Annotated in this window: 34 protein-coding genes; 27 read left to right on the forward strand and 7 right to left on the reverse strand. The window is 56.9% G+C overall.

Annotated elements, in window-relative coordinates; genetic code table 11:
* From U9R25_06870 to U9R25_06895, 6 genes are all read right to left on the reverse strand, one after another.
* Positions 1-127 (reverse strand): GTP-binding protein (locus U9R25_06870; GenBank protein MEA3335617.1); only part of this gene is annotated, 127 nt, incomplete at its 3' end.
* A 352-nt stretch (positions 128-479) separates the two neighbouring features.
* Positions 480-2,555: an elongation factor G gene (fusA, locus tag U9R25_06875; GenBank protein MEA3335618.1), complete on the reverse strand. Its 2,076-nt coding sequence runs from the start codon at positions 2,553-2,555 to the stop codon at positions 480-482.
* 153 nt (positions 2,556-2,708) lie between these two features.
* Entirely contained in the window at positions 2,709-3,185 is a 477-nt protein-coding gene (rpsG, locus tag U9R25_06880) for a 30S ribosomal protein S7 (GenBank protein ID MEA3335619.1), read from the reverse strand.
* Between the two features lie 17 nt (positions 3,186-3,202).
* The gene (gene rpsL / locus U9R25_06885) at positions 3,203-3,622 is read right to left on the reverse strand and encodes a 30S ribosomal protein S12 (GenBank protein ID MEA3335620.1); all 420 of its coding nucleotides are present in this window, start codon (positions 3,620-3,622) and stop codon (positions 3,203-3,205) included.
* 267 nt (positions 3,623-3,889) lie between these two features.
* Entirely contained in the window at positions 3,890-8,440 is a 4,551-nt protein-coding gene (locus tag U9R25_06890) for a DNA-directed RNA polymerase subunit beta' (protein MEA3335621.1), read from the reverse strand.
* Positions 8,441-8,514: 74 nt separating this feature from the next.
* A complete protein-coding gene (locus U9R25_06895) occupies positions 8,515-12,576 on the reverse strand; it encodes a DNA-directed RNA polymerase subunit beta (protein MEA3335622.1) in 4,062 nt (1,353 codons plus the stop codon).
* A gap of 665 nt (positions 12,577-13,241) precedes the next feature.
* Here U9R25_06895 and U9R25_06900 point away from each other — a divergent pair.
* The 27 genes from U9R25_06900 to U9R25_07030 all read left to right on the forward strand — a co-directional run bounded on the left by U9R25_06900 (position 13,242) and on the right by U9R25_07030 (position 43,302).
* Positions 13,242-13,670 carry a division/cell wall cluster transcriptional repressor MraZ gene (locus U9R25_06900; GenBank protein ID MEA3335623.1) on the forward strand — a complete coding sequence of 143 codons (429 nt, stop codon included), beginning with the start codon at positions 13,242-13,244 and terminating at the stop codon, positions 13,668-13,670.
* A gap of 21 nt (positions 13,671-13,691) precedes the next feature.
* Positions 13,692-14,729: a 16S rRNA (cytosine(1402)-N(4))-methyltransferase RsmH gene (gene rsmH / locus U9R25_06905; protein ID MEA3335624.1), complete on the forward strand. Its 1,038-nt coding sequence runs from the start codon at positions 13,692-13,694 to the stop codon at positions 14,727-14,729.
* Between the two features lie 72 nt (positions 14,730-14,801).
* Positions 14,802-15,341 carry a hypothetical protein gene (locus U9R25_06910; GenBank protein ID MEA3335625.1) on the forward strand — a complete coding sequence of 180 codons (540 nt, stop codon included), beginning with the start codon at positions 14,802-14,804 and terminating at the stop codon, positions 15,339-15,341.
* 72 nt (positions 15,342-15,413) lie between these two features.
* Positions 15,414-17,150, forward strand: coding sequence for a penicillin-binding protein 2 (locus tag U9R25_06915; protein ID MEA3335626.1), 1,737 nt, complete (start codon positions 15,414-15,416; stop codon positions 17,148-17,150).
* Positions 17,147-18,595: a UDP-N-acetylmuramoyl-tripeptide--D-alanyl-D-alanine ligase gene (gene murF, locus U9R25_06920; protein MEA3335627.1), complete on the forward strand. Its 1,449-nt coding sequence runs from the start codon at positions 17,147-17,149 to the stop codon at positions 18,593-18,595. The genes U9R25_06915 and murF overlap by 4 nt, the downstream gene beginning before the upstream one ends.
* Positions 18,596-18,600: 5 nt before the next feature.
* Positions 18,601-19,605: a phospho-N-acetylmuramoyl-pentapeptide-transferase gene (gene mraY, locus U9R25_06925; protein ID MEA3335628.1), complete on the forward strand. Its 1,005-nt coding sequence runs from the start codon at positions 18,601-18,603 to the stop codon at positions 19,603-19,605.
* A 19-nt stretch (positions 19,606-19,624) separates the two neighbouring features.
* Positions 19,625-21,109: a UDP-N-acetylmuramoyl-L-alanine--D-glutamate ligase gene (murD, locus tag U9R25_06930; GenBank protein MEA3335629.1), complete on the forward strand. Its 1,485-nt coding sequence runs from the start codon at positions 19,625-19,627 to the stop codon at positions 21,107-21,109.
* A 29-nt stretch (positions 21,110-21,138) separates the two neighbouring features.
* On the forward strand, positions 21,139-22,605 hold the full coding sequence (locus U9R25_06935) for a putative peptidoglycan glycosyltransferase FtsW (protein ID MEA3335630.1): 1,467 nt from the start codon (positions 21,139-21,141) through the stop codon (positions 22,603-22,605).
* Positions 22,568-23,623: a UDP-N-acetylglucosamine--N-acetylmuramyl-(pentapeptide) pyrophosphoryl-undecaprenol N-acetylglucosamine transferase gene (locus U9R25_06940; protein MEA3335631.1), complete on the forward strand. Its 1,056-nt coding sequence runs from the start codon at positions 22,568-22,570 to the stop codon at positions 23,621-23,623. Before U9R25_06935 ends, U9R25_06940 begins: the two co-directional genes overlap by 38 nt.
* A 15-nt stretch (positions 23,624-23,638) precedes the next feature.
* A complete protein-coding gene (locus U9R25_06945) occupies positions 23,639-24,283 on the forward strand; it encodes a hypothetical protein (GenBank protein MEA3335632.1) in 645 nt (214 codons plus the stop codon).
* Positions 24,284-24,287: 4 nt separating this feature from the next.
* Complete coding sequence (locus U9R25_06950; GenBank protein ID MEA3335633.1) at positions 24,288-24,803, forward strand: hypothetical protein; 516 nt, start codon at positions 24,288-24,290, stop codon at positions 24,801-24,803.
* Positions 24,804-24,807: 4 nt separating this feature from the next.
* The gene (gene murC / locus U9R25_06955; protein ID MEA3335634.1) at positions 24,808-27,258 is read left to right on the forward strand and encodes a UDP-N-acetylmuramate--L-alanine ligase; all 2,451 of its coding nucleotides are present in this window, start codon (positions 24,808-24,810) and stop codon (positions 27,256-27,258) included.
* Complete coding sequence (locus tag U9R25_06960) at positions 27,255-28,364, forward strand: D-alanine--D-alanine ligase family protein (protein MEA3335635.1); 1,110 nt, start codon at positions 27,255-27,257, stop codon at positions 28,362-28,364. The genes murC and U9R25_06960 overlap by 4 nt, the downstream gene beginning before the upstream one ends.
* A 13-nt stretch (positions 28,365-28,377) precedes the next feature.
* The gene (locus tag U9R25_06965; protein MEA3335636.1) at positions 28,378-29,217 is read left to right on the forward strand and encodes an FtsQ-type POTRA domain-containing protein; all 840 of its coding nucleotides are present in this window, start codon (positions 28,378-28,380) and stop codon (positions 29,215-29,217) included.
* Positions 29,218-29,269: 52 nt separating this feature from the next.
* A complete protein-coding gene (gene ftsA, locus U9R25_06970; GenBank protein MEA3335637.1) occupies positions 29,270-30,496 on the forward strand; it encodes a cell division protein FtsA in 1,227 nt (408 codons plus the stop codon).
* Between the two features lie 309 nt (positions 30,497-30,805).
* Positions 30,806-31,936: a cell division protein FtsZ gene (gene ftsZ / locus U9R25_06975; protein ID MEA3335638.1), complete on the forward strand. Its 1,131-nt coding sequence runs from the start codon at positions 30,806-30,808 to the stop codon at positions 31,934-31,936.
* A gap of 557 nt (positions 31,937-32,493) precedes the next feature.
* Positions 32,494-32,940, forward strand: coding sequence for a transcriptional regulator NrdR (nrdR, locus tag U9R25_06980; protein ID MEA3335639.1), 447 nt, complete (start codon positions 32,494-32,496; stop codon positions 32,938-32,940).
* A gap of 16 nt (positions 32,941-32,956) precedes the next feature.
* Positions 32,957-33,805 (forward strand): ATP-binding protein, encoded by an 849-nt coding sequence (locus U9R25_06985; GenBank protein MEA3335640.1) that lies wholly within the window; start codon positions 32,957-32,959, stop codon positions 33,803-33,805.
* A gap of 54 nt (positions 33,806-33,859) precedes the next feature.
* Complete coding sequence (locus tag U9R25_06990; GenBank protein MEA3335641.1) at positions 33,860-34,396, forward strand: hypothetical protein; 537 nt, start codon at positions 33,860-33,862, stop codon at positions 34,394-34,396.
* A 212-nt stretch (positions 34,397-34,608) separates the two neighbouring features.
* The gene (locus tag U9R25_06995) at positions 34,609-37,113 is read left to right on the forward strand and encodes an adenosylcobalamin-dependent ribonucleoside-diphosphate reductase (GenBank protein ID MEA3335642.1); all 2,505 of its coding nucleotides are present in this window, start codon (positions 34,609-34,611) and stop codon (positions 37,111-37,113) included.
* 149 nt (positions 37,114-37,262) lie between these two features.
* A complete protein-coding gene (locus tag U9R25_07000) occupies positions 37,263-37,859 on the forward strand; it encodes a YdcF family protein (protein MEA3335643.1) in 597 nt (198 codons plus the stop codon).
* 21 nt (positions 37,860-37,880) lie between these two features.
* Positions 37,881-39,650 (forward strand): radical SAM protein, encoded by a 1,770-nt coding sequence (locus tag U9R25_07005; GenBank protein MEA3335644.1) that lies wholly within the window; start codon positions 37,881-37,883, stop codon positions 39,648-39,650.
* 58 nt (positions 39,651-39,708) lie between these two features.
* A complete protein-coding gene (gene pgeF / locus U9R25_07010) occupies positions 39,709-40,503 on the forward strand; it encodes a peptidoglycan editing factor PgeF (protein MEA3335645.1) in 795 nt (264 codons plus the stop codon).
* Between the two features lie 27 nt (positions 40,504-40,530).
* Complete coding sequence (locus U9R25_07015; protein MEA3335646.1) at positions 40,531-41,268, forward strand: YggS family pyridoxal phosphate-dependent enzyme; 738 nt, start codon at positions 40,531-40,533, stop codon at positions 41,266-41,268.
* Positions 41,269-41,310: 42 nt separating this feature from the next.
* Positions 41,311-42,144, forward strand: a complete 834-nt coding sequence (gene proC, locus U9R25_07020) for a pyrroline-5-carboxylate reductase (GenBank protein MEA3335647.1) — start codon at positions 41,311-41,313, stop codon at positions 42,142-42,144.
* Position 42,145: 1 nt separating this feature from the next.
* On the forward strand, positions 42,146-42,400 hold the full coding sequence (locus U9R25_07025) for a YggT family protein (GenBank protein MEA3335648.1): 255 nt from the start codon (positions 42,146-42,148) through the stop codon (positions 42,398-42,400).
* A 92-nt stretch (positions 42,401-42,492) separates the two neighbouring features.
* The gene (locus U9R25_07030; GenBank protein ID MEA3335649.1) at positions 42,493-43,302 is read left to right on the forward strand and encodes a hypothetical protein; all 810 of its coding nucleotides are present in this window, start codon (positions 42,493-42,495) and stop codon (positions 43,300-43,302) included.
* Positions 43,303-43,780: 478 nt separating this feature from the next.
* Here U9R25_07030 and U9R25_07035 read toward each other — a convergent pair.
* On the reverse strand, positions 43,781-44,186 hold a 406-nt coding region (locus U9R25_07035; GenBank protein ID MEA3335650.1), incomplete at its 5' end, for a hypothetical protein.

Below are 44,186 nucleotides of genomic sequence, written 5' to 3' on the forward strand. Positions count from 1 at the left end.
CAGCCCACCCCTTCAGAGCGAGTGTCTTGGTGATGGCTGCCGTCAAGGTCGTCTTGCCGTGGTCAATGTGACCAATGGTACCAACGTTCACATGTGGCTTCGTCCGCTGGAATACCTCTTTGGACATCAGAATTCTCCTATTTTTGTACTGCTACCTGGCAATTATGATGACCCCGCTTCGTCGGTGGTCATCACGGCTTTGTTCCAGAATCAACGTGTCTTTTGGACACACAAAAACCCAGAGCATCCACGCGCAAGTGGCAACCCCAGGCTTATCCCGAGTAAATCCTTATGCGCTGGCACCCACCTGACGTGTTTAGGTCACGTTTCGGGCACCTAATGCCATCCGGGTCAGTCGCAATCACTCCGGTGGCAACCTATCGATTATAGCACAGACCAAATACAGTGCCAAATTTCGTATCGGTGTCATTCAGGTCGGTTGGGAGGCCGATTCTGCGGCTTTTCCTGCCCGACGCGACCTAATACGTGCCGCCAAAGATACGTTTGCGAACCTCGGGGGAAACCGAAGCATAATGGTCAAATTCCATCGAGAAGGTTCCGCGTCCCTGGGTACCAGATCGCAGGCTGGTAGCGTACCCAAACATTTCCGCTAATGGCACAAACGCCCGAATGGCCTGCAAACCCGACGAATGGGGCTCCATTCCTTCTATCTGGCCCCGCCGGGCGCCAAGTTCACCAATCACGTCACCGGTAGAAGTATCCGGTACCACGATTTCGACGGCCATGATCGGCTCAAGCAACACCGGGCCTGCCTTCCTCACACCCTCGCGAAGTGCCATGGATCCGGCGATCTTGAAGGCGAGTTCAGACGAGTCCACATCGTGGTACTTGCCATCAACCAGTTTGACCCTGATATCAACCAGGGGATAGCCACTTGAACCGCCACTCTCCAGCGCTTCCCGAACTCCCTGCTGGACCGAGGGTATGAACTCTCTGGGTATTGCGCCGCCGCGGATCTTGTCCTCGAATTCGAAGCCCGATCCCTGGGGTAATGGTTCCAATTCCAGCTTGACGACACCGTACTGGCCTCGACCTCCTGTCTGCCGGACGTATCGGGCCTCGCTTTCGACGGGCCGTCGGATGGTCTCGCGGTAGGCAACCTGAGGTCGACCGATATTGGCCCGAACGCCAAACTCGCGCAGCATGCGGTCGATCAAGACCTCCAGATGCAGTTCACCCATTCCCTCAATTAACGTCTGGCCGGTCTCTTCTTCATAGCGGACACGGAAGGTTGGATCTTCTTCGGCCAGACGTTGCAGCGACTGGCTGAGTTTGTCCTGATCAGCCTTGGTACGAGGCTCGATGGCGATTGAGATGACAGGCTCGGGAAAGGTAATTGTCTCCAGAATAATTGGTGCTTCGGGCGAACACAGGGTTTCCCCGGTGAAGGTGTGCTTCAGACCTCCAACAGCGGCAATATCCCCGGCGCCGACTTCGCTGATCTCTTCCCGCTGGTTGGCCCGCATGCGAACCAAATGGCCGATTCTCTCCTTGCGTTCCTTGTTGGCGTTCTGGTATCTTTTTCCCTTTGTCATAGTGCCGGAATAGATGCGCAGGTAGGCGAGCCTGCCCAAGTAGGGATCGGTAGCGATCTTGAAGCAAAGGGCGGCCAGGGGGCCGTCCGGATCGGGTGGCCTGGCTTCTTCCTTGCCTGTGAAGGGATTAGTTCCCACGATGGCAGGAATATCCAGAGGCGAAGGGAGATAATAGACAACGGCATCGAGCAATGGCTGCACCCCTTTGTTGCGCAGCGCCGTTCCACACAATACGGCCACCAACTCTGACTTGATTGTCGCATTCCTCAAGCTCGCCCGAATCTCGTCGGGCGTGATCTCCTCGCCCTCCAGGTATTTGAGCATCAGCTCATCATCGGTTTCCGCCAGCGCTTCGATTAACCGCTCCCGGTGCAGAGCCACATCGGACTCCATGTCCGCCGGCACCGGCACTTGCTCCGGCTTTGCCCCCAGTTTGTCGGAGAAAATCCATGCTTGTTCTTCAATGAGATCGACGGCTCCCTGGAACTGGTCTTCCCGACCGATCGGCAGTTGAATGGCGATTGGATTGGCGTTCAATCGTTCTCGGATCATATCGACGGTTCGCCAGAAGTTCGCGCCTACTCGATCCATCTTGTTGACAAAGCAGATGCGCGGTACCTTGTAGCGATCGGCCTGGCGCCAGACGGTTTCCGATTGGGGCTCGACTCCTGCGACGGCATCAAAGACCACGACACCGCCATCCAGCACTCGCAGGCTGCGCTGGACTTCGGCTGTGAAATCGATGTGCCCCGGTGTGTCGATGATATTTATCTGGTGATCACGCCAAACACTGGTGATCGCGGCAGCTGTAATAGTAATACCACGCTCACGTTCCTGTTCCATCCAGTCGGTGACCGTCGTGCCCTCGTCGACGTTGCCCAGGCGATAGGTACGACCAGAGTAGAACAGGATGCGTTCGGTGGTGGTCGTCTTGCCCGCGTCGATGTGGGCAATGATGCCGATATTCCGATAGCTGCTTAGCGGATTGGATTCAGACATGATTGAGTTGGTAACTCCGGCAGTGTTTCGGGACCAGAGTCGCTACTTCGTTACAATGAAGAACGGACAGCTGAACTCAGCCAGCCGCCCGTCAGGTTTTTACTTTCGATAGGGACAAAGTGGCCGCAAAAGTACGGCTATCTGTCGGCTGTCCTATTTTCTGCCCCAACGGTAATGTGCAAAAGCTCGATTTGCGTCGGCCATCCGGTGGGTGTCTTCCTTTTTCTTGATGGTCGCGCCCGTGTTGTTGGAAGCGTCCATAAGTTCACTGGCGAGCTTCTGCGCCATGGATTTGCCAGGCCGCCGCCGAGCGTTGCCGATCAGCCAGCGATGGGCCAGTGCCTGTCGCCGATTCGGAGCTACCTCGATGGGAATCTGATAGGTGGCGCCACCAACACGACGAGGTTTGACCTCGACCGTCGGCGAAGCATTCTGAACGGCCTGTTCAAATACCTCGATCGGCGGCTTTCCAGTTCGCTCGGCAATGATGTCAAAGGAACCATAGACCACGCGTTGGGCTGTACTCTTTTTGCCGTCAAACATGATGCGATTGATGAACTTGGCCAGCGCTGCATTGTTGTACTTGGCATCAGGCAAGATTTCCCTACGGGGAGCTCTATTGCGTCGCATGAACTACTTTTCTCCTGCTACTTCTTTGGGCGCTTAGCGCCATATTTTGAGCGTCCGCGTTTGCGATCCTCAACTCCGGTACTGTCCAAAGCACCACGAACGATGTGGTAGCGGACACCTGGAAGGTCCTTGACACGACCACCACGCACCAGCACCACGGAGTGCTCCTGAAGGCGATGTCCTTCACCAGGAATGTAAGCGGTCACTTCGATTCCGTTGGAGAGGCGCACGCGGGCGATCTTGCGCAGAGCCGAGTTGGGTTTTTTTGGTGTTGTCGTGCGTACCTGGGTGCATACGCCACGCTTCTGCGGACAACCCTTGGGCATCCTGCGGGTGCGAGATTTGATCGAGTTATGGGTGTAGCGAAGCGCAGGGGCCTTTTCCTTGGCCGGCTTTGGCTTGCGGCCCTTGCGAACGAGCTGATTTATGGTTGGCAAGGTCGTCTCCCTAAAATGTGTGTCTTCTGGCGTAACCCAGCATCTGACCGGTCAACTATCGGTTCTGCGATGCATTTTGATCACGCGTCTTTTGGTTGGGTAATCAATGCGGCATCTGTTCATTCGGAAACGAGCAGAATGCCGCCGGTTAACTGTATTAAATCACAAAGGTAGGCCGAACCGATGATCAGATTCGGCCTACGATCCATTATTCTAGCACAACTTAAGGGCTCGGTCAAATTGAACTTCTATATGATCCGAATTCCCTCAGTCAGCCGGCTTGTCGGGTAATTCTCCAAAGTCAGGAAGCTGCGAGAGCAGGCCAAGGGCCTCAGCCAGCTTGTCGTCCGTAATGGACAGAAGTTGCCCATCATCGCCGCCGTCGAGATCCTGTTCCATCGCCGCCGCTTCTTCAGCAGCCAGTTGGGCTTCTCTGGCTTCCTTTTCCTCCGCCAGCTTCGCTTGTCGAGCATGGAAACCGGTTCCGACCGGAATCAGTTTACCGATGATGACGTTTTCCTTGAGGCCGCGCAGGTGATCATACTTGCCCCTGACGGCGGCTTCGGTCAAGACCCGTGTCGTTTCCTGGAAGGAAGCGGCTGCCAGGAAGCTCTCGGTGTTCAACGAAGCTTTGGTTACACCAAGCAGCACAATTTCCGCCTGAGAAGGTTCACCCCCTTCGGCGATGATCTGGTTGTTGACATACTCGAAGATAAAGCGATCGATGAGTTCGCCGGGCAGAAATTCGCTGTCACCTGCCGAAAGCACCTGCACCTTTCGCAACATCTGGCGCACCACAACCTCGATATGTTTGTCGTGAATGCCAACACCTTGGGAGCGATATACCTTCTGGACTTCTTCCAAAAGATAAACCTGGCAAGCCTCCCGGCCCTGGATTCGCAGGACTTCCTTGGGATTCTTTGCACCCTCAGTTAGCTGAGTGCCCGCCGCGACCCAATCGCCCTGGTCGACCCGCAGCCTGGTTGATGGAGGAATCGCTTCACTCCACTCGTCTGTCTCTTCGCGTCGTATTGTGGCAATGATCGTGCCGTCATCCTGTTCTTCAAGGAAGACGGTGCCATCTGTAATGGCCAGTACTTCGTTGTCCTCACCGAAGCGTGCCAGCAATGTGCCATCCTGGACGCGATCCCCGTCTTTAACCACCAGCTCCGCGCCGGCAGGGATTTCAATCGTCTTGCGAATGAGACGGGAGTCGGTGACCTTGATCATCCGTTGCTCGCCGTCCCACGGGGCACTTACGATGCCGTCAATCTCACTGATCACAGCCTCGCCCTTGGGGTTACGAGCCTCAAAGAGCTCCTCAACACGGGGAAGACCCTGGGTGATATCCTCACCGCCGGCCACACCGCCTGTGTGGAAGGTTCGCAGCGTCAGCTGCGTGCCCGGTTCGCCGATGGACTGCGCTGCGATGGTGCCGACGGCTTCACCCAACTCTACCAACCACCCTCGACCGAGATCGCGGCCGTAGCAGTATTTGCAGAGCCCTACCTGGGTTTGACAGGTCAAGGGAGAGCGCACGAATGCTCGCTCGACGCCGGACGCCTCGATCAGGTCGACCTCGCTTTCCTCGATCATCTGGTTGCTCTCAACGATTACTTCACCGGTGTTGGGGTCACTGATCGGTGCTGCAGCCATACGACCAACAAGCCGTTCGCCGAGCTTCTCACCGATTTTTTGACTTTCAGCGGCGCTTATCCATATACCTGCAGTGGTTCCGCAGTCTTCCTCGGTGATGATGACATCCTGCGCCACATCCACCAGGCGTCGCGTGAGGTAGCCTGCATCAGCGGTGCGTAAGGCTGTGTCCGCCAAGCCCTTGCGAGCGCCATGGGTACTCAGGAAGTACTCCAGGGCTGTCAGGCCTTCCCGGAAGTTGGACCGGATCGGCAGTGGGATAATCCGGCCCGAGGGATCGGCCATGAGCCCTCGCATGCCCGCCAGCTGGCGAATAGGGGTAACGCCACCCTTGGTAGCGCCGCTGGTCGCCATGGCACCAATTCCCTCCAACGGATCGAGCTGCTCGCGGACTGCCTGTGTGATATCATCGGTGGCGCGGGTCCACAGTTCGACAACGCGGTTGTACTTTTCATCCTCTGTGATCAGGCCCCGGCGATATTGTCGTTCTGCCTGCTCTACCTCTTTGGCGGTGTTAACGAGGATGTCCGCTTTAATTTCTGGTACCTCGATATCACTGACAGCGATCGTGAAACCACTGCGGGTCGCGTAGCGGAAGCCCATCTCCTTGACAACGTCCACCATCTTGGCGGTTTCTTCCTGGCCAAGAAGGTCGTAGCACTCACCTACCAGGTTGTTGACCTGTTTCTTGTCCAGGACCTCATTGACGAAGTGCAGATTTTCCGGCAGTCCAAGGTTGAAGATCACCCGTCCTGGCGTGGTCTCGATGAGCCGATCCTTTGGCCACCTGGCAGCCGAGTAGCCATGCGAGCGTAACTGGTGTTTCAGCTCCTCCAGGCCCTTGGCACCGAATCCACTGATTTCATCGGTCAAAGCGCTATCGCTCTTTTGCGCGAGGGCATCCAGCGCCTGTCCGACGGTGGAAATGCCGCCGCTCTCGAGAGCATCCAGCACGCGAGAACTCAGTTCGATGGTATCGAGGCCGACCTCGTCCAGCGGCGTCGTGAAGCGAGTTTTGATGCTGGCCCGAAGATCGACGATGCCAAGGCTTTGGGCCATCAACACCTCGTCAAAATCTGCAAAAACTTTGCCCTCACCCCTGGCTCCCGGCATGACAGTCGTCAGGTAATAGACGCCTAAAACCATGTCCTTGGAGGGGCCGACGATCGGTTCGCCGCTGGCAGGCTTAAGCAAGTTGCGGGTTGAGAGCATCAGCTCGCGCGCCTCACGCACTGCCATCTCGGAGAGAGGCACGTGAACGGCCATCTGGTCGCCATCGAAGTCGGCGTTGAAGGCCGTACAGGCCAGCGGATGAAGCTGGATGGCGTTACCTTCGATCAGCACTACCTCGAAGGCCTGAATGCCCAACCGGTGCAGGGTTGGTGCGCGGTTCAACAGAACCGGCCTTTCTCTGGTAATATCATCCAGCACATCCCAAACGGCCGGGTCGACGCGATCGACCATGCGTTTGGCGCTCTTGATATTGTGGGCATGGTTGAATTCCACCAGCCGTCGCATGACGAAGGGTTTGAACAGCTCCAGAGCCATCTTTTTGGGAAGGCCGCACTGGTGAAGCTGCAGATCAGGACCGATCACAATGACCGAGCGACCCGAGTAGTCAACGCGCTTGCCCAACAGATTGCGGCGGAAGCGCCCTTGTTTTCCCTTCAGCATATCAGATAACGACTTCAGTTTCCGTTTGCCGCTGCGGCTTACCGCGCGGCCCCGGCGGCCGTTGTCAATGAGACTATCTACGGCTTCCTGCAACATGCGTTTTTCGTTGCGCACGATTACGTCAGGAGCACCCAACTCCAGGAGCCTGCGCAACCGATTGTTTCGGTTGATCACTCGACGGTACAGGTCGTTCAGGTCCGAGGTCGCAAACCGGCCGCCGTCCAATTGGACCATGGGGCGCAGGTCTGGCGGAATGACAGGCAACATTGTCAGGATCATCCACTCGGGCCGGTTGCCCGACTTCCGGAAGGCCTCAACGACGCGCAACTGTTTGGCGGCTTTCTTTCGGCGCTGCTTGGACCGGCTGGTTTTAATCTCCTGGCGCAGTTCCTTGCCCATCTTCTCCAGGTTCATGCGTGAAACGATATCAAGAACCGCCTCGGCACCCATGCCCGCTCGGAAAACATTTCCCCAGCTGTCGGCCAGTTCCTGATAACGGGACTCGGTCAACAATTGCCGCTCCTGAATCGACTTGAGCTCCGCGAGCTCCTCTTCCATGGAGGTTCGCAGGGCGTCGGCCTGGACATCCCTGGTTTCCTGGATATCCATAATCTCCTGATCGGCGGTATTGCGCACAAGGTCACGCTTGCCTGCAGTACGTTCCTGCAGCAAGGCTCGCTCGTCGGAAATTTCGGCGTCGATTTCACTTAGTTGTTCCTGGGCAGCTTCGTTGACCATGTCCAGGTGGGAATGCTCCACCGTCTTCCCGCCCTGAACGATAGGCGAGTCGGTCCAGGAGAGCTGAATCGTTTCCTCCGCGGTTTTGCCCATCCGGTTCTCCAGCTGGGTGGTCACGTTACGTGTTTCCGTGATGACCGCGTTCGATTCTTGCTCGAGACGCTCGGCCAATTCTGCCAGGTCTTTCTCTTCTTCCTCGTCCAGGGTGGCAATGGCAGCGTCGCGGCGTTGCTCGATCTCAAGGATCTGGCTGTCGATCTCGCTGTCTAACCGGGTCAGACGCATCGCCAGATCTTTTTCCTGACGTTGGAGGACCCGATTTCGCTGGTCTTCATCGACATAAGTAATGATGTATTGGGCGAAGTAGAGAACGCGCTCCAGGTTGCGCGGCGAGATGTCCAGCAGTAGTCCAAGGCGACTGGGGACCCCCTTGACATACCAGATATGGCTGACAGGGCTGGCCAGATCGATGTGGCCCATGCGCTCGCGGCGCACTCTGCTGGGAGCCACTTCGACACCGCACTTGTCGCACGTAATTCCCTTGTATCGTACTCGCTTGTACTTTCCGCAGTAGCATTCCCAGTCCTTGGTGGGCCCGAAGATGCGCTCACAGAACAAACCATCTCGTTCCGGACGCAGAGTGCGATAGTTGATGGTCTCCGGCTTGGTAACCTCGCCAAAGCTCCAATCCTTGATCTGTTCAGGCGAAGCCAGAGAGATTCGAATGGCATCAAAATCGTTAACTTCCACTTTTCACCTCTTGAATATGGTAGGGCGGTCTGGGCGAAAACTGCACGTTGTGCGAATCTTCGCTGAACGCCTTTCTACCTGCCGGCCATCGGGCCAGGAACACTAATGCTGAAGCCCAGTTTGGGTAATTGCTCTTCGCTGTCATCCTTGCCAAAATGGATGACCTCTTCCTTTTCATTGATGACGTCCACCGCCAGCCCCATGGACTGCAGCTCCTTGACCAGGACCCGGAAGGATTCCGGCACACCGGGTGAGGAGATGGGTTCGCCCTTGACGATAGCCTCATAGGTCTTGACGCGGCCGGTAACATCGTCCGACTTGACCGTCAGCATTTCCTGAAGCGTATAGGCCGCGCCGTAAGCTTCCAGGGCCCAAACTTCCATCTCACCGAATCGCTGACCACCGAATTGAGCCTTTCCACCTAAGGGCTGCTGGGTCACGAGCGAATAGGGGCCTGTCGAACGAGCGTGTACTTTGTCTTCGACCAAGTGGGCTAACTTGAGCATATTGATGACACCTACGGAAACCGGGCGGTCATAGAGTTCACCAGATTTACCGTCGTAGAGCAACATCTTGCCGGCGGTGGGCAGGCTTTGGTTCTTTGCCAGAGCCGCTTCAACGGCCTCTTGCTCCACTTGCTCGTCACTGAGGTTGGAAATTCGTTCCATTTCCTCATAGACGGCTTCCTTTTCCGTCTCAGACTCTGGTACCTCAGCGTACCAGATGCGATCGTTGGTCTCCGCCGGTTCCTCGTCCTCGCTCGCAACTTCGACTTCGATATCGGTTTCGGCATCGAGGTCGGTTTCTGCTTCTTCATCAAGTTCCGGTTCAGCTTCGTCAAAGACCGCCATTCGCATCTCGTCGCGCCTGGTCTGCTTCAACCATTCCCGCAGGCAGACCCGACGGGCGTTTTCGTTGATCCGCTCGCGCTCTTCCGGTGACAAGGCCTCATAGTCATCGGACATGATATCGTCGGGATCATATTCCTGAGGCTCTTCGGCCAACCACTCCCGCAGCAAGGCATTGCGCGCATAGGATTCGTCGAAGTAGACAAGTTCGGGGTCATAGCCACGCTCACCAAGCTCCTCACTCAGGTAAAGAGAACGAATCTCGATGTCGTCAAGCAGTTCTTCGGGATCGATCTCTTTCTCTTCGGCCCAGGCCCAGGCTCGTTTGGATGCCTTCTCCCATGCACGGCTCATGAGCCACGCGCGTGCTAACTCCGCCTCGATCTCATCCTCGCGCGCGCCGTCAAAGACAGGGGTTTCGGCGGAGAATCCCAGTTCCTGCGCTGCCCAGCCCAGGTGGGTTTCCAGCACCTGTCCGATATTCATTCGGGCCGGTACACCCAGGGGATTGAGGATCATATCGACCGGGGTTCCATCTTCCAGGAAGGGCATGTCCTCAACCGGTACGATCCTGGAGATGACACCCTTGTTGCCGTGGCGGCCGGCCATCTTGTCCCCTTCGCTGATTTTGCGCTGCTGCGCCACCATTACCCGCACCATTTTTTCCACGCCCGAGGGCAGGTCGCGATGATCCTCTCTGCTGAAGACTTTGATGTCGACCACCTTGCCCTTTTCTCCGTGGGGCAGGCGCAGGCTGGAGTCTTTGACTTCCCTTGCCTTTTCCCCGAAGATCGCTCGGAGAAGTTTTTCCTCAGGGGTTAGCTCGGTTTCACCCTTGGGCGTGATCTTGCCAACCAGAATGTCGCCAGGGCCGACCTCGGCACCGATTCGGATGATGCCGTCCTCGTCCAGATCCTTCAGGGCATCCTCGCCTACATTGGGAATATCTCGGGTTATTTCCTCGGCGCCCAACTTGGTATCCCGGGCCTCTGTCTCGTGTTTTTCGATATGAATGGAGCTAAAACGATCATTCTGAACCAACCGTTCGGAGATCAGGATAGCATCTTCGTAGTTGCCACCTTCCCAGCTCAAAAATGCAACCAATATGTTCTGGCCCAAGGCCAACTCGCCCCGGTCGGTCGAACTGGAGTCTGCCAGTACCGTGTCCGTTTCAACCACATCGCCCTTGAAGATGATCGGTCGCTGGTCGATGCACGTCGACTGGTTGGACCGGTTGAACTTGCGCAGCTCGTAGCTGCGGCGCGTCCCATCCTCCTCCAGAATGGTAATCTCGTTGCTGGTCACTCCAACGACCTCGCCAGCGTTCTTGGCCAGAACTACGTGGCCACTGTCCATGGCGGCTCGCCTTTCCATGCCGGTCCCGACAATAGGGGCTTCCGGTTTAAGCAGCGGCACCGCCTGGCGCTGCATGTTGGATCCCATCAGGGCGCGATTGGCATCGTCGTGTTCCAGGAAGGGGATCAAGGAGGCCGAGATACTCACAATCTGTTGGGGCGAAACGTCCATATAGTCGATATGTTCGGGTGTTTCGAAAAGAAAGTCCTGGCTGTGCCGTGCCGACACGCGGGAGGATTCGAACTGACCTTGCTCGTCCAGCTTGGCGCTTGCCTGGGCAATGGAGTGACGGTCTTCTTCATCTGCTGTCAGAAAGATGATGTCGCTGCTTGATTTTGGAATGATCTTATAGGGACGTAACGCCCCTTCAGGCAGCGTATCGGTCACCAGAGCTACAACATCTTCGTCGATTACGGTGCCAGCCGGCACGAGGGTCTCGCGAGTGGTCGGATCGACGACGGCTTCTGCCAGGGTTGTACCGACGGCATGGGGCAATGTCAGATCCACCTCGTGAAGCACTCGGCGATAAGGGGTTTCGATGAACCCATACTCGTTGATCTGGCCATAGCTGGCCAAAGAGCCGATCAGGCCAATATTGGGACCTTCCGGTGTTTCGATGGGACAGATACGGCCGTAGTGGCTATGGTGGACGTCGCGAACGTCGAAACCGGCTCGCTCGCGTCGCAGGCCACCAGGGCCCAGGGCGCTCAGGCGACGTTTGTGGGTAAGCTCAGCCAGCGGATTGGTTTGATCCATAAACTGGCTCAACTGGCTGCCACCGAAAAACTCCCGAGTCGCTGCGACGACAGGCCGGATGTTGATCAGCGACAGTGGTGTAATCTGTTCGGGATCGCGAATGGACATCCGCTCACGAACGACGCGCTCCATGCGCAGTAAGCCGATGCGAATCTGGTTCTGAATCAGTTCACCGACGGTCTTGACCCGGCGATTTCCGAGATGATCAATGTCATCGGCCGTATCGATGCCGTTGTTGATCTTGATCATGTGCTCGATGACCTTTTGCAGGTCCAGGTTGGTGAGCGTACGCTGACTCAGGGGCACGTCGTTCATGAGGTCGAGCCTGCGATTTAGTTTGTAACGCCCAACCTTTCCCAGGTCATAACGCCGGGGTTCAAAAATCAGGTTTTGCAGGAACTTCTCGGCGTTATCAAGGGTTGGAGGGTCACCCGGTCGTAGTTTCTTGTAGAATTCAAGCAGCGCCTCATCCCGTGTCCGCAGGTTAACGGGCTCTTTTTCAATGGTTGCAGCCACGTAAGGGTGCTCCGGCATGGTGTCGACATCTTCGAAGAGTTGGAAGATTTCGTCATCATTGCCATAACCGATTGCTCGCAAAAGAACCGTGACCGGCAGTTTGCGTTTGCGATCAATCTTGACTGTGAGGATATCCCGTCGGGATGTCTCAAACTCCAGCCAGGCGCCCCGGCTGGGAATCAGTTTCGCCATACACAGGTCGCGTCCGGTAGTGCGGTCCTCATCAACTGTGAAGTACACACCAGGGGAGCGGATGAGTTGGCTGACAACCACGCGTTCCGCACCATTAATAATGAAGGTGCCTGCGTCGGTCATGAGGGGGAAGTCACCCATGAAGACTTCCTGCTCAGTGATCTCGCCGGTGTCATGGTTGCGTAGCTGAACTTTGACAAACAGCGGTGCTGAAAAGGTGATATCCCGCTCGCGACACTGTTTTTCTGTATATTTGGGTTCGCCAAACCAAAAATCGCCAAAATGCAGTTCGAGGTTTTTGTTAAAACTTACAATCGGAGAAATCTCGCTGAAGAGATCCTTGAGCCCCTCGCTCTTGAACCAGGCAAATGAATCCAATTGGATTTCTGTCAACCTGGGCAAGGGCTGAGCGGTGGGGATGCGAGCATAGCTTTTGCGATCGATGCCGTACTTGGAAGCCAAGGTCATACCTCCGGTGTCTAATGCACTGCTTGTACTGGGCAGTGAGGCCTAATAAAAAAGAGTGGGTCACCTGTTTTTCTGACCAAGAAAGCCAGGCCGTTCATTTACGTATGCACAGACAACGCGTGCAATAGGAAACGAACGAATTCCTGGCTTGGATGTTGTTAGTGTTGTCTCTTGTCACACTTCTAAACGCGCCAAATGCCCACCACCAATCGATAGCCTGACCCGCAGGTCCGGCCATTGGACATGGGCCTCTGTTCTGTTGTGGAACTTACTGTTTTGGTGAGATGATGCCAGTTGAGACTCGCTATTTGTGAAAGCGATTTTTCCGCAAGCTCAAATTCTATCACGAAATGGCGTGTTTGTCAAGTCCCAATTTTCCGGGATTCCAGGTGTCGCGCAGGGCCTCTTTCGCAGTGCTTTTCGATCGATCTTGCTCGCGTAACCTTAAAATTGGCAGTCAGGTCAATCGGATTGCCAAAATCACGCTTGCCAAATCACGGAAATGGTGATAAGATGGCAGGAAGTGGAGGATTGTGGGAGAAAGTGGGGCATTGGTCCAGACTTTCAATCAGAATCGTAGAGGCAGTGGGACAAGTTGGAGATCATCTGTTCTAATCCTGATTCCGTCCCTGAGCATTTCTGAGGCTAGAGGTTGTAGTGGCGCTATGTTGATCGGTCAGTTTGAGCATTCCCTGGATACAAAAGGCAGGTTGACCTTGCCGTCTGGCTTGGCTGGGCAGCTGGCGGCCGGTGTTGTGCTTACCAGTGGACTGGAGGGTTGCATCTACCTGTTTCCTGCCGCGGAATTCGAAAAACTCAGTGGCCGTATCCGTGAACTCCCTTTTACTGACACCCGGGCTCGTAAGCTGCGCCGTCGCCTCTTTCCCCAGGCGCACGCTGTAGACCCGGATAAACAACGCCGTATCCTGATTCCTCAATGGTTACGCGATCATGCCGGCATCACCGACAGGGTGTTGATCGCCGGCATGGATATCTATGCGGAACTCTGGGCACCCGATGCATGGCGGGAACAGAGTGAGTACTTGTCTGATGAATTGACCGACGAGGAATACTTCGCCGGTCTGGATGTATGATTTCCGGAGCAGGACAGCGTCATGGCATCTTTACCGGCGTTGCCCAACGCTCCACAACCAACCTCTGAGTCGACTGGTACCAGTTCGACTCACACATCTGTGATGCCACAGGAGGTTCTTGACTTCCTGGGGCCCCGTCCCGACGGGGTCTACATCGACGCCACGGCTGGTGGCGGTGGTCACTCAGAGGCGATATTGCTTGCTTCGTCCTCGGGTGACTCGCTTTCCCTGGCTGTGGACCCTGCAACCCCTGTGGGTGGCCGGGTCTTGAGTATAGACGCAGACCCGGCAGCAGTCAAGCGTGTCAGCCAGCGATTACAACGATTCGATCGACGGACCGTTGTGGTCCATTCTAACTTTCGTCATCTTTCAAGGGTGGCTATCCAGCAAGGGTTTGCCCGCGTAGATGGCATTCTGTTAGATCTGGGGCTATCCAGTTTTCAGCTCGGCGACCCTGAGCGCGGTTTCGCTCTCATGGCTGACGGTCCCCTGGATATGCGTTTTGATCCTGAACAGGATGTTTCGGCAGCCGATCTTGTCAACAGGCTGGATGAGAAGGCCCTGGCGGACTTGATCTACCACTATGGAGAGGAACGATACTCAAGGCGGATTGCCAGAGCAATCATTGCAGCCCGTCCATTATATACCACCGGCGAATTGGCAGCGGTGATCGGAAATACGATTGCCCGGCGCGAAAGGATTCACCCGGCAACGCGGACTTTCCAGGCATTGCGAATCGCCGTCAATGAGGAACTGGCTGTGCTGTCGGATGTCCTGCCTCAGGCGGTGAAGCTGCTGCGCCCCGGTGGGCACCTCGTGGTGATATCCTTTCATTCATTGGAGGATCGCATTGTAAAAAACTTTTTTCGGCGCGAGGCAACCGATTGTATCTGTCCTAAAGAAGTGATTATTTGTGAATGTGGTCACCGGGCAAGCTTGCGCGTCCTGACCAAAAAGCCTCTGCGCCCAAGTCAAAACGAGGTGACCGTCAACCCTCGTAGTCGAAGTGCCAGACTCCGCGCTGCGGAGAAACTACCCGATTCCATCCCGGATCGTTAGGTCGACCCTTTTTGATCGTTTGGTTTCGCTGCTGCGCACCTGCCAACACCTGCGTTAGGAAGGAATGCTACCGTGATAGAACGGACGGTACTGCCCAGAATCCGGCCCACCGCTCCCTCATCGTCGGCCCTGCAGTCTCAGGATGAGAAGCCCCCAAGGATATCCCGTGAGACCCTGCAGTACGGGGGCGTTTTCCTGGGAATCGCGCTGGTAACCCTGATCCTGTTTCTGTACGTGTTGCCCAGCAGCCAGATGAGTGCCGCTGAAGCTCGAATTACCGAACTCAAGGAAGAAAAAGCCTCGTTGCAACGCATGAATGCCGATGTTATCAGATCGATCACCCAATATTCCGAACAGAAGGTGCTGGAACAGCGCGCGCGCAAACTGGGCATGGGTCCCCCTCACAACGCTGTCTATCTGCACCTGCTCGCAGAGGGATCTGCCGGCAAGGTCGCCCACCAGGAAGGTGCAACGATCGAGTCGCCGAAGGTGTCCGAAAAAGCAGGCGAGCGCAATTGGCTGGCCAACCTCGACGTGACGGGCTGGCTCGAATCGGTGAGACTGGCGGGCTCGGACCTGGTCGACGAGATCGAGGCGAAGGTTTTCCCATAGACGACCGCTGGCTGCAAGCCAGCAGTCGTGCGAGTTCCCGAAGCTCAAAGTGTCGTAGAATAGGCAAATTTCATGGCAGGACGCGATGATCATCCACAAGTGCGTATCGCTATTATCGCTTTTGCGCTCTTTCTCGGTTTCCTGGTTCTGATGGTGCAGTTGGTGCGCTGGGCGGTGGTGCAACCAAGTCCCCTGGGTCGGGGTTCCGAACCCCATGAACAGGCCCTGGTTGCCGCTGGTCGAGGTGAACAGCGAGGCATGATCGTCGACCGTTTTGGTGAACCCTTGGCCTTCGATACCTTCCGATGGGAGATTTGGGTCGAACCCCGGCTCGTACATGATGAGGAAATCGAGGAGCTGGCTGACAAATTGGTCGAAACGATGGGTCCTGCTCTTGAGATGGACCGCGCAGAGCTGGTCACGATCCTGGCTCAGCAGGGCGCGGGAACGTTTACGTTGACCAGGGAAGCTCCCGAAATGGTCGGTGAAGACATCACCGCCTGGCATCGACTTGATGTGGGTACAAGACCGATTCCCACCCGCTATTATCCGCAAGGGTCAATGGCAGCGCATGTGCTTGGCTTTGTCAACGGTGAACCCCGCGCCTATTACGGCGTCGAGGAGGAGTACGATTCCTTTCTAACCAGCTTGGAAACATCTTTTTTCCGTTCAGACCCCGGCGTGCAGGCAGCCTACAGCGATCTACCTGATCGATGGCAACGATATCTGCCATCTCCGGTCGGCCAGGACCTGGTCCTCACGATCGACCGGCGTATGCAGTATGAAGTCGAAAGGACCCTGGGTGAAGCGATCGGTACTTATAACGCCGTGTCCGGAACCATCATTGTGATGGATCCTGAAACGGGCGAAATCAAGGCGATGGCGAGTCTTCCGTCATACGATCCCAACCATTTCGGCCGCGCAACCAACACGGTCCTGGCCAATCCGGCGATTACCAGCCAATATGAACCTGGCTCCATTTTCAAGATTATCACGATTGCGTCCGGAATCGACGCCGGAATCATAACACCCGATTCTGTCCTGACCGACATTCAGAAGCTTGAGGTCGGCGGGCGAACAATCATGAATTCCGACCGGATGAGCCATGGCGAGGTTTCGATCTGGACTGTGCTCTCGAAATCCTTGAACGTACCCACAGCCAAAGTGGCACTCGAGTTGGGCGAATCTCGGTTCTACCAGTACGTGCGACGTTTCGGTTTTGGGCAATTGACCGAAGTGGATCTTGCCAACGAAATCGCCGGTACCGTCAAGGTTCCTGGCGACACCCTGTGGTCGGAGTCCGACCTGGCAACCAATGCCTTCGGGCAAGGGCTGGCGGCAACGCCATTGCAGATGGCAACTGCCGCTGCGGCCATCGCCAACGACGGGGTGCTGGTGCAGCCTCACATCGTCGACAGCATGGTTTTCCAGGGACGGGTTATGCGACCATCGGAGGGATCGGAGCAAAGGGTAATCAAAGCCGACAGTGCCAAAGCCATGATCGATTTGATGGTGAATGTGGTCGAAGAGGGTGTTCCCCTGGCTGCTGTGCCCGGGTATACTGTTGCAGGAAAGACCGGGACGGCACAGGTTGCCATTGAAGGTGGTTATCATCCCACGGCGACAGTGCATTCTTTTGTCGGATTTGCCCCTGCCTATGATCCGGAATTTGTGGTTTTGGTGAAGCTGGATAGGCCCACCACCAATCCCTGGTCAATGCAAACAGCAGCACCCACCTTCTCGCGAGTTGTCAAAAAACTTCTGCACATGGCACACGTTCCGCCCGAGCAGGTCGCTAACAAACCATGATGCTTTCCCTGGAGGATGTGTGGCAGGCCCTGAGCGGCCAAACCTTTCCCTTCGAAGATAGTCGCTTCAAGCAGGGTTTGACCTCAGTGGTGATTGACAGCCGTCTTGCCGAACCTGGAAGCCTGTTCGTAGCACTGCATGGTGAGCGCACCGATGGCCACAAATACGTTGCCCATGCCGTCAGCCGCGGTGCCATCGCTGCCCTCGTAGAGGCATCAGTTGATCTCAATTGCGCGCTTATCGATCCACAACAGCCCGAGTCCGTGTCACCGATCGCAGCCGAGCAGGCCATCTGTATCAAGGTGGATAATACCCTGGAGGCGCTACAGCAGATTGCAGGCTATTGGCGAAACCGTTTTTCACCTGTCGTGGTTGGTGTGACTGGCAGTGTCGGCAAGACCTCGACCAAGGAAATCATCGCTGCCGTTCTTTCCCGCCGCTACGTAACCGGGAAGAGCCGTGGGAACCTTAACAACGAAATAGGTGTGCCCTTGACGCTGCTGGAGATGGATGATCGTTACGAGTATATGGTGCTCGAGATGGGCATGTACGATGTGGGCGAGATCGCCGATCTGTGCCGAATCGCCAAACCGTCTATCGGCGTAGTCACCAATGTGGGTCCAGTCCATCTGGAGCGGGCGGGATCGATCGAGCGGATTGCCCAGGGCAAGACCGAACTTGTGGAAACTCTCCCTCCGAACGGCTGGGCCATCCTGAATGCCGATGATCCATTGGTCAGCGCGATGGTGGAAAAGACGAATGCCAGACCATTCTTTTATGGGTTGACGGACGATGCCGACCTGTGGGCCGATTCTATCGAGAGTGAGGGGCTGGACGGGATCCGTTTTCGTTTTCACTATGGAAAGGATGTACTGCACGTCCGAGTACCCTTGATTGGGCGTCACAGCGTTCACACGGCCCTGCGGGCCGCGGCGGTTGGGCTCGTGGCTGGCTTGAGTTGGGAGGAAATCGTCTCCGGGCTTCAGGATAGCGATGTTCAGCTTCGGCTGGTTGTTGCCCGCGGCCTTCATGGCGCCACTCTTTTGGATGACACCTACAATGCCAGCCCCGCGTCGACCCTGGCGGCGCTGAATCTTTTGGCCGACCTTGATGTCGGCCATGGCCGCCGCATTGGCGTTCTGGGCGATATGTTGGAGCTTGGCAGCTATGAAGAGGAGGGGCATCGCCTGGTAGGTGCCAGGGCGGCTGACGTGGTCGATGCCCTGATTACGATCGGCAGCCGGGCCAGGTGGATTGCCGAAGAGGCGGTAGCAGCCGGACTGGTGAAATCCCAGGTCAGGCGGGTGCACGGCATTCCGGCGGCTGTGGCTTTGCTGAGAGAGATGATCGGCCCCGGGGATGTCGTACTTGTGAAGGGTTCCCGAGGATCTTCCATGGATGAGATCGTAAGCGCTCTCAGCCTGCCGCGAGACGAGGAGCAATAGGGCCCGTGGCTTATTCCTTGACGCTGGGCACCATTACCTTTTTCCTGGCCGTGATCTGGGGCCGGCCCCTGATCAACTGGCTGACGCGCAATGGCATGGGCAAGAAGATTCGCGTCGAGGAACCTGGCGCTCATCAGCTCAAGATGGGCACACCTACCATGGGTGGGCTGATGATCATTATCCCAGTGGTGATTATCACGGGTGTCCTCAACATTGCGAATCTGCTTGGCTTCACGTTTATCGGCCGATCCATACTGATACCTCTGTTCGCCCTGATATCTTTTGGCATTCTGGGATTGATCGACGATCTGGAGGGTGTCCGGGATGTAGGCGTACATGGTGAGGGCATCATGGCGCGCAGCAAGGCGGGTTGGCAATTCGTTTTAGCATTGATCCTGGCGCTGGTTCTGTTTCTGAGCCCGACCGAATTGAGGAGCGTGGCAATACCGGGCATTGACGAGAAGATACCTATCGGCTGGCTGTACGTACCTCTCACCATGTTCGTCATTGTTGGCGCGTCGAACGCTGTCAATTTGACAGATGGTCTGGACGGTCTGGCCGGTTCGCTGGCTGCGGTGGCTTTCGCCTGTTATGGAGTCATTGCCAATCTGCAGGGTCAGGTTTGGCTGTCGGCCTTCTGTTTCACCATGGTTGGTGCTCTGTTGGCCTTTCTCTGGTTCAATGTCCATCCGGCCGACCTTTTTATGGGCGATGTTGGTGCATTGTCGATCGGCGCAACTCTGGCTGTTATCGCGTTCATGACGGGACAGTGGTTGTTGTTGCCAATTGTCGGCGCGATGTTCGTTGCCGAAGCCCTCTCGGTCATCATTCAGGTGGGCTGGTTCAAGATCACAAAGCGTCGCTACGGAGAGGGTCGACGAGTGTTAAAGATGAGCCCCTTGCACTACCATTTCGAACTTCTGGGATGGAGCGAGACACAGGTAATGCAACGGTTCTTTCTCTGTGGAATTCTGGCTGGCATGCTCGGCGTGGCTTTGGCGCTCATTTAATTGTTTATTTCATTTCATAATGGAGTCTTTCGCCGGCAAGCGGGTCGTCATTCTGGGTCTGGCCCGTCAGGGAACCGCACTGGCAACGTTCTTTCACAGCCGCGGTGCCCAAGTGACGATCAGCGATCTTGCCTCGCCCGACCAGTTGGCTGAACCGCTGGCAGCCCTGGCCGGAACCGATGTGCGCCTGGTTTTGGGCGATCATCCGCCCTCCCTTTTGAACGGCTGCCACATGCTCTGTCTCAGCGGCGGCGTGCCACCTCAGATATCATTGGTTCGGGCGGCGCGCCGGCAGGGCATTCGGCTCAGTAACGATGCTCTGTTGACAATTGCCGGGAGTCCGGCGCCAACCGTTGGCATTACCGGCTCAAGTGGCAAAACGACAACGACGACTCTGGTGGGTCTTATGCTGGAAGCCAGTGGTTTGAAGGCTCCCGTTGATGGTCGTCGGCACAGCGGGCCAGGTGCCCACCGGGCCCATGTATGGGTGGGCGGTAACATCGGAATCCCGCTGATCGACCGGCTGGATCAGGCGGAGCGAAACGATATTCTCGTGTTGGAACTATCCAGCTTTCAACTGGAGCTATTTGACGAGATGGCAGGCGGAAGTTCATTGAGCCCCCACATTGCGACGGTCTTGAACGTGACACCAAATCACCTGGATCGACACCCGTCGATGGCCAATTATACAGCCTGTAAGGCCAATATTCTTCGCTGGCAGCACGCAGATGATGTTGCGGTGTTGGGCAGCGACAATGAAATTACAGGAAGGTGGCTACGGGAATTGCAGGTGACCATCGAGGCCGGCCAGGGGCAGCAGGCCCTGAACTTTGCCATCGAGGGTCAAATCGTGGGCTTCGGCTTCCAGCGCAACGCATCCGACGGCTGCTGGCTGGACGGAGAACAGTTGATGTGGCAGTACCAGGGGCAGGAGCATCCTGTCGTTGATGTAACCGATATTGGGCTTCCAGGCCGCCATAACGTTCTCAACGTCATGGCGGCGTGCGCCACAGCAGGCGCTGCCGGTGCATCGTCCGAGGCGATGCGCAAGGTGGCACGTACCTTTGCCGGCGTTCCTCACCGTCTTGAATTGGTCCGCGAGGCCAATGGCGTCGTCTGGATCAACGATTCTATTGCCACCACCCCGGAGCGTGCGGCGGCAGCACTGCACAGCTTCGATCAGCCGATCATTCTCTTAGCTGGTGGCCGCGACAAAAAACTCTCCTGGACCGGGTTTTCCAGCCTGGTTCTCCAGAAAGTAAAACACCTGATTCTGTTTGGCGAAGCGGCCGGCCTGATTTGGGAGTCGGTTGTCCATGCCAGACCTGAACCAGATATCGAGATCGTTCGGTGCGAGAACCTGGCCGATGCCGTTGAGGAAGCAGCCCGGGTAGCCAGGCCAGGTGACCTGGTGTTGTTATCTCCAGGCGGCACAAGTTACGATGCCTACAGAGATTTCGAGGCGAGAGGTAACCACTATCGCCGGTTGGTGGCAGCTCTTTAGGCAGGCGGTCAGAACTACGGGAACGTCCTATGGCGACATTATCGAAGAAACCGTCGAAGTCACGTCAAAAACGTAATACTATCTCAGGAACCGAAATTGCCCGCTACGATTTCGTGTTGATGGGCGTGGTAGCCATATTGGTCGGACTGGGCCTGGTCATGATCTTCAGTGCCAGTTTTGAGGAAGCCAACCGCACCTGGGGGAAATCAACCTGGTACTTTCTCCGACAGCTCCAATGGCTGGCCGTCGGCGGTGTTGCGATGGTCATCCTGGCCCTGATCGACTATCGAATCCTGCACCATTTCGCGCTGCTGATCATGATCGTTACTCTGGGTGTTCTGATCGCCGTGCTGCTTTTTGGCGTGGATAATCTGGGTGCCCGACGGCACCTGATTGGCACATCTGTCCAGCCCAGCGAGGTCGCCAAGCTGACGATTACGATCTACATCGCCTATTGGCTGAGTTCCAAGGGCGACCGGATAAAGAAGGTGTCTCTCGGATTGCTGCCGTTCGCGATCTTGCTGGGGCTCGTGTCGTTGCTTATTATCCTGCAACCAGACCTGGGAACCACCATGGTAATCGTGGTCACAGGATTGATCATGTATTTCGTGGCCGGCGCTGATGGCAAGCAGGTCATCGCTACTATTGTAATCGCAACGATAACCATGGTACTTGCCGTAACGCAGATCGGCTATGCCCAGAATCGCGTCGACGAATTCCTGGCCGCGATCAAAAACCCCGGAGGCGAGGGAGGGTATCAGGTGTCAGCTGCCCTGGAGGCATTTGCCAGAGGCAGATGGTTTGGGACGGGGCTGGGCGACGGCGCCAAGGATGTCCCCTTGCCCTTCACCGATAGCATATTCGCCGTCGTCGGCGAGGAACTGGGCCTCGTGGGTACCCTCCTGGTGGTAGGGCTGTTCATGGCTCTGGCCTATCGCGGCCTGCGAATCGCACTTCGTTCCCAGGATAGGTTTGGAATGGTGCTTGGCTGTGGCATCACAGGCTGGTTGGCTATTCAGGCGTTCTTCAACATGGCAGTCAATACGGCAACATTGCCGTTCAGCGGTTTGACGCTGCCTTTCATCAGTTATGGAGGATCCTCCCTGCTGGCATGCCTGGCCGGGGTGGGTCTGTTATTGAGTATTTCAAGATATGGAACACTTGCAGAGACCTCAAAGAAACCTGCCCGGCGAGATGACAGCCAAACCGATGCGGTCAATGCGTCTGCTGGTATCGGGCGGTGGGACTGGTGGCCACGTCTATCCAATTTTGGCCGTTCTGGACGCCCTAAAAAACGGGCAAAGGGAACGGCACGATCAAGACGGGCAGGCGCTACCACCAGCTACGTCGTCAAGGCAGCCAGTTTCGGCCGAGCCGGAAAGCTCGGCGGGCGCGTTACCAGGACAAAAAGGACCATCGCTCGTCGCACCGGCACAAGCAAGCGAAAGCGCGCTGCCAATGCCAGAGCAGTCAAGAGAATCCCGCGACGACGGTGAGGCGGACGCGATCCTTTACATTGGCATCGATGGTGGCATCGAAGAGCAGTTGGCCCGCGGGGCCGGCATCGATTTTCGCAGCATTCAGAGTGGCCAACTGAGAGGGATGGTTCCCTGGACTGCGACGGCCAGCCTGTTGAAAATGGTGAAGGGTTCCCGGCAGGCTCGCCAACAGATTGCCGATTTTAAGCCCGATGTCGTTTTTGTAACCGGTGGTTTCGTGACGGGTCCGGTGGTCTGGGCCGCCTGGCGAGCCGGTATTCCGGTTTTGATTTACCTGCCAGATATTGAGCCAGGCCTGGCAATCCGCCGGCTTAGCCGTTTTGCACTGAGTGTGGCGGTCACCTTCCCGGAGGTGGCAGAGCATTTTCCTGGCAAGGCTGTGGTGACAGGCTACCCGGTGCGTCCCGAGATTCTGAAAGTGGCCCGCGATCGGATGGCAGCCAGGCACCGTATGGGACTGGCCGGGGAGAAGCCAGTTGCCCTGGTCTTCGGTGGCAGCCGCGGCGCCCGAAGCATCAATCAGGCCTTGGCCGCAGTCCTGGATGACCTTCTCGATCGTTATCAGGTGGTTCATATTACTGGTACGCTGGATTGGCAAGCTATGCAGGATCGAATCGGAAAGCTGACGGAAGCAAAACGTCAACGCTATCATTCCTTTCCCTATTTGCACGATGACATGGGCTATGCCCTGGCGTCGGCAGATCTGGTAGTGGCGCGGGCGGGCGCTTCGACGCTTGGCGAGTTTCCCGCCTTCGGCCTTCCCAGCATCCTGGTGCCCTATCCCTATTCAGGGCAGCATCAGGATGTCAACGCCGACTATCTGGTTGACCGGGGCGCAGCGCTCAAGCTGCCAGACGCCAGACTTGAGGCCGATCTGTTGGCAACTGTTGTTGGGTTGCTTGAAAATCCGGAGAAGATTCGTTTGATGGGCAAGGCTGCCGCGTCGCTGGCTCAACCTGACGCGGCAGGCAAAATCGCCCAGGAGATACGAAGTTTGGCTGTTGGCGGCCAATAGACAGCGAGGAATCCAATGGATGGCTTTTTTCTATTCGTATTAGCATCCATCATGGCCATCTTTGCGGTCATGGGGTATCTGAACGGCACCAGGTGGGCAATCATTTCGCTGATTGTCCTGCTTATCGCTGCGTTTCTTGTCGAGCGGATGCCCGACCTGATTGTTGATACGTTCAATGGCATCTACATGGGTATCATGTTGGCTATCAAGGGTGGATTAGGCGATGTCGCCAGTGGCGACCTGAACAGTGCGGGCGCCAAGCTGGAGAGCGTGGAACCTCTCTTTTCGGGCGATTCGGAACGGTTTGCACTCTTGCTGGTGATTGGGTTTGCCGTCGCGATTGCCGTAATTCTGGCAATCATCATCAAGGAGAAGTCGGAGGTTTTTGGCGGCATTCTGGGCCTTTTTTACGGCTACATCTTGGCCGCCGTTAGCATACCGCTGATATTCGGCATCTCTGGAGCTCTCTTCCCATTGCCCTTCATTCGAAGTGGATCGGGAACAGGTACTGCGTCGGCGACCGTCAGCAGCGCTTCGGTCTTCGATCAATTCATGGCCAGCCTGGCTAACCCGGATACCATACGGCTGATCGGGATAATGATAGCAATCGCCATTGCGATTTTTCTTTTCTTCACCGTTCGACGTGGCGTGAAGAGGTGAGGTCATGGGCCCAATAGAGGTGTTTTTTCTGGTTGTAATTGGTCTGTTCGGGGCCATTGGCATTGTTCGGGGCTACCAACGGGACCTGGGCGTCACGACCATGTTGTTGCTTGCTCTCTTTGTACTCACCTTCATCCCAGACTACCTCGGCGATCAGCTGGCCAGCGTCATGACCACCCTGGGCGTTAGCCAGAGCAGTGCGGAGACAGTCTATGCCATTTTTGCTACCGTTCTGCTCTGCATTGTTGCTTTCATTTCATACCACGGCGTGGGCCTGCTGTTCCCAGGCTCAGGACGAAACTGGTTTGTCAGCCTGCTGGTTGGTCTGTTGAACGGCTATCTTTTTGCAGGCAGCATCTGGTGGTATCTGAACGATGCGGGTTGGCCGTTGGACACTGTGGTCGAGACCTACTCGTCGACCTATCAGTTCTTGATTCAGCTCATGCCGCCGGCGATCTTCAGCTGGCCATACTTTATCTTGTTGGCAGTCGGTATGTTGATTCTTCGCGTTGTACGGTGATTCAATGACGGAATGGGCAACAGACGTGACGCGGGCTGATCTTCTGGATCAGAAAACTGCGCCATCGACCCACATTCATCTTGTTGGTGTGGGCGGTGCCGGCATGTCAGCAATCGCCCGCATCCTTGTGGAGCGTGGATTCCAGGTCTCTGGTTCCGATCTGAATCGCTCTGCGATGAGCGATGAGTTGGCCGAGTTGGGCGCGACGGTATTCCTTGGTCACCGGGCCAGCCAGGTGTCGGGAGCCAACCTGGTGCTGATCTCGTCGGCAATACCTGAGGACAACGAGGAATCTCTGGCCGCCCGAGACGCAGGCATTCCGGTCGTGAAGCGCCGGGAGTTTCTTGGACCATTGATGACAGGGTATCGCCAGCTCTGTGTGGCTGGCACCCATGGAAAAACCACCACCAGTGCCATGCTTGCGACTCTGCTTGATGGCATCGGTGCGGAACCGAGTTTCATCGTCGGCAGCCAGATTCTTGCGTTGGGCACCGCCGCCAGGTCTGGCCGGCCAGGCGGCCCCTTCGTCGTCGAAGCTGATGAGTACGACCGGATGTTTCTGGGATTGTCCCCTGAGGTTGCACTGGTGACCAACATTGAATGGGACCACATTGATTGCTATCCGAAAACCGAGGATTATCAGGCTGCATTTGTCGAATTTGTCGGGCAGGTGTCGCCTGATGGGGTGATCGTTTATTGTGGTGACGATGCCGGGGCTGGCGAACTCCGGTCGGTGATCGACTCCGCCGATCACCGGTGGATATCCTATGGCCTGGGCCAGGACAACGACTGGCGTGCCCGAAGACTCGCGCCCAACGCTACGGGCGGGTCTGATTTCGAGGTCTGGCAGGGTGGCTCCCGTCTGGGTACCTGGTCCTTGCCATTGCCAGGTGAACACAATGTTAGAAACGTTCTGGGTTCCGTTGCTGCCGCGGCCGTTGCAGGTTACAACGTTTTCACTGAACCTTACAAAAACCTTAAAATTTCGACAAAAATGGCCGGAACAGCCCGCAGGTTGGAGCAAAAAGGCAAAAGTTGTGGTATAATCGTGCTTGACGACTACGCGCACCACCCTACTGAGGTGCGAGCAACGCTGAGTGCGGTACGGCAGCGCTTTCCCCGCCGTGACGTTTGGGTTCTCTTCCAGCCCCATACTTTTAGCCGCACTCGGGCTATGCTAACCGATTTTTACAAGAGCTTTGAAAACGCTGATCATGTGCTCATCACTGATATCTACGCCGCCCGCGAGCACGATACAATGGGCGTTTCGGCGTCAGATCTGGTAACTGCGCTACGCCCTGCTGTCGACGCGCGTTACGCCGGCGATCTGGGCAAGGCCACAGGGCTGTTTTTGGAGGAATTGCGGGAAGGAGATGTCCTTATCACGATGGGAGCGGGCGATGTCACCCGGGTAGGTGATCAAGTTCTTTCCCTCTTGCGAGAACGAGAGCAACATTCGGTTGAAGATGGTTCGGTTCAGAAGCACGTGGCGCTTTCCACTGAAATTGCCCGGGCAACGGGTCTTGCCGTGCGCCACGACGAGCCGCTTGCGGCACATACCACGATGCGAATTGGCGGTCCCGCGGAGCTGTTTGTGGTTGCAGGATCATCGGAGCAACTGCTGGCAATCACGCGGCTGGCCACGGAGGTCGGCGTTCCCCATCTCATTCTGGGTGGTGGCAGCAACATCCTTGTAAGCGATGCTGGTGTCCGGGGGTTGGTGATTTTGAACGCCTCCCGGGAGGTGCGCCGCCATGAAGGGAATGTTGTCTGGGCTGAATCGGGTGTGAACCTCGCCGGATTGGCGCGTCAAGCCATGCGGTGGGGATTGGCCGGACTGGAGTGGGGAGTTAGTGTTCCTGGTACGATCGGTGGCGCGGTGGTGGGCAATGCCGGTGCTCACGGTGGCGCCATCGCCGACTGCTTGCTCCGGGCGATGGTGTGGCAAAACGGAACTCTGGTGGAGTGGCCTCTGGCCCGTTTTCAGTACGGGTACAGGTATAGCAGATTGAAAGAGGCCATTGGAACCGGAGACGGCGATTTCGTCGTGCTTTCCGCGGCATTTGAATTGACACCCGATGATCCCGATGCGATCAATGCCCGGGCGGCCGAATACCTGGCACACCGGCGCGCAACGCAGCCCGTTGAGCCCAGTAGCGGCTCCCTTTTCCAAAACCCACCCGGTGACTTTGCCGGGAGGATTCTCGAATCTCTCGGGTTGAAGGGTCGCCGTTTGGGCAACGCTGGGTTCTCAGAGGTGCACGCTAATTTCGTAGTCAACTATGGCGGAGCCAGCGCAGCGGATGTCATCGGGTTGATCGATCTGGCTCGGGAGGCTGCCTGGCAGGATATGGGTGTGGAACTGGTGCCCGAGATTCTCTTCGTTGGCGATTGGTCCCGGCAGCCCTCTTATCAGGAGCTTTCATTATCGGTTGAGCAAGTGAATCAATCATGAGCCAGGGCAAACAACGAGTAGGCATTGTATTTGGAGGTCGATCGGGCGAACATGAGGTTAGTTTGCAGTCGGCACAATCGGTAATGGAGGCCATCGACACGGCCCGTTTTGAGGTGGTCCCAATTGCAATCGACAAACAAGGCCACTGGCTGGTTGGTGAAGCCTCTCGCCGGTTCCTGGCAACTACAATGCCGGCAAACAGTGATGCCGGAGATCGTGCGGTGGTTTCCTCCGCTGAAGTTCAAACCGGTCTGGTGCCGAAGGCCGAGTCGTTGCGAGATATTGATGTCGTTTTCCCTGTGCTTCATGGCCCGTTAGGGGAGGATGGCACCGTTCAAGGTTTATTCGAGTTGGCAGATCTTCCCTACGTGGGTTGTGGTGTTGCAGCATCGGCCGTGGCAATGGACAAAGCGTTGTGCAAGGATATCTTCGCTGCGCGAGGCTTTCTTCAGGCTGCTTTCCTGGTCGTCAAGCGTCGGGATTGGCGTGATGATCCGCGGCTCGTGATGGAGACCATCGAGAACCGCCTGGGCTTTCCCGTGTTTGTGAAGCCAGCGAATCTTGGTTCAAGCGTTGGCATCAACAAGGCTTCCGAACGGGCGAATCTGGCAAGCGCCATCGAAGATGCCGCTCGATACGATCGCAAGCTGGTCGTTGAAAAGGTTGTGCCCGCAGCGCGCGAACTCGAGGTAAGTGTACTTGGTAACGACGCCCCGATTGCATCACTGCCGGGTGAGGTCGTGCCGTGCCATGAGTTCTATGATTACGCTGCCAAGTACATTGAACCCGACTCTGAGTTGATCATTCCGGCGCCTATTTCCGATGATCTCACGGTCCATATCCGGCAACTTGCGATCGACGCATTCCAGGCTATTGATGGTGCCGGAATGGCGCGTGTCGACTTCCTTCTGGACGGTGAGACGGGTGACCTGTATCTGAACGAGGTTAACACCATTCCGGGGTTTACCGGTATCAGCATGTATCCCAAGCTGTGGCAGGCCAGTGGGTTACCTTATCCAGAACTGATCGACCGGTTGATCGACCTGGCATTGGAACGATACGCCGATAAAAGCAGCTCAGAAACATCCTACCGGCCCAAAGGTTGACGGGATAGTCATCATGAAAACCACCGGTGAACGCAGCCAAAAGAACAGCCGGCGTCGGAAGGCAGGCACCAAGCCTGGCATGCGACGCTATCGTGCCGCATCCAGTCAACCGCTTTCTCTGCGCGGCCGTGAAAGGCTTCGTCGTTCCAATGTGACAGCGCTACGGGCTGTCGCGGGTCTTCTGCTGCTGGGCATGGTAACGTTGCTTGTATTCCTCTTCGCGGACAACAGTTTTTTTGTCCAGGCCAGGGAAATACAGGGGATCCGGTTTACCAACGAGCAAGCCATTTACGAACAGACGGAGATTCTGAACTACAACGTTTTTTGGATCGATGCTCGTGAGGTCGAAGAGCGAATTGAGGGATTGCCCCACGTCAAACATGCGACGGTTAAACCGCAACTGCCCAACAAAGTTTTGATCGACGTGCTGGAGCGCGAACCGGAAGTCCTCTGGCATGTTTATGGGCAAAACGCCTGGGTTGACGGCGAAGGGGTCATGATGCCGGCGATCTCGCAATTGCCTACGCTGCCTGTTGTTCAGGACAGGGATGGCAGCAGTATAGGCAGGACAGGCCGGATTGATCCACAGCTTGTGGCTGGCATTCGGGAACTTACGCAACTGCTGCCGGGCATTGTCGAGTTCGCCTACGATGAACGGCACGGGCTTCATTTTCAGGCCAACAATGGCACGATCGTTTATCTGGGAAGACCCAGTGGATTGCCTTCCCGGGTGAAGGAACTGGCTGCTATTCAGGATACCCTCTTGAGCCAAGGGCTGAGGGCAAGCGAAATCGATCTTCGCTACGATGGCGGGCATTTTTACAAGCTGGGTCAATCCACCTACAGCCAATAGCCGCCGTCGATCGAATCGATGGCCTCACTTAACGAATCAGGAATTAACCAGCGTGTCTGATACTATTTGTGCGATAGATGTAGGAACCACCAAGGTCACGGCATTGATCGCCGAACTTATAGACGACGAAACCCTGGAGGTCGTTGGTTTTGGCAAGGCGCCCTCGGAAGGAATGGCCAAGGGGGTCGTTACCAACGTAGCCGCCGCTACCGCTTCGATTGGCCAGGCAGTTGAGGAGGCCGAGCATGCCGCGGATCGATCCATAGCCAGGGCCTACGTGGGCATCGCAGGAAGCCACATCCAGGCCCAGCAGAGCAAGGGCGCTGTTCCGATCAGTCGTAGCCGGGTTGTGACCTCCGAGGATGTGGGCAGGGTCAAGGAAGCCGCACGGGCCGTAGTCCTATCTCACAATCGCGAGATCATCCATGTGGTGGCGCGCAGCTATGCTGTAGATGAACAGGAGGATCTGCAGGATCCCCTGGGAATGCATGGCTTTCGGCTTGCCGTCGATGCTCAGGTGATCACCGGCGCCACCGGCGCCGTACGCAATCTCTTGAGCTGTGTGCAGACGCATGGCATCGAGGTGGAAGAGCTGGTGCTTGAGCCGCTGGCGTCAGGGCAAGCTGTATTGACCGATGCCGAACAGGAAATGGGCGTAGTGGTCGTGGATATAGGCGGCGGAACCACCGATGTGGCCATGTTCATGAAAGGCAGTCTGTGGCACACAGTTGTGCTGGATATCGGCGGCCAGCACTTGACCCAGGATTTGGCGGTCGGTTTGGGAGCACCGTTCGATGCCGCCGAGGAACTTAAGATTCGCCATGGGCATGTGCAGGCCAATCGGGTTGCTCAAGATCAGGAAGTCGCGATAGAACTTTTCGGCGAAAATGGCCCCCAGACAGTCCCGCGTCACCTGGTCGCAGAGATACTCGAGGCGAGGGCCGAGGAGATGATCGAGCTGATTCTCAGGGAGATCAAGCGCTCTGGATATGAAGGGCTGGTGCCGGCAGGGCTGGTGTTCACAGGTGGCTCTTCCCAGTTGACCGGTTTCAGGGATCTGGCGCGCAGGATGACCCAGGTTCCCGTTCGTGTGGGCACGCCGCGAGGGGTGCATGGGTTGATAGGCAAGCTCATGATACCTGAGAATGCCACAAGCATTGGTTTGCTCTTGTGGGCCCAGCGCACCCAGTGGGATGAGGCAGTCTACGGGGCGCAAAGTTCAGAAAGCCCCTTCACGCAGCGGATCATGCGCTGGCTTGGCAACTTTTTGCCAGGTTGATAACCTCAAGATATCAATCGATGATGCTAAACGTGTGTGCAATATACCAGGGAAGTCATTCAGATGTGTGTGGAAAACCGGAGGTGTGATTGAGCAATGACAGCAGACTTTGAACAGCCGACAATTCGGGACCCATTGGCCAACGTGCCCAGGAGTGTGTCTTCGATAGACACAACTGAGTCTGTGGGCCAGCGGTTCCCGCAAGAGAGCGAATTCTCAGCCGATTCGCCAGATATCGATCGTAGGGATTCAACCAAGCGCAATCCGCCGCAGGAAAGCGGCATCAATCAGCGAGCAAGGAGTGATAACATGGCTCGAAAATCTGCAAGAGAAGCACAACCGTCCTACGTTGACAACTTCGCCAAGATTCGAGTTGTCGGGGTGGGCGGCGGCGGCAGCAATGCCGTGAACCGCATGATCGACGCCGGAATCCAGGGTGTGGAGTTCATTGTCATCAATACCGATGCGCAGGCACTGCTGGAAGCCAATGCACCACAGCGCATGCGCATTGGCGACAAGCTGACCCGCGGCCTGGGGGCTGGCGGCGATCCCGAGCTGGGCGAGAAGGCCGCCCTCGAATCTGCCGAAGATGTTGTGTCAGTGGTCGACGGTGCTGACATGGTGTTTGTAACTGCCGGCATCGGCGGTGGCACCGGCACCGGTGCGGCACCGGTCGTGGCTCGGGTCGCTCGAGAAGCCGGAGCCCTGACCATCGGCGTCGTTACGCGTCCCTTCTCCTTTGAAGGAACGCGTCGCCGGCGAGTTGCCGACGAGGGCATCATGCGGCTGAAGGAAGAAGTCGATACCCTGATCGTCATCCCCAATGACCGGCTGCTTCAAATCGTGGACAAAAAAGCATCCATTCGGGAAGCGTTCACGGTAGCGGATGACGTGTTGAGGCAAGGTATCCAGGGAATCAGCGAACTGATTACGATCCCTGGCCTTATCAACCTGGACTTCGCGGATGTGCGAGCGGTGATGCAGGACGGCGGCTCTGCGTTGATGGCCATTGGTACGGCCAACGGTGAAAACCGGGCACAGGAGGCAGCCGAACAGGCCATTGCCAGCAAGCTTCTGGATGTCAGCATCGACGGCGCCCAGGCAATTCTGTTCAACGTAACTGGTGGCATGGACATGACCCTCCACGAGGTCAACGAGGCGGCGGAGATCATCCGGGCCACGACTCACCCCGAGTCCAATATCATCTTCGGTGCTGTTCTCGATCCGACGATGGAGGATGACGTGCGGGTGACGGTCATCGCGACTGGTTTCGATCAGGCCGCCGATGCCCAAAAGCCAATCAGCACGATCGCCCCTCTGCCCGCGGAGACGGCCACCGAGCGAAGCGAAAAAACTGTTCCCTTCCCGGTCAGGACCTACAATCCGGACGACCTGGAGATTCCCGCGTTTCTGCGGCGAAAGCGCCAGCAGCAAGCCTAGCGACTGGCAGCCCGTCAGGGTTGTACAACGCGCCTTCTGACACGCGACAGACTGGACCTGGTGATAGAGCAGTGTTTCAAGCTCCAGGTGTGGTCTGTCGTGTGGTGCCACCTGTTATCGACCCCGAATGTTACCCCCAAGGTATTTGTTTTCGTTCCAGTCCTTGACGGCAATTGCTCTCCGGCAGGTGCGCCAGCTCGTTTTTGCGAAGCTGACAAAAACCTTAAAATCTCCTCGATTCCATCCCGGAATAGCTCCAATCCCCTTGCAATTCGATCTGTTCTATGGTACAATTCTCACCGCTGTCGAAACTACAATATCTAGTGTCTGCCCGATGTCCAAGCACAACATAGTGTGATTTACCGGGCAGAGTTCCACAGCCTTGACACCGTTCTTCCCATCCAATGCCAAGGAGCCTGCGCCCATAAGTCCCATGTGCTTTCCAGCGGTCGATCTGATTTCAGGAGGCGTCCGCTGCCCGTTTTTTTCGAAAGCACAGGTCAGGCGTGGAGCACAGTTCTAATGGCTCGCGGCCATACTCGAGTTTCAGTTAGATAATGATTTGTCCACACTGCGGTGATCTCAATTCTCGTGTTGTTGATACCCGGTCCACCGGCGACGGCATTCGCCGAAGGCGCGAATGTCAGATATGTCACCGACGGTTTACCACTTACGAGAATGTTGCAGCGTCGCTCTTGATCGTGAAAAGTAATGGCCAGCGGGAGCCCTATGACCGCCAGAAGCTCATGCATGGGATTTTGGTGGCGTGCGCCAAGCGGCCAATCTCCCAGGTCGCCATCGAAGACATGGTGGACTCCATCGAGGATGGGCTGGCTCGCCAGGGCAGGGCAGAGGTCAAGAGCGATGTGGTCGGAACTCTGGTGCTGGATCATTTACAAAGACTGGATGCCATGGCGTACATTCGATTTGCCATGGTTTATCTTCAAATGAAGGATCTCGAGGCGCTACAGGAGCATATTGGTCGTTTGCTCCTGTCTCGTTAGCGCCTGATATACCGCCATGCGTCTTGTTTTGGCGGCTGAAGATGGGCTGAACGTCGTATCCTGTGATCGCCTGGTGGCCCGTCTTGCTCAGGAAAAGGCCATCTCGGCGCCTGAAATCACCATCGATCTTCGGTCCGCAGCCTTTGTTGATCCCTTCGGCGCCGCGTTCCTGGTGCTGATTGTCCGGCAAATTGCGTCCCGCGTCCCGCGGCTGGTCTGTGTACTGCCGATGGCTGAACGAGCCCAACGATCCGTGGTGCGAATGGGCCTTGTACGATTGCTTGGTCAGGTTGCCGAAGTGCGAAACCTGCCATCCAGCCGGGATCACTTTGGCCAGGGAATTACGTTACCTTTGAGCGCGATTCGCACTCGAGTTGATGTCAAGAGCTTGCTCGAATTTTTTATCGAACAAGCCAGACAAAAACTCGGTTACGATCTGAGCGATGTTCTGGATGCGACCAAGGTCGTTTCGGAACTCTGCTACAATGTGGTGGATCATAGCGGAAGTGAAGGACTGGCAGTTGCCCAGGTTGCCCAGGATCGACGAGGGCAGCGATTCGTTTCTCTGGCAGTGGTCGATCCCGGTGTCGGGATCAGGGCCAGCCTCGCAAGGCGCTTTCCCGAGGCTGCTGAATGGCAACACGGGGAAGCGATCGATCGGGCTCTGGGTGGCCTGAGCAGCCGGCCCAAGGGTGGTGGCGTGGGCCTGCGTAGCGTCGAGACTGTGGTGCGACGCTACGGCGGTCGCCTGACCATTCGCTCCGGTGATGATCGATTGCTGATTTCTGCGGAACGACGAGCACGGATCATATCGACAAGCGAGTTTTACGGTACCCAGGTCGGAATTAGTTTTAGCCAGAAATAGTTACCGTCGGGCGGTGGACAGACCGTCAACACATCAACTTAATGGTGGAGAGCGATGCCTTTGCAGGAAATACAGGTTGAATTGGTAGGCCCAATTTTGGGCGGCCGCGATAGCGAGACCAAGGATAGTCTGCTGGCCAAGTTGACAGCACTGCCAGCGAATTCTTTGCTGGTTCTGGACTGCAACAACGTGCAGTTTATGGACTACTCTTGGGCCGACGAAGTCGTGGCAGGTCTGTTGGAAGCTTCTCGAAAGGCGCGTTCACCACGCTTTGTGGTGGTACGCAGCCCCACAGAGAGCGTGCGAGAAAGTATTGCCGCGGCAGTTTCCATTCATGGATTGACCTGCGTACAGGTTGATGGCGGTGGCACTCCCACAGTCTTGGGCAATCTGAGCCCTGCGCTACTCAAGACCTACAATCTGGCCGTGGTCCGGGGACAGATAAGTGCCCAGGACCTGCCCGATTCGCTGTCGCCAAGTACCAAGAGCAATCGACTGAAGGAATTGGAGCGTAGACGACTCCTCTATCGGGTAGGTGAAGAGGTCATCGATGGAGGGGGCAGGCGCTTTATTTACGAGCCTGTGCGTTAAAGCACCTTTATTTTTTTTCTGTGTCGATTTCATTCTCAGACCGTTAATTCGGCCTGGGGGATGTGGTATGGGTGACGCGGGGGTCGCTTTGCCACGTGAAAGACATTTTATCAATTAATTTGTGATAACCGGAGGATATGATTGTGAGTACTGTTCCAACCGTCGACGCTCAAACATCGCAGCACACGTCACCGACTGCTTGGTTTGACAATATGGATCGACCTATCAGAATCGGGCCGAATGGGCTGGATGTGTTGCAACGCCGTTATATCCGAAAAGGGCCCGATGGGGAACCGATTGAGACGGTATCTGAGATGTTTTGGCGGGTGGCCTACAACGTGGCGTTACCCGAGGAAACCTGGGGCGAGCAACCAGAGAGCATTGCAGGCAGCTTCTATGATCTGTTGACAGATCTACGGTTTTTCCCCAATTCTCCCACGTTCACCGGCGCAGGAACCCCGTTGGGGCAATTGGCTGCCTGTTTTGTCCTGGCCATCGACGACGACATGGGCAAGGACTCGGCTGAAGGCATTTTCAGCACGCTTCGCACTGCGGCATTGATCCAGCAGACCGGTGGCGGTAACGGGTTCAGCTTCAGCCGTCTTCGGCCCAAAGGTGATCCTGTGAACAGCAGCGCCGGCGTGGCAAGCGGGCCTGTTGGCTTCCTCAAGGTATATGATGCCGCGTTTGGCGAGATTGCTCAGGGTGGTACGCGACGCGGCGCCAATATGGGTGTGCTGCGCATTGACCATCCTGATATCGAAGAATTCATCGCAGCCAAGGCGGAAGAAGGCTCTGTGACCAACTTCAATATTTCGGTCGGTGTCACCGATGTCTTCATGGAAGCCGTGCAATCGGATGGGGATTTCGATCTGGTGAGTCCTCGCTCTGCTGTCCCGATCCGCTCGGTGCGGGCACGGGACCTTTTCGCTAAGATCGTCCATCATGCCTACCGCAACGGGGAGCCAGGGGTGCTTTTTGTTGACGCCGCCAACCGCAGTAATCCGGTCCCTCACCTGTACGAGCTCGAGGCCACAAACCCGTGTGGCGAGCAGTGGCTGGGACCTTATGAAAACTGTTGCCTGGGTTCTGTCAATCTTTCGGAACACGTTACCCGGGAGGGGCAGGTTGATTGGGATAAACTGGAGCAGACGGTCCTGTTGGCCACCCGCTTTCTCGATGATGTTGTCAGTGCGAATAAATATGTGCCGGCGGTGTCAGCATTGAAGGAGGCTGCCCACCGGGTTCGACGCATTGGGTTAGGCATTATGGGCCTCGCGGACATGATGTATAAGCTTCATGTACGCTATGGATCCGACGAATCGATCGACCTGGCAGGGCAGGCCATGGAGTTTGTACGTTTTCATGCCATGCGAGCCTCCATCGATCTGGCCAGGGAGCGGGGAGCATTTCCGGCAATCACCGGATCAATCTACGATCCCGAGAACCTTCAATGGCAACCACCCACACCGCTCAAGCCCTACACCTCCAGCTATGGACGCCCGGAATTGGATTGGGGTGCCATTGAAGCCGGCATCAAGAGCCACGGCATTCGTAATGGGGCACAGACCACTGTGGCTCCTACGGGGACCATTGGCACTGTGACGGGCTGTGAAGGTTATGGTTGTGAGCCGGTATTTGCACTGGCCTACACCCGCTACGTCAAAGAGCAACAGGGTGACGTTCCCCTGACCTATGTGAGCCCTCTCTTCATGGCTGCACTGGACGGGGCGGGGCTTTTGGCTGAAGAGCGCCAGGAAATCATCGATAGCATTCTTCTGAACGGTACCTGCCAGCAGGTCGAAGGGCTTCCGGAGGATCTGCGAAACACCTTTGTCGTCAGCCAGGACGTCACTCCTGCCGAGCACGTGATGATGCAGGCAGCGCTGCAACGATTTGTGGACAATAGCATCTCCAAGACCTGTAATTTTTCACCGGATGCGGTCCCCCAGGATGTTGAAGCTGCCTATATGATGGCGTGGGAGTTGGGTTGTAAGGGATTGACCGTCTACGTGACCGGCAGCCGATCCGACGTGGTTCTCGAGATCAATGCAACGGCGCAACGCAGGGCACTTTCCCAATCGGAGCAGAACATGAACGGTCAGGCCTCGCTGGACGAGACGCTAAATGCGCTGCCTCACGAGTACGATTCTCCGGTTGGCCTGGAAGGGGATGCACCAGAATCATCGAACGCTGTAGAACTGTTGCCGTACGATGCCAAACGGCCGCGGCCACGGCGCTTGCATGGCAGTACCTACCGGCGGTTGACCCCTCTGGGCACCGCGTATGTCACGGTCAACGACACCGAGGACAATGAACCCTTCGAGGTGTTCATGAATGTGGGTAAGGCCGGCTCTGATGTGGCCGCCGTCAGCGAGGCCCTGGGTCGGCTAATAAGCCTGATCCTGCGCATCCCAAGTTCGCTCACGCCCACTGAACGTATACAACAGGTGGTTTATCAGATGAACGGCATCGGCGGTGGACGCCATCTCGGCTTTGGCCCTCATCGGGTTCGCAGCCTTCCCGATGCCATCGCTCAGGTTCTGGAAGATCATTTGTCGGAAGCGCCGCCACCCCCGCCTGAACCCGCTGGTGAACAGCTGACCTTGCCCATGCCACGCCAGATCGGAGATCTCTGTCCCGACTGTGGGAACAGTACTCTTCTGAATGTGGAGGGCTGCCGCAAGTGTCACGTGTGCGGATACAGCGAATGCTAGTGGCGTAGGCAGGAATGAAGTTGATTCAATGCCCCGGCAGGCGCCTGACGCTCGCCGGGGCTTCCTTTCAAAACCCCCTTTGGTTTACCGATTCCCTCGAAACACTGTATAATCGTGCGATGAGGCGCTTGCTTAAGGTCATTGTTACAATGACCTCGTTGTTCATTGTTTTATCCTGTCTTGGGCTGGCACTTTTAGGTTGGCAGATCAACCTGCTGGGAAGCCAGGAGAACGCTCAACCAGCTGATGCGATTGTGATCCTTGGCGCCGGCGTGAATTCGGACGGAAGCCCCGGTTCTGATCTGTTGAGCCGTACTTATCACGGCATGGACCTGTACAATGAGGGATTGGCGCCCGTTGTATTGTGTGCCGGCGGTGCAGCGGGAGACCGGCTCTCGGCTGCTGCCGTAGCATGCCGCTTTGCTGTGGAAGAGCTCGGCCTGCCACCTGGCAGCGCGCGGATTGTCCCGGATGCCGATGCCTGGACCACGGCGCAGGAAGCTGCTGCTGTGGCAAAGCTGGCAGAACAAACGGGTTGGAGTTCGGTTATCCTGGTCAGCCATCCGTTGCATCTGTTTCGGGCCCAATGGCTCTTCGAGCGCGAGGGATTGGACGTTTTTTCCAGTCCGACCAACACCAATCTGAACCGCATTTTTCCGCCCCTGCGCGCCTGGTATACCTTCCGGGAGGCCGGAGGGGTGATCTATGAATCGCTGGAAGACTTACGGGATGAGTTGGATATGTGATGGCTGGAATGGGATATCGACATGACCTGGGAACAGACTGCTGAATCGTTGCGAATATTGGAAAGGGAGAGGGGGACGATCATCAAGGATTGGGGTGGTAAGTTGCCCATCGTCCTGGCTTACCCCAATACTTATTATGTCGGTATGTCCAGCCTGGCACTGCAGATTCTTTACCGTCGATTCAATGAGCCTTCGAACACAGTTTGCGAACGGGTTTTTTGGGACAAGGGAGGCGCGGAAGCTGGAAGATCGCTGCTCTCCCTTGAGACCTCTCAGCCGGTGGATGAATTCGCCGTCTGGGCCTTCACCATTTCCTATGAGATGGACTATTTCAATGTGGTCGGGATGTTGCGTCAGGCCGGGGTGCCTGCTTTGGCCGTTGATCGCGATGAACGCTGGCCGCTGCTGATCGCGGGTGGTCCGGGCATTACCATGAACCCCGAGCCCATGGCGCCATTCTTCGATGCCATCGTGGTGGGTGAAGGGGAGGAAGTGGTCGATACGTTGGTGGACACGATTCGCGATGTTGGGGATGAGGATCGAAGCGATCTGATTGCCGCGCTGGATCGAATCGAGGGTGTTTACGTCCCTGCTCTGGTGCCCCAGTATTCGGCAACACCTGGCTCGCGCCAGATCAAACGGTTGTGGGTTCGCCGGCTGGAGAACTATTCGACCGTCAGTTCCCTGTATACGCCGGACACCGAGTTTGGTGGTTTGCACCTGATGGAGATCGCTCGAGGTTGCGGACGGGGTTGCCGTTTCTGCCTGGCAGGCTACGTCTACCGTCCACCCCGCGAACAGCCGCTGGAGCAACTGCTGGAATGGGCACGCCAGGGACTCGAGCACCGGGAGCGGATCGGGCTGGTTTCAGCGGCTGTATCTGATCACAGCCAGATCGACGAGTTGGCTGTACGACTGCGGGAGTTAGGCGCCAAACTCAGCGTCAGTTCCATGCGGGTCGATCCGATTTCCGTGCCGTTGGTCACAGCCTTGCGGGAGAGCGGCACGCGTACGTTGACGATTGCCCCCGAGGCTGGCAGCACCCGGCTGCGCAATGTGATCAACAAAACACAGACCGAGCAGCAGATTCTCGACGCGGTCGATCTGGCGCAGTCACTGGGATTCCCGCAGCTAAAACTATATTTCATGATTGGCCATCCTGGCGAAACCGATGAGGATATCGAGGCCCTTGTCGATCTGACCATGGAGGCCAGAGGGCGATTCAAGCGGCGCCTGGTGATCAATGCCACTCCCTTTGTGCCCAAAGCGCATACCCCGTTCCAGTGGGAGCCCATGACCAAAGTTGATACGCTCAAGCGCCGGCAGCGGGTTATCCAGCGAAGCCTGGCTCGCCAGGGCGTGGATGTGCGCTCCGAATCGGCTCAATGGGCTGCGGTTCAGGGTGTGTTGGCCCGGGGCGACCGGCGCCTGGCGCCGGTGCTGCTGTCGATGGACAAACTTTCCATCGGCAACTTCAAGAGGGCTTTGGCAGAGAATGGCCTCAGCATGGAGGACTATCTGGGTCCAAGGCAAGCGGGAACGGCACAGCCCTGGGACATCGTGGAAAGCGGTGTGTCCACCAACTACTTGCTGTTCGAACACCGGCACGCCCAACGGTTTGAGACTGGTTTGAGCTGCCCGCCCGACTCCAGTGGATGCCTGACGTGCGGTTGTTGTGATACCGATTGGGCCTATCGCGCTGCCAACGGGGTTCCCTTCAGGAGCAAAGGACCGTGGCGGGCACAGGACTGGCGTCCCGCCTCAGGCCCGACCTCTCTGCCGGACGGTTGAGGGTCCCATGTCATCGATTGCTCACATCAAGGCGTAGTCGAAGGTTCAGGAGGTAGGTATGGACGTGCCGACTCCTTCTTTACTGCACTTCCCGAGCCTGGAAGCGCACTCAGGGCTTGTCCATGGCGTTAGCACCAGACAGGGCGGTGTGAGCACCGGTCCCTTTTCCAGCCTCAATCTGGGCTGGACGGTAGGGGATTCACCTGAAAACGTCGAGGCCAACCATGGCCGATTGGCTCGGGCGCTGGCGGTACGCCGGCAGCATCTGACCACCACCTGGCAGGTGCATAGCAATCGGATTCTGAGGGCAGAGATGGCCGACCGGGGCACCATGATCGATAAGGCTGATGGCATCGTGACCAATGTGCCTGACCTGCCGTTGAGCCAACGCTTTGCCGATTGCACGCCGTTGCTTGTGTACGATCCAGGACAGCACGCGGCCGGACTGGCCCATGGAGGCTGGCGGGGCACAGTTGCCAACGTAGCCGGGTCGTTGGTAGCCGCGATGGTGGAAGCCTTCGACAGCCGACCAGAAGAACTGCTGGCGGTAGTAGGACCGGCCATAGGTCCATGTTGCTATGAGGTTGGGCCAGAGGTGATCGCAGCCGTCACGGAGCGCTATCCGCATAAATCGCGCCAGCTGTTGCGCTCCGGCAATGGGCGCCGGTCAAAAAATGGCCGAGCCTGGTTTGATCTATGGGAAAGCAATCGCTGGCAGCTGGCCGAGGCAGGAGTCGAGCAGATCGAGGTGTCCGCTATCTGTACAGCGTGCCATCGCAATCGTTTCTATTCCCACCGTGCCGATGGTGGAAGGACTGGTCGCTTTGGCGCTGTCGTGATGCTCAGGGCGTGATTGCCTGCTTTTCAGTGTGGAGGTGATGTGTCGAATCAGGTCGTTGATATCGCAGCCAATTTGCGGGATATCCGGGAGCGAATGGCTGGCGCGGCAGGCCGTGTCGGGCGACAGCCCGGAGAAATCAGCCTGGTTGCTGTGAGCAAGACCATTCCAGTGGAGTCGATCCTGGCTGCACTGGAGCAAGGTCAGATCGATTTTGGTGAGAATCGGGTGGAGCAGGCCTGGCGGAAATTCGTCGATCCGCAGGTGAGCGATTCTCTGACAAACCTGATCGGGCCCGATCAGACATTTCGCCTGCACCTGATTGGGCCGATCCAGAGTCGCAAGGCAGCTCTTGCCGTTGCCTGCCAGCCAACGCTGGTACATGCAGTCGACCGGGTTAAGATCGCCCGCCGCCTGGATCGTGTGGCTCAGGAAGCCGGGGCTTTAATGAACATCCTGCTCGAGGTCAACGTCTCTGGCGAGATGAGTAAGTTCGGATTTGCGCCGGAGCGGATTGAAGAATCAGCCAGGGAGATCAACAGTCTTTCGGGGCTTCGCATTTCCGGCCTGATGACGATGCCTCCCTTTGACCCGGATCCCGAGATGGCCCGCCCCCATTTCGCGGCTCTGCGAGATCTGCGGGACCGTCTGTCCCAGGGGTTGCCTGAAGCGGACTGGCATCATCTGAGCATGGGCATGAGTCACGATTTTGAGGTCGCCATCGAAGAGGGAGCTACCATTGTTCGAGTGGGTACCGCGATTTTCGGTTCCCGGTTATAATCTTTGAACGGAGTGACTCGCAATCAATTGTTGAGGTGCAGCATGGAAGAGAACACAACCATCAGTTTCATCGGCGCAGGCGCCATGGGCGAGGCGATGATCAAGGGTATTTTAACGCAGAATCTGGTGCCCGCGGAAGGGATCATTGCGTCCGATCCCCGGCAGGAGCGAGGGGATCAGCTACGCGGGAAGTATGGCATCGGTTTCACCACCGACAACAGGGAGGCGGCCGATTTCGGCGAGACCGTGGTGTTAAGTGTGAAACCTCAGGTGCTGCCAGCGGTCATGCCTGATCTGCGAGGCCACCTGGGCCGCGGTTCGCTGTTGCTGTCCATTGTGGCTGGTGCTCGCATCAGTGCCATCCTCTATGGTACAGGCCATCCTGCAATTGTGCGCTCGATGCCCAACACGCCTGCCCAACTGGGAAAAGGCATGACCGTCTGGACCTGCACAGCGGATGTAGACGCAACCCAACAGGAACATACGCGGGCGATCCTGGGTGCCCTGGGCGATGAACACTATGTGGCGGACGAGGGCTACCTTGATATGGCAACCGCGTTGAGCGGTACTGGACCGGCCTACGTCTTCCTTTTTATGGAAGCCCTGATCGACGCCGGTGTGCACATGGGATTTTCAAGACACGTGGCTGAGAAGTTGGTTTTGCAGACCATGGAAGGTTCTGTGGCAATCGCGCGCCAGTCGGACATCCACCAGGCCGAATTGCGAAACAAGGTAACCTCGCCCGGCGGCACTTCTGCCGAAGCCATCTACGAACTGGAGAAGGGGGGGATGCGCACGATTCTCTCCAAGGCGGTCTGGGCCGCGTATAACAAGTCCAAATACCTGGGCGACCTTTCGGAAAAATCGGAGAGTTGATATGGATAGTTTGATACTTGTCGTTGTTCGTCTGCTTGACTTTTATCTGATAATTCTTTTTTTGCGGGTGATGCTGACCTGGATTCCCAATCTGAGTCCGGACAATCCCATCGTGCGCGTATTGGGCACGCTCACCGACCCTGTGCTTGAAATGGGCCGCAGGGTTATGCCACCCAAAGGCGGCGTAGATTTTTCGCCCATGCTGGTTTTTTTCGCCATCATGATTTTTCGGGAGATTCTCACTCGGCTTGTTTGATGAGATACTCAAGTGAACAATGACCACCGTTGCAGCGTGTAATTCGTAGCCTGGCACCGGTGGGTGTTGACCGACACTTTTGGAGGACACTTATGTGGAAAAGACGATCCCTTTCCCTGGCGTTGATGGGAATCATCATATCGATGTTGGCCGCGTGTGGACCTGAAGGGATTGGCAGCAACGCTGCCAGCCCGGAGCCCCCGCCTGTTGTGGGGGTTCGTAGTGCGGCCTCCACGCCTGAAAGCCTGGAAATCGAAAAGCGGCCAACCATTGCCCAGACGCCTGAGGTGGTGGAGCCTGTCTTGTCCAGATCGGTTTCAGAAGTGGCCGCAGCCGCCAGCGCTCAGCGCTTGATTTCCGCCGTCGCCATAAACGATCTGTCGCAACGATTGGGCGTTTCCACGGAGTCGATTGAGGTAGTGGAGGCCGCAGAGATGGAGTGGCCCGATGCGAGCCTGGGCTGTCCCGCGCCAGACATGGGCTATGCTCAGATGCTTACCAACGGAATGCAGGTCGTTCTTCAGGTCGAGGGCAGGACCTATGCCTACCATGGGCGATCTCCCAACGATCTGTTTTTGTGCGGCCCTGATGGTCCCGTGCAGGCGGGCAAGGCGCCAGTTTCATTGGAAGATGGGGATCAGGATCAGCAGACGAAGATCGTGGCGACAGTAGCCGCTGATTTAGGCAAAAGGCTGACGGTGTCTACTGAGGAGATCGAGGTTGTTTCAGTCCAGTCGAGGGATTGGCCCAATTCCGGGCTGGGCTGTAGCCAGCCCAACCAGCGGGTCATGGATGTGATCACGCCGGGCTATCAAATCGTTCTGCAATCTGGTGATACGACTTTTACCTACCACACCGATTTGAAGGGCAATTTCGTGCTCTGTGAAAAGGGCAAGCCGTAGCGCCGGCTGTCGGGGGGCACGGGGACACGGCTTCCAGAAGACCGCAGACGACGGACGGCTTCCAGAAGACCGCAGACGACGGACGGCAGACCGCTTCCAGGGGACGCGGGGACACGGCTTCCAGAAGACCGCAGACGACGGACGGCAGACCGCTTCCAGGGGACGCGGGGACGCGGCTTCCAGAAGACCGCAGACGACGGACGGCAGACCGCTTCCAGGGGACGCGGGGACGCGGCTTCCAGAAGACCGCAGACGACGGACGACAGACCGCTTCCAGGGGACGCGGGGACGCGGCTTCCAGAAGACCGCAGACGACGGACGACAGACCGCTTCCAGAAGACGGCGGTCTGCGATGCAGGGACGCGGCTTTCAGAAGACCGCAGACGGAAGATGGCGGTCCGCGGTCTGCGGTCAACGGTCATCCGGCGGCGGTCCGCGGTCGGTGGTCAGCGGTCCTCCGAGCTGTCTGCCGCAACACTCAGTTGGCGGTGCGGTACATGACCCGGACGTAACCAACCTTGCTCGGGTCCCAGTAGTCCTGGGTTGCCAGACCATAGCGCACGCCATGGTCGTCGTCAGACGTCAGGATGAAGCCGTAGTTAGGAGCGCCGCGCACGATATCCTCGGCGATCTCGGTGATGTCAAGACGTAGCCAGGTGCCGATCTTGCCCGAGCCGATGTGGTTGGTATCGACGACGGGGCCGAAGTCGCCGCCGGGCGCCGACCAGGGCATGACCCAGTTGGCCGGGTAGGGCAACCACTCGGTGCTGAGGGCATGGACACTGGCGTTGATCACCGAGCCGGGCCACATGTAGAAGCCCCGTCCCTCGGTGATGTAGGTGTAGAGATAGCCGACGTCGATGGCTGCATCGCCCGGGATGCCA

Source organism: Chloroflexota bacterium, from assembly GCA_034717495.1.
Classification (GTDB): Bacteria; Chloroflexota; Anaerolineae; order JAAEKA01; family JAAEKA01; genus JAYELL01.

What these genes read in the sequence shown, in the direction of transcription:
- U9R25_06960 (MEA3335635.1), top strand. Translation starts at nt 27,255, where the DNA reads ATGAGCCAGGGCAAACAACGAGTAGGCATTGTATTTGGAGGTCGATCG.
- murF (MEA3335627.1), top strand. Translation starts at nt 17,147, where the DNA reads ATGATGCTTTCCCTGGAGGATGTGTGGCAGGCCCTGAGCGGCCAAACC.
- murC (MEA3335634.1), top strand. Translation starts at nt 24,808, where the DNA reads ATGACGGAATGGGCAACAGACGTGACGCGGGCTGATCTTCTGGATCAG.
- U9R25_06940 (MEA3335631.1), top strand. Translation starts at nt 22,568, where the DNA reads ATGCCAGAGCAGTCAAGAGAATCCCGCGACGACGGTGAGGCGGACGCG.
- U9R25_06950 (MEA3335633.1), top strand. Translation starts at nt 24,288, where the DNA reads ATGGGCCCAATAGAGGTGTTTTTTCTGGTTGTAATTGGTCTGTTCGGG.
- ftsZ (MEA3335638.1), top strand. Translation starts at nt 30,806, where the DNA reads ATGGCTCGAAAATCTGCAAGAGAAGCACAACCGTCCTACGTTGACAAC.
- U9R25_06945 (MEA3335632.1), top strand. Translation starts at nt 23,639, where the DNA reads ATGGATGGCTTTTTTCTATTCGTATTAGCATCCATCATGGCCATCTTT.
- U9R25_06915 (MEA3335626.1), top strand. Translation starts at nt 15,414, where the DNA reads ATGGCAGGACGCGATGATCATCCACAAGTGCGTATCGCTATTATCGCT.
- U9R25_06990 (MEA3335641.1), top strand. Translation starts at nt 33,860, where the DNA reads ATGCCTTTGCAGGAAATACAGGTTGAATTGGTAGGCCCAATTTTGGGC.
- U9R25_07000 (MEA3335643.1), top strand. Translation starts at nt 37,263, where the DNA reads ATGACCTCGTTGTTCATTGTTTTATCCTGTCTTGGGCTGGCACTTTTA.
- U9R25_06995 (MEA3335642.1), top strand. Translation starts at nt 34,609, where the DNA reads ATGGATCGACCTATCAGAATCGGGCCGAATGGGCTGGATGTGTTGCAA.
- U9R25_07030 (MEA3335649.1), top strand. Translation starts at nt 42,493, where the DNA reads ATGTGGAAAAGACGATCCCTTTCCCTGGCGTTGATGGGAATCATCATA.
- nrdR (MEA3335639.1), top strand. Translation starts at nt 32,494, where the DNA reads ATGATTTGTCCACACTGCGGTGATCTCAATTCTCGTGTTGTTGATACC.
- pgeF (MEA3335645.1), top strand. Translation starts at nt 39,709, where the DNA reads ATGGACGTGCCGACTCCTTCTTTACTGCACTTCCCGAGCCTGGAAGCG.
- murD (MEA3335629.1), top strand. Translation starts at nt 19,625, where the DNA reads ATGGAGTCTTTCGCCGGCAAGCGGGTCGTCATTCTGGGTCTGGCCCGT.
- rsmH (MEA3335624.1), top strand. Translation starts at nt 13,692, where the DNA reads ATGGCATCTTTACCGGCGTTGCCCAACGCTCCACAACCAACCTCTGAG.
- U9R25_07005 (MEA3335644.1), top strand. Translation starts at nt 37,881, where the DNA reads ATGACCTGGGAACAGACTGCTGAATCGTTGCGAATATTGGAAAGGGAG.
- U9R25_06985 (MEA3335640.1), top strand. Translation starts at nt 32,957, where the DNA reads ATGCGTCTTGTTTTGGCGGCTGAAGATGGGCTGAACGTCGTATCCTGT.
- rpsG (MEA3335619.1), bottom strand. Translation starts at nt 3,185, where the DNA reads ATGCGACGCAATAGAGCTCCCCGTAGGGAAATCTTGCCTGATGCCAAG.
- proC (MEA3335647.1), top strand. Translation starts at nt 41,311, where the DNA reads ATGGAAGAGAACACAACCATCAGTTTCATCGGCGCAGGCGCCATGGGC.
- U9R25_06965 (MEA3335636.1), top strand. Translation starts at nt 28,378, where the DNA reads ATGAAAACCACCGGTGAACGCAGCCAAAAGAACAGCCGGCGTCGGAAG.
- U9R25_06935 (MEA3335630.1), top strand. Translation starts at nt 21,139, where the DNA reads ATGGCGACATTATCGAAGAAACCGTCGAAGTCACGTCAAAAACGTAAT.
- fusA (MEA3335618.1), bottom strand. Translation starts at nt 2,555, where the DNA reads ATGTCTGAATCCAATCCGCTAAGCAGCTATCGGAATATCGGCATCATT.
- U9R25_06895 (MEA3335622.1), bottom strand. Translation starts at nt 12,576, where the DNA reads ATGACCTTGGCTTCCAAGTACGGCATCGATCGCAAAAGCTATGCTCGC.
- U9R25_06900 (MEA3335623.1), top strand. Translation starts at nt 13,242, where the DNA reads ATGTTGATCGGTCAGTTTGAGCATTCCCTGGATACAAAAGGCAGGTTG.
- U9R25_07025 (MEA3335648.1), top strand. Translation starts at nt 42,146, where the DNA reads ATGGATAGTTTGATACTTGTCGTTGTTCGTCTGCTTGACTTTTATCTG.